We start from the raw sequence: 57,671 nt of genomic DNA, 5'->3' as shown, positions 1-57,671 counted from the left end.
ATTTTTAACTGATTTGAAATCCGTACTTGAACAACCATTTGAACTATTTATCTGAGGAGTAGATATCATTGAATAAATACGAAGTTGCTATTATAGGAGGCGGTCCGGGCGGCTATGTAGCTGCAATTAGGGCTGCTAAACTTGGTAAAAGTGTAGCTCTTATTGAAGCTCAAGAACTAGGTGGTACATGTCTAAACCGTGGCTGTATTCCATCAAAAACGCTATTAAGACACTCAGAAATTATTGAAAATATTGAAAAAGCAAAGAGTTGGGGCATTGAGACGGGCCCAGTTACTTTTTCTTTCTCAAAGATGCTAGATCGTAAAAATCAAGTGATTCAAAAATTACGTACAGGAATTGCTTTTCTTTTAAAACAAGGAAAAATAGATGTTTATAATGGTTATGGAGAAGTACAGGCGGATCAAGATATCGTCGTAAAAATGAATGAAAAACAAGAAACAATCTCAGCGGAGAAGATTATTATTGCAACAGGTTCAACACCTATTATCCCTCCTATACCGGGGATGGAACACGCTAATTACCATACTAGCGATACCATTTTTAATATAGAGGAAATCCCTGAATCCATTGTGATCATTGGTGGAGGAATTATTGGCGTTGAATTTGCATGTATTTTCTCAAGTCTTAATGTTTCAGTCACGATTGTCGAGATGGGTGATCGAATTACTCCAAATGAGGATCCAGAAGCTTCTAAAGCGCTTACGAAAGCTCTAAAGAAAAAGGGTGTTCGTGTATTAACGAAGACAAAAGTGACGGGTGTTGATCAACGTGGAAATCAACAAGCAGTTCAAATAGAAACTAGTAATGGCAAGCAGGAATCTCTTGAAACGACTACGATTTTGTTATCAGTTGGTAGAAAGCCTAATACATCATCTATCAGTCAATTAAACTTACAAATGGACGGTCCTTTTGTAAAAGTAGATAATCAGATGAAAACGAGTCATCCTTCGATTTATGCAGTGGGTGATGTTGTTGGTGGATGGCAGCTTGCTCATGTAGCGAGTCAAGAGGGGATTATAGCTGCTTCGAATGCAGCTGGTGAGAAGGAAACGATTAATTACAAGGTTGTTCCGCGATGCATTTATACAAGTCCAGAAATTGCTAGTGTTGGATTAACTGAAGACGAGGCAAAACAGCAAGGGTATTCTTATAAGGTTGTTAAAGTTGATCTTGCCGGAAACGGAAAAGCGCTTGCAGCCGATGAAAAAGAAGGCTTTGTTAAATTAATTGCTGATACAAAATATGGTGAAATCCTTGGTGTTACAATGGTTGGACCTCATGTAACTGAAATGATTGCTGAACCATCTGCCTTTATCCACTTGGAAGGAACCGTTGATGAATTAGCTTCGATGATACACCCACACCCAGCATTGTCTGAGTCCCTTTATGAAGCTGCTGCATCCTGGCTTGGAAAAGGAATTCATCATTAGAAACACTACTTAATATTAAATTTAAGGACGTCTTAGTGAAAAAGGTGTAGCTTATGGTTAATTGGGAAGAGCGGAGGCTTATAGTAAAAGTAGCAAATCTTTACTATTTTGAAGGGCGTACCCAGGCTCAAATTGCAAAGGCAATTGGAGTCTCTCGTCCGGTCATATCAAAACTTCTTCATAGAGCAAAAGAAGAAGGGATCGTTGAGGTTTATATTAAAGATGAGAATGCCCATACAGTTGAATTAGAGAAAAAGTTAGAAAAAAAGTACGATTTAAAAGAAGTTATTGTCGTGCCAACACGTGGCTTAACACCAGAGATGATCAAGCGGTCCATAGGAAAAGCTACCTCTTTTTATATCTCTAAAAAGATAAAGAGTATTCGATCACTTGGTATCTCATGGGGGAGGACAATTTCTAGTTTTGTACAAGAATATCCTTACGAGCAAGTTCAGGATTTAAAAATCGTACCATTGGTTGGCGGAATGGGAAGGGAATTCGTTGAAATTCATTCAAACCTCTTAGCATATCAACTAGCGAAAAAAATGAGTTGCAACTGTTCCTATTTATATGCCCCGGCTATGGTTGAAACGGAAGGATTAAAAGAAAGACTAGTTCAATCAGAGGATATAGCAAATGTATTACTGGAAGGACAAAGTGTCGATTTAGCTATTGTTGGAATAGGTAATCCATTTGACAATTCTACTATGATTAAAATGGGGTATCTAAAAGAAGAAGATCTTCAAACGTTAAAAAAGGTTGGTGCAGTTGGAGATATTGGTTCACAGTTCATCGATATTTCAGGTAAGCCTATAAGTCACCCTTTAAACAATAAAGTTATTGGCCTACAGTTAGAGCAATTGAAGAACATTCCAAATGTAATTGGAATCATTGAAGGAAAGCATAAAGTAGATAGCCTTAAAGCAACATTAAAAGGGAACTATTTAGATGTAGTGATTATGGATGATCAGATTGCTAACCAATTATCTAAGAATATCTCATAGAAAAAGTCTTCTTTAAAGGTTCTTTTCTCAAAGATTGTTGCTTTTAGCTTTTGGACCGTAAGCCAAGCGGATGCTTGGCTCTTCACGCATAGCGTGAAGGCTTTTATTTTCAAAAAACGGTCCAAAAGCAACAAAGTTTACGAAAACAGCCTTTTTAAAATACAATTATCCTTTTTAAAAATAAGAATCAAAAACCACCTTATCATCAATTGAGGTGGTTTTTTAATATAATTAATTTCTAAAACCCCCTATATTAGTAGTTGAAATAAACAAATGTATGAAACTTACATTGTATTCAACTAACTAGTTTTATATAATAGCTGTAGAAGCAAATGGAAATTAAAGCGATTACATCATGTGTTATTAAAATACAATTAAAAATTACAACGTTGTACTAGGAATCAATGAGAAGGTGTAAAGATGATAAAATGGGATGAGAGAAGGTTAATTGTAAAAGTAGCAAACCTTTATTATTTTGAAGGTTGGACGCAGGCGCAAATTGCTAATAAGATTGGTGTTTCAAGACCTGTTATTTCAAAGTTACTTAACAAAGCAAGGGAACAAGGGATTGTAGAAATTTATATAAAAGATGAAAACGCTCACACGGTCGAGTTAGAACAGAAACTTGAAAAAGCGTTTCAGCTTAAAGAGGTTATTGTTATTCCTACTGCAGGCTTAACAAGTGAGATGGTTAAACGTTCGATTGGAAAAGCAACTTCTTCTTATGTATCTAAAAAGCTAGACAATATTGACTCTTTAGGTATTTCTTGGGGAAGTACGCTTTCTCACTTTGTTCAAGAATATCCGTTTGAGCAAAATAGAAATTTGAAAATTGTTCCTTTAGTAGGCGGGATGGGAAGAAAGTTAGTGGATATTCATTCTAATTTACTTGCCTATCAGTTAGCTCAAAAAATGAACTGTAACTGTTCTTACCTCTATGCTCCTGCAATGGTTGACTCAATTGAATTGAAAGAGCGATTAGTCCAATCTGATGACATAGCAATGGTTTTAGAGGAAGGGCGCAATGTAAATATGGCTATAGTTGGAATAGGGACACCTTTCAAGAGTTCAACTATGGTACTTATGGATTATCTTAAAGATGAGGATTTGCTTTCTTTAAAAAAAGCTGGGGCGGTTGGAGATATTGGCTCACGCTTTTATGACGCATTGGGACAACAAATTGAGCACCCGTTAAATGATTTGGTTATTGGCCTTGAATTAAAAGATTTACAGAAAATTCCTGAAGTAATAGGTGTTGTTGTAGGTTCACATAAGGTAGACAGTATTGAAGCAGCTCTTAAAGGAGACTATCTAGACGTTCTAATAACTGACGATGCAACAGCTCATGCTTTACTTAATACATCTATTTATTAATGCAGTATCACGGTAAAGTTAATATCGTAACGGTCAGTATGTATTTTTAAATATATACTGACCGTTACTATGATATATGATTATGTTTATACGTTATAATTGTATTCTAGTGAGGTAGTTTTATAAAATAATTGGGCTTGTGCAGCAGCGATTCTTGCCATAGGGACCCTGTAAGGAGAACAACTAATATAATTTAGTCCAGTCATATGGCAGAAGAATATTGACTCTTTATTCCCACCATGTTCACCGCAAATCCCAGTTTTGAGCGCTGTTTTTTGTGCCCTCCCCTTTTTAACAGCACATTTTATTAATGCTCCTACACCTTCAGTATCAAGGACTTGGAATGGGTTGGTTGGGATAACCTTATGTTCAAGGTAATAGCTTAAAAATTTCCCTTCAGCATCATCTCTACTGTATCCATAGGTCATCTGTGTCAAATCATTGGTTCCAAAAGAGAAGAAATCAGCGTGCTCAGCAATTTCATCTGCTGTTAATGCAGCACGTGGAACCTCGATCATAGTTCCAACTTTATAATTAACTCTTAAGCCTTCTTCTAAAAAAACTTCCTCAGCTGCTTCATCTACTAACTTTCGCATAATTTCTAGTTCATTAACGTGTCCAACTAGAGGGATCATGACCTCTGGTATAACATTTATTTTTTGTCGTATTAATTTTACAGCTGCTCTAAAAATTGCAATGACTTGCATTCGATAAATTTCTGGGAATAATATTCCTAATCGACATCCCCGTTGTCCTAACATTGGATTTACTTCTTGTAAATTTCTTACTTTACGGATTAATTGCTCATGTTTTTCATTAACTTCTGGTTCTTTTAGTGAAAATTGCTTTTCTAATAATTCTTCTATTTTCGGTAAAAATTCATGTAGTGGTGGATCTAACAATCGAATGGTAACTGGAAAGCCATGCATAGCCTCGAAAATCCCTTCAAAATCACTTTGCTGCATGGGAAGTAGTTTATCTAAAGCACGATGGCGTTCTTCTAAACTTTGAGCTAATATCATTTCCTGTACAACAGGTAGACGTTCCGTACTCATAAACATATGTTCAGTTCTACATAAACCTATACCCTCTGCCTTAAAATCTCTTGCTTTAGCTGCATCCTCTGGTGTATCTGCATTTGTAAGTACTTTTAGGTGTTTGATAGAGTCTGCCCATTCTAAAAGCTTTAAAAGTTCAGGACTAATTTCAGGTTCTTTCAATGCAACAGTTCCGTTTATTACTCTTCCAGTAGTTCCGTCAAGTGTAATCCAATCTCCTTCTACAATTGTAGTATTTCCAATATAGAAGCGCTTTCTTTCAGGATCTATTTTAATTTCTTCACAACCGCAAATACAAGGTTTCCCCATCCCCCTAGCAACTACAGCTGCATGACTTGTCATACCTCCATTAGTTGTAAGTACGCCTTCTGCAGCAATTACTCCATGGATGTCTTCCGGGCTTGTTTCATGGCTAACAAGTACAACCTTTTTGCCATGTTTAACCCATTCGGTTGCTACATCTGCATCAAAAACAACATGACCTGTTGCAGATCCAGGTGAGGCAGGTAAACCTTTGGCAATGACTTCTAAAGTTGCTTGTGGATCAATAGTCGAATGTAAAAGTTGTTCTAAATGCTCTACTTCTATTCTATTAATGGCTTCTTCTTTTGAAAGAATTCCCTCTGCGACAAATTGAACAGCTAATTTTACTGCTGCTTGTGCGGTTCTTTTACCACTTCTTGTTTGTAGAACATATAATTGTCCTTTTTCAATTGTGAATTCTATGTCTTGCATATCTTTATACCTTGTCTCCAATTGTCTTGCAATTTTTACTAGATCATTGTATACGTTAGGCATTTCAGTTTTGAGGTTCTCTATTGGTTGAGGGGTTCTAATACCTGCAACAACATCCTCGCCTTGAGCGTTGGTCAGGAATTCACCAAATAAGCTATTTTCACCTGTAGATGGATTACGGGTAAACAAAACTCCTGTTCCAGAATCGTCTCCCATATTACCAAAGACCATAGATTGAATATTTACAGCAGTACATTGCTGATCAGGAATATTATATAACTGACGATACACAACAGCTCTCTGATTATTCCATGATTTAAAAACTGCTTCTACGGCTAAAGTTAATTGGTTATAAACATCCTGAGGAAACGATTTATTAGTTTTTTCTTCAATTAGTAGCTTATATTCATTAATTACTAATTTAAGTCCTTCAACTTTCAAATCTTTGTCGACCTTAACACCAAAAGAATTTTTAGTTTCTTCAAAAATATCTTCAAATAACTTCATTTCAATTTCAAAAACGACACTTCCAAACATTTGAATTAACCGACGGTAGCAGTCATAAGCAAATCTTGAATTATTCATTTGCTTCGAAAGCCCCTCCACCGTTCTATCATTTAATCCTAAATTTAATATTGTATCCATCATTCCGGGCATTGATGTGACAGAGCCGGATCGAACTGAGACTAGTAAAGGGTTTACATCATCTCCAAAGAATTGTTGTTTTTTTAATTCAATTAATTCTAATGCATCTTTAACCTCGTCGAACAAACCTTCAGGCAGCTTTTGTTCATTAATATAGTACTCTTGGCAGGTTTCAGTTGTTATGGTAAATCCAGGCGGAACAGCTAGTCCTGCATTGGTCATTTCAGCCAAATTTGCTCCTTTACCACCTAATAATACTTTCATACTACTATTGCCTTCTTCAAATTGTAATACTCTTCGATTTGACATAAGACTAACCTCCAACCATAATAATTAGTTAATTCTAATATCTTTATCAAATGTAATGATTGATTACATATGTAACATTAAAGCGAATTATATGACGATTGTCAATAAAAAGTATGACGTTATTTTTTAAAAGGATATACTATTTATCAACAATATAGTAACTATTATGGTATATATAGTTGGCGACTACTCAAAAATGGAAATAGTTGATCTAAATAAAGTAATATGGAGGATTTTGGTTAAAGTAAGTAGGCTACAAATTTACAAACTTTTATAGAAGAACCTGGTAAAATTGGTTAAAAAAATGGAGCGAATAAAAAAATAATTACAGAAAAATGAACTTTACTATTGATTTATACTGAAAGCGCTTTTATAATATAGTTACAAAAGTAAAACAAGAGAACAAATGTAAAGTGTTTAAGGAGGAGGTTGAGATGTGGGGGTGGTTCATAGCCATTTTTATAGGAATGTGGCTAGTTCAATTTTTACTAACTAAGGTACAGATGAAGAATTATCAAGACACACTTAAAAAATTGAGTAATCGCCCTTCTGGTTTTTTAGGAGTCGGTGTTCAGAAACAAAAGATAGGTATTGGAGTGATAGCAATTCTCGTTACTGATGTAAAAGGCAAGATTGTTGAAAGTGAAGTTATGCAAGGGGTAACAGTTTTCAGTCGATTTAAGTCTTTTACAAAATTCAATGGTCTATCATTGGATGAATGTAAAGCTGAGTTACATGAGGAACCTATCGATTTAGCTTTAAAAATGGCAATTGATAAGATTGAACATCAAATGAAAGAGAAAAAATAATTTAGAAATAAAAGGAGGAAAAAGGGATGGATATTTTAGTAATGATTGCTGAAGGTTTTATCGGAATGTTTCAAAAAGGCGGAGAAACCTTCATGGGACTTGTTACAGGAATTATTCCTACACTTATTTGTTTAATCACAGCAGTAAACGCATTAATTAAAATGGTTGGGGAGGAACGTATCAATAAATTTGCGCAAAAATGTACAAAGAATATCATTTTACGTTATTCGGTTTTGCCGGTTTTAGCAGTATTCTTCTTGACCAACCCAATGGCTTATACATTTGGAAAATTTTTACCAGAAAGACAGAAACCAGCATTCTATGATTCTTCCGTTTCATTTGTTCATCCAATTACAGGATTGTTTCCACACGCGAATCCTGCAGAATTATTTGTTTACATGGGAATTGCAGCAGGTATCACTGAACTAGGTTTATCATTAGGACCATTAGCGATCCGCTTCTTTATTGTCGGTGTCATCGTAATTCTAATTCGCGGTATTGTAACTGAGATAATCACTGTTCGAATGATGAAAGCAAAAGGGATCGATCCTACGACAAATAAATCAATGAGCGCATAAGAAAAGGAGGAGAACATAATGAGCAATTATCAAACTGTAAATATAACAAAAGGTTCAGGCGGCTGGGGGGGGCCACTTACGATCCAGCCAACTGAACAGAAAAAATATATTGTCTCTGTTACAGGTGGTGGTATTCACCCTGTCGCACAGAAGATTGCTGAACTGACTGGAGCCGAAGCTGTTGATGGATTTAAAAATTCATATGAAAAAGAAAACATGGCGTGTGTCGTTATTGATTGTGGTGGAACAGCTCGCTGCGGTGTATATCCAAAAATGGGTATTTTAACAATCAATATTAATGCAACATCACCATCAGGACCTTTAATGAAGTTTATTAATGAAGAAAACTTTGTATCTGGTGTTCGTGAGTCAGATGTTCATGCTATGGATGAAGTTGCTGCTACGGCTGATAAAGTTGATAGTTCAGCATTGAATAAGAAGACTCCTCAACAATTAAAAGAGGAAGCAAAGCTAAAAGCAGCTCAATTTCAGCAGCCGAAGAAGACAAATATTGTTGAAAAAGTAGGACGTGGGGCTGGTAAAGTAGTTGGTGTGTTTTATCAAGCCGGTCGTGAAACAGTTGAACAAGTAATTAAAAATATTCTTCCATTTATGGCATTTGTTAGTACGCTGATCGGGATTATTCTCTACACAGGTATTGGAGATGTAATCGCAAATGTAGTATCTCCGTTAGCAGGAAACTTCGTTGGGTTATTAATCATTTCAGTTGTGTGTGCAATACCGATCTTATCACCACTACTTGGTCCTGGTGCTGTTATTGCCCAAGTAGTAGGGGTACTAATCGGGGTTGAAATCGGTAGAGGAAACATTCCACCAGAGCTAGCATTACCAGCACTATTTGCAATCAACCCACAGGTTGGAGCTGACTTTGTACCAGTTGGTTTAACGCTAGGAGAAGCATCACCTGAAACAATTGAAGTTGGGGTACCGGCAGTTCTCGTTTCTCGCTTAATAACAGGTCCTTTAGCTGTTGTTATTGCTTACCTGTTTAGTATTGGATTATATAGTTAATTTCATTAAGGAGGTATTAGTATGGAGTTAGTTGAGGTTAATAAATATCAATCTTTAGTAACGGAAGTAGGTTCAGAGGTAGAGCTTTTTATAGAAGAGAAAATGATAGTCATCTTTAATGAAAATGCTCCAGAAGATTTAAGATCAATTGGCGTTATTCACAAAGAAGCAGAGTTACTAAATGATGTCGAAGCCGGCGATTTTCTAGAAATTGATAGAGAACGTTTCGAAATTTTATTTGTTGGTAACAAAGTCAACGATACGCTGAAGGAATTGGGCCATTGTACAATTGCATTTAATGGTGAGAAGTCATCAGACTTACCTGGAACAATGTGTGTAGAACATAAGCAAATTCCCGAGATTAAAGTAGGTTCAGAACTTCGTATTACAAAAGCATAAAAATTCCAAAGGAGTGGAGATCAATGCTAGGTATAAACAGAAAATTAGAAGAATTAGAAAAAAATGGTGAAATTATTAAGGTAGGTCTTGTTGGAGCAGGTCAAATGGGAAGAGGGATGGTATCTCAGATTGAAAATATGGTTGGGATGAGAGTAGTCATTACAGCTGACATTCAAGTTGACAATGCGACTAACGCATATCTGAAGTCTGGAGTAGTGGCTACGGATATTGTTGAGACAACGGATGAAACTGAAGCTGTTAACGCCGTTAAAGCTGGTAAAGTTGTAGCAACATCTGATGCTCAACTAGTAACATCTTTATCTGAAGTAGATGTAGTTGTAGATGCAACAGGTGTACCGGATATTGGTGCAAAAATCGCTTGGGATGCAATTTTAAATAAGAAACATATCGTGATGTTGAATGTTGAAGCCGATGTAACGGTTGGACCATTGTTAAAGAAAATGGCAGATGCAAGTGGTGTTGTTTATACAGGATCAGCTGGTGATGAGCCAGGTGCTGTAATGGAGCTATATGATTTTGCAGAAGCACTAGGATTTGAAGTTGTCGCTCTAGGTAAAGGGAAAAATAACCCACTTAACTTAGAGGCTAACCCTGATACTGCTGCAGAAGAAGCTGCAAGAAAAGGTGCTAGTCCAAAAATGCTTGCCTCATTCCAAGATGGTACGAAAACAATGGTTGAAATGACAGCAGTTGCTAACGCGACTGGCTTCCTTCCAGACAAACCTGGTATGCACGGCTTTGTAGGGACAGTAGCTGAGCTTCCTGAAATTTTCCAACTAAAAGCAGATGGTGGCCAGGTTGAAAATAAGAAAATTGTTGAATATATTAACGGTGTAGCTCCAGGAGTATTTGCGATTATTTCTTCTGAAAAAGAAGAAGTGAACCATGAGATGAAATATTTAAGCATGGGCGAAGGACCGAATTATGTTCTATATCGTCCTTATCACTTATGCAGCTTAGAAACACCTATTTCAATTGCTAGAGCTCATATTTATAAAGAAGCAACGATTGCTCCTTGGGAAGGGTTACAAGCAGAAACAGTTACAGTCGCTAAAAAAGATTTAGCAGCGGGAGAGTTTTTAGATAGTATTGGTGGATTTACAGTCTATGGACATATCCTTTCTGCTTCTGATGCCAAAGAACAAAATGCATTGCCATTAGGATTAGTTGATAAAAATGTTCAATTAAAGCGTGACATTAAAAAAGGTGAAATTATTACGTATGATGATGTAGTACAAACCAAGGATTCAACAATTTGGCGCTTACGTCGCATGCAAGATGAAACAATTGCTAGTAAGTCTGCAGTTAAAGTACCAGTAAAATCATAATTTAACAAAATGAGAACGAGGGTGTCCCAAATGTTTAGCTTTTGGTGCACCCTCGTTCATTATATAATAAAGGTAGCTAATTAAAGCTCCTCATTGCTATTTAATACCTAAAACTGAGTTAGAAAAAAACCGCCCTCTTATGTTAAACTGTCATAACATCCTTAAAGAGAGATTAATTTCTTATCAGGACGCGTGCCTTATTTGATGAACCAAATACACGCATTTTACCTTTTACGGTTTCTTTAATAGCATCACGTGCAGGGTCAAGGTATTTTCTTGGATCATATAGGTCAGGCTTATCTGCTAAAATTGTATTAACGGTTTTTGTAGCTGCAATTTGACTTTCTGTATTAACGTTAATTTTCGCATGACCAAATTCTATTGCTTTTTGAATGTCTTTTGTCGGTATACCTGTACCGCCGTGAAGAACGAGTGGAATTCCAACGAGCTCATCGATTTCTTTCATCCGGTCAAAACCTAAGTTAGGCTCCCCTTTGTATGGACCGTGAACCGATCCTAATGCCGGAGCAAAACAATCGACTCCTGTTTCACGGACAAGCTTTTCACACTCAGTAGGGATTGCATAGGCTGCCTCAGCATCTTCAACGATTAAATCATCTTCTTGCCCGCCAATCCGGCCAAGTTCTGCTTCGACTGATACACCTAATGTATGTGCAACTGCAACAACACGTTTTGTTAATGCGATGTTTTCCTTAAGCGGGTAATGAGAACCATCAATCATTACAGAAGTAAAGCCGGCATGAATGGCTTCTACACATTTTTCAAAACTTGAACCATGGTCTAAATGAATCGCTACTGGAACCGTCATTTTGTATTCCTCCATTAACGACCTCACCATTGTAACGACTGTTTTAAAACCGCCCATATAACGAGCAGCGCCTTCAGAAACTCCGCAGATTAACGGCGAATTTTCTTCTTTGGCAGCAAGTAAAATTGCTTGGGTAAATTCTAAGTTATTTATATTGAACTGCCCGACTGCATATTTTTCAGCTTTTGCTTTTTCAAGCATTTCTTTCATCGATACTAAAGGCATACTGATTCTTCCTCCTTGATTAAAGCTTTAACTTTTCCGATAACATTTTCAACCGTAAAGCCAAACTCTTGCATTAATTTTTCACCTGGAGCAGAAGCGCCGAATGTATCAATGGTGAGTACATCTCCGTCACTGCCGACATACTTATGCCAACCGATGGAAGATCCCATTTCAATTCCTAAACGTTTTGTTACCTTTTTAGGTAATACTTTTTCTTTGTACACTTTTGGTTGTTTATCAAATCGATCCCAACTTGGCATACTGATAACAGAAGCAAAAATTCCTTCCTTTTCAAGTGCTTTTTGAGCTTCAATTGCTAAAGAAACTTCTGAGCCTGCAGCTAAAAGTAAAACTTCAGCTTCACCGGCCGCTTCTGAAATAACGTACGCTCCATTGCTGACACCTTCATAAGCACTTTCAGTCGTGCCTTCGATTGTAGGTAAACCTTGGCGTGTTAAAATGAGACAAGTCGGTTGATCTTGACTTTCTAATGCTAGCTTCCAAGCTGCAACGGTTTCATTGCCGTCAGCTGGCCGAATAACCGATAATCCAGGCATTGCTCGCAAAGAAGCTACTTGCTCGATTGGTTCGTGGGTAGGGCCGTCTTCACCAACAGCAATACTATCATGAGTAAATACATACGTAACAGGAAGATTCATAAGTGCTGATAATCGAATCGCACCGCGTAAATAATCAGAAAATACGAGGAAGGTAGCACCATATGCACGAAGACCGCCATGTAAAGCCATTCCATTAATTGCTGCACCCATTGCAAATTCACGGACACCAAACCATAGGTTACGACCACCATAATTATCTTTACTGAAGTTCGTTTCGTTTTTAATCAATGTGTTATTAGAAGACGCTAAATCTGCTGAACCTCCAATTAAGTAAGGAATAGTATTTGCAAAAGTATTTAAAGCGGCACCAGAAGATGCACGAGAAGCGAGTTTTGTCCCAGTTTTATAAAGAGGGGCGTTTTTAGACCATCCTTCAGGTAATATTCCATCTAGTGATAGTTTAAGTTGATTTGCTAACTCTGGGTATTTTTTTTCATAACTTTCGAATAATTCATTCCATTTTTGTTCTTTACTAATATTTGTTTCTTTTATCTGATTAAAATGTTCTTTCACTGCTTCAGGAACATAGAAGTCAGTTTCATATTTCCATTGGTAGTTTTCTTTTGTTAACTTTGTCTCTTCTGTACCAAGTGGAGCACCGTGAGAAGCAGATTTTCCACCTTTATTTGGAGAACCATAGCCAATGGTTGTTTTCACTTCAATTAAAGTTGGTCGTGCGTCTGTTTTGGCTAGTGCAATCGCTGCTTCAATTTCTTCAACGCTATTTCCATCTTCGACCCGAATAACTTGCCAGCCGTAAGCTTCATAACGTTTTTGAACACTTTCAGAAAAAGATAAATCTAGATCACCATCAAGTGAAATATCATTGGAATCGTATAGGACGATTAAACGTTCTAATTTTAAATGACCTGCAAGTGACGACGCTTCTTGAGATACACCTTCCATTAGGTCACCATCACCACAAAGACAATACGTATAATGATCAACAATAGGATATTTTTCACGATTGTAAACAGTGGCTAGATGTCTTTCTGCCATCGCCATTCCGACAGCCATTGCAATCCCTTGTCCAAGTGGTCCAGTGGTTGCTTCAACTCCAGGAGTATGTCCAAATTCAGGATGACCTGGTGTTTTACTCCCCCATTGCCGGAAGTTTTGTAATTCTTCTAGAGGTAAATCATATCCAGATAAGTGGAGTAAACTATATAAAAGCATCGATCCGTGGCCAGCAGAAAGAACAAAACGGTCTCGGTTAAACCAATTTGGATTTTCAGGGTTGTGGTTCATTAATTTTGCCCAAAGCGTATAAGCCATTGGAGCAGCACCCATCGGTAAACCTGGGTGACCCGAATTGGATTTTTCTATGCTATCGATGGAAAGTGTTCGAATAGTATTTATGGCTAAATGGTCGATCATGTTTTAATTGACTCCTTTCAGAGAAAAAATTTTTAAAAGTAATCGGGCAGTGAAATATCACCCTTAATGTAATATAAAGAAATCTACGTGGTAGCATAATATAAACAAATTGAATTTTTTCCTTAAGTAATGCATTTATTGGAGAGGTGAGTATTACTAATGAAATGTGTATTTTAAGATATTGTTTGTAAAAGTTCGTGTGTAGATTGGATGAAATGATATCTTCCGGAGTTTCCATAAGTAGTAAATGAATGTGTAGATAATTGTCCATGTTGGTTTGTAGACACTCCGTTTAATAAGTAGCCATCTGTAATACCGGTTGCGACAAAAAAGCAATCCTCACTTTTAACAATTTCTTTTAAGTTAAGCTTTTTATTTACATTTGATATTCCCATCCTTTTACAGCGTTGGAACTCTGCTTCATTGTTTGGTAATAAGCGAGCTTGAAAATCTCCGCCTAAACATTTTAAGGCAACAGCAGTTACTACTCCTTCCGGTGCCCCACCAATTCCAAGAAATAAATCAATATCTAAATTATTTAATGCTGTAGCAATTCCAGCAGTAACATCGACATCATTAAATAACGTTACACTTGCACCAAGACGTCTAACTTCGTTAATAATATTCAAATGGCGTTCTCTGTCTTGAACGATAATGTTTAATTCTTGTATAGATTTTCCGTTAGCTTGTGCTACTGCTTTCATATTTTCAAAGAGTGGTGCATCTAAATCTATTTTTCCTGCACCTTTAGGTCCAACTGCTATTTTTTCCATATACATATCTGGGGCATGCAGCAAACTTCCTTTTATAGATCCAGCAATAACTACGATAGAATTTCCTTGGCCTTTAGCAATTAATTCTGTACCATCAATTGGATCAACAGCAAGGTCAAGGCTAGGTCCTTTTCCAGTCCCAACTTTTTCTCCAATATATAGCATTGGGGCTTCATCTAGTTCTCCTTCTCCAATTACAATTTGACCATCCATTGAAATTTGATTAAGCTTTGCTCGCATCGCTTTTGTACTTGCACCATCTGCTTCATTTTTATTCCCCTTGCCAATCCAAGGATAAGCAGCTAAAGCAGCTGATTCTGATACGTGTATAAAATCTAAGAGAAGATTGTTCATACATCTCACCTCTTTATAATTGAAATAGAAAAGGGGAATAACCATCCCCCTTATTTAAAATTAAACACTTTGTAAATTTTTAATAGAATAATAGAAGGTAAATAAGATGAAATAAGCAGAAGTGGCACCAGGGTCTAGACTACCAACAGATCGATCACCTAACCGACTCGAACGACCTTTTTTGGAAACTAAATCTTTCGTCGATTCCATACCTTGTTTGGCTTTTTCTAGTGCACTGTTGAATACTTGTAAGAAGTCTCCTTGTTCGTGTTGTTTTAGTGTTTCCACTAGTGGGGCAAACGTATCCACCATGGTTTTATCTCCGACTTCAGCTTTCCCACGATCCTGTATGCCGTCACCGAAGGTAATCCAAAATTGAATGAAATCAGAACCGTCTAACTGTTCTTTTCCTTCAAATATTTTGCTTCCTCGTAAGAAACCTGTAGCATAAAGAGGACCAACCGAAGAACCGACGGCATTTAAAAACGTTTTACCGACTTCTTTAGCAATTAATCCGCAATCGCTTACATCTTGTAAATCGGATTGAATTTTTTCCCGGATCGCTTGCCAGCCGATTGACATCGTTACGCCGTGGTCACCATCTCCTGTTTTTCGGTCGAGCTCCGATAAATAATCTTTTTCTTCTTCAATTTTTTCTGCTATGTTTAATAAAATTTCTTTCCATTCCGTAGCGTTAATCATAATGACACCATCCTCCTTACTTTTGAACATACATTGGGCAATCTGCAGGGTAGTCGACGACTTCTGTTAACTCATCATCTAGTTTCATAAGGGTAATCGAACATCCGCCCATCTCTAAAGATGTACTGTAGTTTCCAACAAACGAGCGATGAATGTGAATTCCCTTTTTATTTAGAATTTCTTCGACTCTTCTAAACATAATATATAACTCAAGACGAGTTGTAGAGCCTAAACCGTTGACAAGCACTGCCACTTTTTCATCCTTTTCAATCGGCATATCGTTTAAAATATCTTGGAGAAGGCGGTCAGCTACATCGTTAGCAGGTAGCAATTCTCCTTTTTCTACTCCCGGTTCACCGTGATGTCCGAGACCGATTTCCATTTCGTTTTCTTCAAGAAGAAAGCTTGGTTCACCAGTTTGAGGCAGAGAGCACGGGGATAAACCGACACCCATTGTACGAGTATTGTCATTCGCTTTTTGAGCAATGCGAACGACTTCGTCTAGATCGTATCCTTTATCTGCAGCAACCCCAGCCGCTTTTGTTACGAAGAACTCGCCCGCAATGCCGCGGCGTTTTTCTATTTCTTCTTTTGGAGCAGAAGCGACATCATCATTGACGACAATACTTTCGACACGAATTCCTTCTTCTAAGTCAGCAAGTTCAGCTGCCATCCCGAAGTTCATCACATCTCCTGCATAATTCCCGTAAACATAGAGAACACCAGCACCTTTATCGATCGCTTTCGTTACTTGTAAGATTGGATCGGGAGGAGGAGAGGCAAAAATATTACCAACGGCTACCCCGTCAGCCATCCCGTGACCAACATATCCCATAAAAGCAGGCTCATGACCAGAACCACCGCCGATTAACACACCGACTTTTTTTTCTTTCGTTTCTTGTGCAGTGACTAGAGAACGTTTATTTTCTTCGAGTAACTTAATATAAGAAGGATGAGCTTTTACATAACCATCGATCATTTCATCTACGACATGAGTAGGATTATTAATTAGCTTTTTCATAATTTCCTCCTTGTGCTAAGTATTCATTTTCTTGATCAATAATTTTCTGTACTTTTCTCCCCGAGTTACCTCCAGTAAATTCTGAGTTAATGTATCTTTCTACTACATGTTTAGCGAGCTCAGGTCCAATAATTTGTGATCCCATTGTTAGAATTTGGGCATTATTACTTTTTTGAGCTCTTTCAGCAGAATAAGTATCATGACATAACGCTGCACGAATACCAGGTACTTTGCCAGCGGCGATGGCTACACCAATTCCTGTTCCGCAAATTAATATACCTCTATTAGCCTTTCCATCACGAATATCATTAGCTACTTCAAAAGCAACATCGGGATAATCAACTGCATTACAAGAATGACAACCGTAATCGATAACTTCGTGCCCATCTTCATTTAAAAAATCTTTAATAACTTCTTTTAATTCATAAGCATTATGGTCACAACCTAACGCAATTTTCATAAAAGTAACCCCTTTCAAAATAAAAAATCAATTTATTGAATTTAATGATATTTTCGCAATTTAACAAGTTTTTGTCAATCATTTATTTTTGTTTATTGTTATTTATTATTATTTTTTATTTATATTTTTTTCGTTTTGTTGTGTATAATTACGAAAATAGGTATAATCGAGGTTAGGAAATTAGTTAATTGAGGAAGTGAGTGTATTGGGAAAAATGTTCATAGAGGAGAGAAGAAATAAAATCTTAGATTATTTAGATAAGGAACAAAGAATTACGGTTAAAGTATTATCGAAAAGATTGAATGTTTCAGAAGCAACATTAAGAAATGATTTAAGTGATTTGGAAAAAGAAGGAGTATTAAAACGTACGCATGGGGGAGCTATTTTGCTAGATTATGATCAAAGCAAATATAGTTTTTCTACTAGAGAAAAGATAAATAGGAAAGAAAAAAATTATATAAGTAGTAAAGCGGAAAAAATAATTACAGATAATCAATGTATCTTGTTAGATGCAAGTTCTACAGCTTTAGAACTTGCAAAAAAGATTAAAACTAATCCAAAGAGATTAACCATTGTTACAAATGGTATTTATACAGCACTAGAACTAAGAGATGTTCCTGAATTTACGGTTATTTTAATAGGTGGTGTTATTCGAATGGGTTCTAGTGCACTAGAAAGTACAATTGATGCTGGAGTTTTAGGCAAAATCAACATAGATATTATGTTTACTTCAGCAAGTGGATTTGATTTTGAAAACGGTTTAACGGACTTTAATGTGTATGAAGTGGATCTAAAAAAAGAAATGGTCAAAGCCTCAAACCGAGTAGTGGCATTATTAGATCATTCGAAGTTTGGGAAAAGCTCTTTAGTATCATTTGCTTCCATAAAGCAAATTAATACGATTATTACTGATGATATCATTTCTACGGAATATAAAATGGAATTACAAAAACATAATATTAGCTATATATAATCTTATTCTAATTATCTAACATAATTAAAATAACGAGATTTATGTAAACGCTTTTAAAAAAAGCCCAGAGATAAATTTTTTGATATACCTTTTTTAAAAGAATAAGAAAGTATAGATTTCGAGGATGTCTAGCTATAGCGGCCAGCGTCTAGTGGACTTCGCTCCCCCTCCTTACGATAAGTCAACATCGGATCGATGAATCTCGCCGTGTTTCCTTTATCTCATACGGTGGGGCTCCAGTCCATACGCCGCTGAACGGGCGCTTGCGCTTTTCTTGCTAAGGGAGGGATGTTTTATAAAATAAAACAATAATTACAAATGTTACCTTGACTAAATTTTCAGAAACAATTATGATTCTAACAAATGTAATTAATGTGAACAAAAGTAACGATTGAAGTGCTGGGAAAATATCAAAAACGCTTGACATCATTTACCAAATACATAGTATCTGATTTTAAGTTGAATTAGGAAAACGATTAAATGAAAAAAGTAATCAAGTTTTGTGTATTAAGGAGGACTAGAATGCTACAAATAAGCTTGAATAAGAAAGTGGCTCTTGTGACTGGGTATTCTGGAACATTTGGAGATGAAATTTGTTTGACGCTTGCAAATGCAGGTGCAATCGTGTGGATTCATACTTTTAGCGAAGAAGAACAAACGAAAGAGATCCATGAAGCCATTCATGTTAATGGAGGAAAGTCTCATTCTATTACTGGTGATATTAGAAAACCAGAAGAAGTTCAAAAAATTGTCAATACAGTAATCACACAAAGTGGCAAGGTTGATATTTTAATTAATAATGCAGAGATATATGCGTCCAGGTCTTTAAAAGATATTACTCCTGAAGACTGGTTAAGAACGTTTGAATTCAACTTAGATATTCCTTTTTTATGCTGTAAAGAAGTTTTGTCTTATATGAAGCAATTAGGAGAAGGTTTTATCGTTAATATTTCGTCTGTCGCTGCTGTAACAGGCGAAATGGGTCCCGATTTTGCGGCATCAAAAAGTGCTTTAAATTCAATGACAAAAGGTTTATCAAGAGAATTTAAAGAGCATGGGATACGTATTAATGGACTTTCCCCATCAATTATTCAAGGTGGTAATGAAAACGATACGAATGGGAATCAAAGAACTGATTCAGTCAAAAAAGCTGTAGCAAATATGGTTGTGTTCTTGTGTTCTCCACTGGGTGAATATATGCATGGTGAAACCATTATGTTAGACGGAGGGGAGAGCGTTGGGTAATAAAATATGTAACATTCTCGTAATTGGTGGAGCAGCTGGAATTGGGAAAGAAATTGTTTTAGATTTTGCTCAAAAAGGAAATAAAGTAGCGGTTGCCGATATTAACAAAGCAGCAGTCGATCAACTCATTAGGGATCACCAACTTGAGCCAAATGTTTTTTCATTTGAAGTAGATGTCAGTTCCTGGGATAGTGTTAAAAGTATGGCAAAAAAAGTGAAAGAAACGTTAGGTGAAATTCATGTATTAGTTTGTTCTGCGGGGATTACTAAAAGCTTGAAATTACAAGATGTTGAGTGGTCATTATGGAAAAAAACGATGGAAATCAATCTACACGGCCTATTTTATAGTATTAAATCAGTTGCTCCCTATATGATGGAACAAAAAAGAGGAAGTATCATTATTATTGGATCAGGTTCTGCAATTACAGGATCTGGGGGAGGCGTACAATATTATGCTTCCAAAGGTGGTGCTTTTGGTTTGATGAGATCACTCGTTCCAGAGTTAGGTCAATACGGAATAAATATAAATGTAATTGCTCCACGTGTTATTGAATCGCAAATGTTAGATGTATTATATCCAACTGAACAAGCAAAGGATGAACTAAAGAAACGAATCCCAATCGGGCGTCTAGGAAAACCTTCAGACATTTCAAGTATGGTCGAGTATTTAAGTAAAGAGGAATCGAATTATATCCATGGACAAATCCTTGTCCTAGATGGTGGAAGAACATACCAAGGGAAAAAAGAAATTGTAGTATGTAATCAACACTTTTAAATAATAGGTTGGTGATCAAAGGTGAATTATGTTATAGGTATTGATTTGGGTACTAGTGCCGTAAAAATTCTTTTAATTGATCGTGAAGGACAGGTTTGCAAAGAAATAAAAAAGTCGTACCCTTTGATCCAAGAGAAATCAGGCTATAGTGAACAGGAACCTGAACAGTGGATCATTCAAACTACAAATGGATTAAAAGAACTGGTTAATAGCTTTGACGGAAATATTAATTCTATTGAGGGTATCAGCTTTGCTGGACAAATGGATGGGCTCGTTTTATTAGATAAGGATAACAATGTATTAAGAAATGCAATTCTTTGGAATGATACAAGATCGTCTAAACAATGCAGAAAAATTGAAGAAGTGGTAGGGAAAAGCAGATTACTGGAGATTACAAAAAATATGCCGATGGAAGGCCTTACCCTGCCGCAACTATTATGGGTACAGGATAATGAACCAGAAGTATTTGAAAAAACGAACGTATTTTTACTTCCAAAAGATTATTTGCGTTATCGAATAGTTGGCAGTATTAATAGTGAATATTCAGATGCTGCTGCTACACTGATGTTAGAAATCGGGAAGAAAAAGTGGAGTGAAGAAATATTACAACAGTTTAATATTAAGCTAGAAATTTGCCCTTCACTTGTTGAATCTAATGAATGTGTAGGAACCATTTCTTCTGATTTTGCCCAATCTACCGGTCTATCAGAATCAACTAAAGTGTTTGCAGGTGGTGCAGATAACGCTTGTGGGGCAATTGGTGCGGGGATTCTTTCAATAGGGAAAACCTTGTGCAGCATAGGTACATCCGGCGTAGTCGTTTCTTATGAAGAAACTCCAGATCGAGATTTCCAAGGCAAGGTAAACTACTTTAATCACGCTAAAGAAAATGCATATTTTTCTATGGGGGCTGCATTATCAGCTGGATACAGTTTAAGTTGGTTTAAGGATACTTTTGCTCAAAATGAAGATTTTGATTCGTTATTGGAAGGGTTAGCTGATGTACCAATAGGTGCGAATGGGTTAATATTTACCCCATATTTAGTAGGCGAACGAACACCGCATATTGATGCGGTTATTCGAGGGAGTTTTATTGGTTTAGATGCAACTAACAAAAAAATAGACTTTGTCCGTGCGGTTATTGAAGGAGTTACATTCGCTTTAAATGAGTCCATTGAAATTTTTAGAGATAATGGAATAACTGTCGATACAATTATTTCAATAGGGGGCGGTGCGAAGAATGAATTATGGTTACAAATGCAGGCGGACATTTTTAATGCTAAAGTTGTCAAATTAGCTAGTGAACAAGGGCCAGGTATGGGGGCGGCTATGCTCGCTGCTCATGGATGTGGTTGGTTTTCTTCATTAGAGGAATGTGCAGAGAAATTTATTAAGAGTGATAAAATTTATAAGCCAATCAAAGAAAATGTGGAAAAATACAAGGAGCTTTATAAGGTATACAAAATGGTTTATAGCCAGACTAAGTGTATTAATGAACAACTAAAATCTTTCAGGAAGTAAAAAATATAAAAAATAATAGAGAGTTGGGTTAAGTGATGGGAAAAATTGTATTTTTCGATATAGACGGCACTCTGCTTGATCATGAAAAAAAATTGCCGATTTCAACAAAACAGGCTGTACAAGCATTAAAGGATGAAGGCCATAATGTTGTCATTGCTACAGGGCGTGCGCCTTTTCTTTTTGAAGATATAAGGGAAGAGTTAAAGATAGAATCCTATGTCAGTTTTAATGGACAATACGTGGTTTTAGATGGAGAGGTAATATATAAAAATCCAATCAATGAACAGGCTTTAAAGTCACTATCAAATTTTGCAAATTTAAAAGAACATCCACTTGTGTTTATGGCAAATGAGGAAATGAAAGCCAATGTTACATATCATTCGCATATTGACGAGTGTCTGCAAACCTTAGGGGCTATTCACCCAGAGGAATGTGCTGACTATTATTTAGAAAAAGAAATTTATCAATCTCTTTTATTTTGTAAAGAAACGCATGAAAACGAATATGCAGAAACTTTTAATGAATTGAATTTTATTCGTTGGCATTCGTTGTCAATGGATGTAATTCCCTTTAGAGGATCAAAAGCACAAGGGATTAAACAATTCATTGATAAGGTAGGCTATCAACGGGAGAATGTATATGCTTTTGGTGATAACTTAAATGATATTGAAATGCTTCAATTTGTAGGACATGGTGTGGCAATGGGAAATGCACCCGATGTTGTTAAAAATGCAGCAAAATATGTAACAAAAGATGTTAGTGATGATGGAATTGTTTACGGGTTAGAATTAGTAGGGCTATTAAAATGAGTAGTTTGATAATTTTATTTTTAAAAAGAATTGAAAAAAATGTAAATGAGTAATATAATTTTAACAAATGTTACAATATAGAACTAATGTAATAGTAGTTAAAAAGATTTCCGTATGAATGTGGTGAAAACTTAGATTATAAAAAAATCATTTGAGTGAAGCCTTAGATTTCTTATATTATTTGTCAAAGAAATTATACTTTCTAACACAAAACAAAAAAATAAAAAGAAAATGACGGTTTATTTTATTTTTTTATTTTATTTGTTTAAAAAATAAAAATAGTTTGCAAATAAACAAAAACATATGATAGTATTATAAATAAATTGATTATAAACAAAAATAAATGAGTGTAAAAAAAACAAAATGAAATCAAATAATAATATGGAGGGAAAACGATGACAAATTATAAAAATCTTTTTGATCTACAAGGGAAAGTATCGATCATTACTGGTGGGAGTAGAGGACTAGGGAGAGAAATGGCAAATGCTTTATCTCAAGCAGGAGCATCGGTTGTGCTAGCTGATTTAAATGATGAGTTAGTTCAACAAGCAGCTGAAGAAATAAAGGCGCAAAATGGAGTAGAAACTTTAGGGTTGCAAGTTGATGTTACGAAGGAAGATCAAGTGAAAAATTTAGTTGATACTACAATAGAAAGATTCGGGAAAGTAGATATTGTCATTAATAACGCTGGTATTTGTCAAAAAATAAAAGCGGAAGAAATGAGTTTACAAGATTGGAAAAAAACGATGGATGTGAATGTAAACGGTGTCTTTTTAGTATCTAAATATGCAGGATTGAAAATGATGGAAACTGGTGGCGGTTCGATTATAAACATTGCTTCGATGTCTTCCTTTATTGCTAATACAGAGGCACAATGTGCTTATAATTCTTCCAAAGCTGCAGTGGCAATGATGACCAAATGTCTAGCAAACGAATGGGTAACTCATAATATTAGAGTCAATGCTATTGCCCCAGGATACATGGAAACAGATATGGCAAAACCACTTTTTGCTGAAGACGGAGAATTAAGACATGTATTAGATTATATCCCAATGAAAAGATTAGGAAAACCTTATGAATTAGGGGGATTAGCAATTTATCTAGCATCTGACGCTTCATCATATGCGACAGGTTCTGTATTTTTAGTGGATGGTGGCTATACTGTCATATAAATACATTCAATCATACACCGAAATGAAAACGTTTCCTGAAAAATAGGGCAGCTACGTTATGGGGGTGAATAGAGTTATGGAAGGTAAACAATATGTAGTAGAAATGCAGAATATTAGTAAGTCGTTTCCAGGAGTTAAAGCATTGGAAAATGTGCAGCTTAAAGTTAGAAAAGGTACAGTCCATACATTGATGGGGGAAAATGGTGCCGGGAAATCGACTCTTATGAAAATATTATCAGGTATGTATACACCTGATACCGGTGAAATTTATATCGATGGTCAAAAAGTTCAACTGAAAAGTCCGAGAGATGCTCTATTAAATGGGATTTCGATAGTTCAACAAGAGTTAAGTCCAATTTTAGATATGACGATCGGTGAAAATATTTTTTTAGGACGTGAGCCATTATATCCAAACACAAGGTTTATCAATTACAAAAAGTTATATCAGGATGCAGATCAACTATTAAAGCGTTTAAAGCTCAATTTAAATCCGAAAATGAAAATGTCCCGACTGAGTATTGCAGAAATGCAAATGGTCGAAATTGTGAAAACGGTTTCCTACGGCTCTCAAGTTATTATCATGGATGAACCGACTTCAGCGATCACGGATCAAGAAGTAGAAAGGCTCTTTGAAATTATTGATCAACTGAAATCGGAAGGAAAAGGGATTGTTTATATCTCGCACAAAATGGATGAAATCTTTCAGATCTCAGATGATATTACGGTTTTACGTGATGGCACTTATATCGATACGAAACCTGCCCAAGACCTCGATAGAGATAAACTAATTGCGATGATGGTTGGTAGAAATTTAACTGATATGTTTCCAGAAAAAGCAGGAAAAGAAATTAAAGAGACGATTTTAGAAGTGAATAATATTAGTTCTCCAGGTTATTTTGAAGATGTTTCTTTTACTGTAAAAAAAGGAGAAATTCTTGGTATCAGTGGCTTAATGGGGGCAGGGCGAACAGAAGTTGCTGAGGCAATCTTTGGGTTGTTACCAATTGAAAAGGGTGAAATTCGTATTAATGGTCAGAAAGCTAAGATCCAATCGCCGGTTGATGCAATCAATCATAAGATCGCTTTTTTAACGGAAGACCGTAAAGGTGAAGGTTTGTTCTTGTCAATGACTGTTAATCATAATGCTTCAATGACAGCCTTAAATAAGTTTACTAATTTTGGTTTTATTAATAAGAAGCAAGAAAGTAAAACGTCCAATGATTACAGAGACAAATTGAGAATTAAAAGTTATTCGATCAACCAACTTATTGGTAATCTGAGTGGAGGTAATCAGCAAAAAGTCTGTATAGCCAAATGGTTATTAACTGACCCTGATATTCTCATTCTAGATGAACCGACACGTGGAATTGATATTGGTGCAAAAGCAGAAATCTACAAATTAATGTCGGATTTAGCAAAACAAGGTTTAGCAATCATTATGATTTCATCGGAAATGCCTGAAGTCATTGGAATGAGTGACCGAATTATCGTTTTCCATGAAGGTAAAATCACAGGAGAGCTGAAGAGTAATGGGGTTACTCAAGAGGAAATTTTAGACCTTGCGACAGGAAATACAAAAGGGGGCGAAAAACTTGGAAGCCAAACTGGATAAACAAACAAAAACAACTAATAATGAAGGATTAAAAAAAATAGATCTAAAATATCTTCTTTCTGAATACGGAATTATTCTCGCATTACTTGCGATTATCACTCTAATATCAATTTTGACACCGAATTTCATGACTTTTCAAAATCTTATGAACTTAGGACGACAAGTTTCCATTAATGCGATCTTGGCGATTGGGATGACATTCGTAATTTTAGCAAGGGGAATTGACTTATCGGTAGGATCGATTTTAGCTTTTGCAGGGATTGTATCCGCTTCCTTTGCGACTGGACCAGACGGAAACTTTTTCCTCGCTGTTGTTATGGGACTTGGAGCTGGCCTATTGTTAGGTTTTATTAATGGGTTTACGGTTGCAAAATGGAATGTAGCACCATTTATCGTTACATTAGGAATGATGGCGATTGCTCGAGGCTTTACGTTTATTTACAACGATGGGCGCCCTGTTTCTGGATTGAGCGACAGCTTTTTACAAATCGGTGGCGGTTACATTTTAGGTATACCTATTCCAATTTTAATTACATTAATTGTCTTTATCGTATTTTCTGTCATTTTGTATAATACAAAATTCGGTCGACATGTATATGCGATCGGTGGAAACGAAATGGCTGCGAAAATCTCCGGAATTAAAGTCAATCGAACGACAATCTGGGTGTATAGTATTAGCGGTTTGCTAGCAGGATTAGCAGGTTTAATTTTGACATCACGTGTTTCAGCAGGTTTACCACAAGCAGGGGTATCTTATGAGTTAGACGCGATTGCTGCCGTAGTAATCGGTGGAACGAGTTTAATGGGTGGAAAAGGTAGACTATGGGGTACACTTGTTGGTGCGATGATTATAGGAGTATTAAATAATGGTTTAGATTTACTCGGGGTATCTTCGTATTGGCAACAGGTAATCAAAGGTTTCATTATTATTCTAGCAGTCATGATTGACCGCAAACGGTCATAATTGACATAAAAATTATAGCTTATTAAGGGGGAGAGTATAAACATTAACTATTAATCTATGATTGAAACGGAATGTTTCCGGGGGAAGTACAATTCAAAAAAATTATAAGGATGATAAGGAGGCAGTTAACATGCTAAGAAAAAAATCAGTATTATTATTAGTTAGCTTGTTCTTAGTAGCTCTATTAGCAGCTTGTGGTGGAGCGGAAGAAAGTAGTGGAGGTAGCGAGAGTAGTTCAGAAGGGGGCAGTAATACAAACGAATCAGCTGCTGAAAAAAGTGATATTACAATCGGTTTCCAAGTGTATGGTTTACAAGCGGAATTTGCGACGATCTTAACAGAAGCGATGGAAGCAAAAGCGGAAGACCTAGGTGTTGAACTTGTTGTTATGGATGGGAACTATGATGTAAGTACAGCTATTTCACAGCTTCAAAGTTTAGAAACGCAAAATGTTGATGCAATTATTGTCAATCCGATTGATGCAGAAGCTTTAAATAATACCGTTAACAGTATTGTTGAAAACGGAACTCCAGTTATTGGAGTAAATGCATTTTTAACTGCTGATAAATTATCTTCTTATGTAGGTTCTCCAGATGTAGTTGCAGGAGAAATGGAAACGAAACAATTAGTTGAAGCTTTAGGTGGAAAAGGAAATGTCGTTATTTTTGAAGGACCTATCGGACAATCTGCGCAAGTTGAAAGAGGACAAGGGATCGAAAATATTTTAAAAGAATATCCAGAAATTACAGTTTTAGAAAAAAGAACTGCGAACTGGTCACGTTCTGAAGCAATGGATATTATGGAAAACTGGCTTCAATCTCACGGAGACAATATTGACGGTGTAATTGGTCAAAATGACGAAATGGCATTAGGTGCATTAAATGCCCTTAAAGCAAAAGGAATGGACATTCCAGTTGTCGGTGTAGACGGAGTATATGACGCGTTACTAGCATTGAAATCAGGTGACATGGTTGCGAGTATTTTCCAAAATGCAGTAGCACAAGGTGAAACAGCGGTAGAAGTAGCATATAAAGCAGCACAAGGTGAAACCTTAGAAGAATTATATGAAGTACCATTTGAGCTAGTGACAGCAGATAATGCAGATGAGTATATAGAAAAATTTTACGGAGATAAGTAAAGATGAATAGGGATCGTACCGAATGATTGAAAGTTGAGATCTAGGGTATGGTCCCTATCAATCTATTAAGATGAAATAATTCTTTTAATAGAAAGATTAGTAATCTAATTTTTGAAAAGGGTGAAATAAGTATGTCTGAAAAAATGAAAGCTGCAGTACTAGTTGAACCTGGCATTATTGAAATTCAAGAAAAAGATATTCCAAAACCTTCTCCCAATGAAGTATTAATAAAAGTAAAATCAGTAGGTTTATGTGGTTCAGATGTTCACTACTATGAACATGGAAGAATTGGATCATTTATAGTAGAAAAGCCAATTATTCTTGGTCATGAATCAGCTGGAGAAGTAGTAGAGATTGGGTCCAATGTGAAGAATCTTTCTGTTGGTCAACGGGTTACAGTGGAACCTGGTGTTACGTGTGGTGTTTGTGAATATTGTAAGTCAGGTAAATACAATTTATGTCCAGAAGTAGAGTTTTTAGCAACTCCACCGTATGATGGAGCTTTTTGTGAATATATTGCTATTCGCTCTGATTTTGTCTATCCGATACCAGACCAGATGACTTTTGATGAAGCAGCAATGGCTGAACCAATTTCTGTTGGTATCCATGCTGTCCGCAGAGGTAGATTACAACCTGGGGAAACGGTAGTAATAATGGGCATGGGACCGATAGGGATTTTAACTGCAGCAGTAGCTAAAGCAGCAGGTGCTAGTAAAATAATAGGTGTTGACCTTGAAGAGTCACGACTTGAAGTTTCTAAAAAAATGGGTGTTACTCATACGGTTAATTTAAAGCAAGATAATCTGTTAGAAAAGATTAACTTATTAACAAATGGAAAAGGTGTTGATCTTGCTTTAGAGACGGCTGGGAACGCTAATGCCTTAAAATCTGCGCTGTCTGCCGTTAAACGAGGCGGTCGCGTGGTGATCGTCGGGATGCCACCTGAGGACGTTGCTACGCTGAATATTAGTAATATAGTAGGTGGCGAGATTGATATTTATGGAGTGTTCAGATATTCCAATACATATCAAACAGCCATCAATATGATAGAGAATAGTGAGTTAGATTTAAAAAATATCATGACGCATTACTACTCGCTTGATGAAATGGAGGAAGCTTTTGAAAAAGCAATAACAGATAAAACAAATGCTATCAAAATTATGGTTCGACCATAATAAATAAATCCAATTTATTCATAAAATAATGAGGGGATTGATAGAATGAAGGCTGTATATTATAGTGCACCAGAAAAATTTTCGGTAAAACCAGTTACAAAACCAGTTATTCAGGAAAATCAAGTTCTAATTGAAGTGACATCATGCGGTGTTTGTAAAACAGATGCTCATATCCATCAAGGTGAATTTATTGCTAATTTCCCATTAATACCAGGGCATGAGTTTGTTGGAAAAATTGTAGAGGTTGGAAGTGCGGTAACATCCTTAAGTGTTGGTGAACGTGTAGCTGCTGATAACACAGTCTTATGTGGACACTGTTATTACTGTCAACGTAATCAACCACTTTATTGTGAAAATTTCTATTCATTAGGAGTAACAGGACCAGGTGGGTTTGCTGAATTTGTAGCTGTAAATGCCGATAAAGTATTTCCAATTGGAAATCTCCATTTTGATGAAGCAATCTTTATTGAACCAACAGCTTGTGCTATTCATGGTACGGATGTAGTGGATGTACAAACTGGTGATGACGTTGTTATTTTCGGTGCTGGTCCTACTGGATTAATTATGGCACAGCTTCTAAAGTATTCAGGTGCTGGTAATCTTGTTGTTGTGGCTTCGGATCCGAATAAGCTTGAATTAGCTAAGGAATTAGGTGCAGATTACACTATCTTAATGGATAGAAATAATTACTCAGCGCATGAAGACGAGTTGAAGAAGCTACTTCCAAAAGGCTTTGATATAGTGGTAGATGCGACAGGTGCGCCAGTCGTTATGCAAACGTTAACGAAACATACAAAACATGGTGCGAAGGTTGTCATTTATGGTGTGGCTTCTGAAGAAGATACAATTACCGTAAGTCCGTATGAAATCTTCTCAAAAGAATTAAAGATTATTGGGTCTTTTGCTCAAACTCATTGTTTTGATAGAGCAATTAAAGTAATTAAAAATGGCATAGTCGATGTCAAAAAGATGATTACTCATCGATTTAGTCTTGATGAATTTGGGAAAGCAATGCAACAAGTGGATAGTGGAAAAGGCCATATTAAAGTAGTGATTGATTGTAAAGAGAACTAAAATTTTAGAAGGCTACGAAAGTTGATTTGGAAATAAATTGGTCCTTCCAATTTGATGTATAAGGGAGATCGCTCTAATTCTGGAGCGGTCTTTATCAATGAGTAAGATTACTATTTTTGTTGGAAACGAACATTTTTTGTTACAAATAAACTAAAGGAGAGTTGTATATGTCAGTTGAAGCTAGAATAAACCGATTATTTAGTATCCAAGGAAAATGCTTTGATGTAGCTATCGATCACGGCTTCTTTAATGAGTATTCTTTTTTAAAAGGGATTGAAAATATGGAGAAGGCTATTGTAACAATCGTGGATGCGAATCCAGATGCGATTCAATTGAGTCCTGGTCAAGCCAAAATATTACAATCCATACCAGGAAAGCAAAAGCCATCTCTCGTACTACGCACAGATGTAGCCAATATATACGGAAAAGAATTACCTTCACACTTATTCAGTGAATTGATTGATAGACCAGTAGAGCAAGCAGTTGCCCTTGATGCGGCATGTGTTGTAGTGAATTTGTTATTATTACCGAATCAACCAGAGTTATACCATCAATGTGTTCGTAACGTTGCAAAGTTGAAACCCGAATGTGAGCGGTTTGGAATGCCATTAATGGTAGAGCCATTGGTGATGCAGCCAAATGATACTCATGGCGGATACATGGTAAACGGAGATATTACCAAAATTGTTCCATTGGTCCGCCAGGCTGTAGAGTTAGGGGCTGATATTATTAAGGCCGACCCATGTGATAATGTAGAAGAATACCATAAAGTTGTCGAAGCTGCTTCTGGTAAGCCAGTCTTGCCACGTGGCGGTGGACGTGCTGCCGATGAAGAAATTTTTGCCCGTACGCATGCTTTGATGAAGCAGGGTGCATCGGGGATTGTTTACGGCCGTAATGTTATTCAGCATGATCACCCAGATCGTATGACGAAAGCTTTTATGGCGATTGTACACCAGGGGTTTGGGGTGGAACAAGCAATGGGCATTTTAAGGGGGGAATAATGGATGGCCAAACAGAAAATTCGTTTCGGGATCATTGGTTGTGGGTTGATGGGGCGTGAATTTGCCAGCGTCGTTTCACGATGGTGCCATCTTACAGGGGTAGACTTTCAACCATCAATCGTTGCTGTATGTGATTCCAATGAAGATATGATGAACTGGTTTGAGGAGCATCTACCAAGTGTTACGTTTAAAACAAACGATTATAAAGAGCTATTGGAGCAAAACGATATTGATGCCATTTACTGTGCGGTTCCCCATCATTTGCATGAACAAATATATACAGATATTGTTCGGGCAGGTAAGCATTTGTTGGGTGAAAAGCCATTTGGAATTGATCAAAAAGCAAATGAAGCTATTCTGAAAGTTATTGATGAACATCCTGATGTAATTGTTAGATGTTCCTCTGAGTTCCCGTTTTTCCCTGGTGCTTATCAACTAGGACAGTGGATTCGTGAAAACAAATTCGGCAAAATCATTGAGGTGGAGGCTGGATTCTGGCATTCTAGCGATTTAAACCCCAAAAAGGAAATAAATTGGAAAAGAATGGTGGCAACAAATGGTGAATACGGATGTATGGGAGACTTGGGAATGCATGTACTACATATGCCGTTAAGGTTTGGTTGGAAGCCTCAATCTGTTTATTCCCTACTTACTCAAGTGGTTGATGAACGTCCTGAAGGAAAAGGACAAATGGTACCTTGTGAGACATGGGATAACGCTATTTTATCATGTGATGTAAAGACAGAGGACCAGCATTTTCCGATGATTCTTTCCACAAAACGTATTGCTCCTGGTCATGCAAACACATGGTTCTTACGAGTAAACGGTACTGAGTTTTCGGCAGAATTTTCAACAAAAAATCCGAAGCAACTTGCTGCCCTTCCATATGAGGTTGGTGGACCACAAGCATGGCATATACAGGATGTTCCATATACATCAGCTTATCAAACGATTACAGGGGGGATATTTGAATTCGGTTTCTCAGACTCCATCTTGCAAATGTGGGCAGCATTTTGTGATGAAATCACAAATGGCAGGGAGAACATGCAACAACCGTTTTATTGTGCTGACCCACAAGAGGCAAAGGAGAGTCACCAATTGTTTACAGCTGCGTTAAAATCCCAAAAAACAGGTAATACGATTACTCTGACATAGTGTATAAAATTGAAAGGTGGCATGACATGTGAGTAATCAGCGGAATGATGTAATTGTGGCGGGGCATATTTGTCTAGATGTCATTCCAGAGTTGAAGACAAAGACAAACAATTTGTCAGCATTACTCCAACCTGGAAAACTGATTGATGTTGGACAAGCCATGGTTGCAACTGGAGGAGCAGTTCCCAATACAGGCATCGCTCTGCACAAGTTAGGTTTTTCCACTACTCTAATGGGAAAAGTGGGCAATGACGTATTCGGACAAGCGCTTTTGAGACTTATTAAGGATATAGATGTGACTTTGACACAGGGGATGATTACTACTCCAGGTGAAAATAGCTCATATTCAATTGTGATCAGTCCTCCTGGTGGAGATCGTATATTTTTGCATTGCCCTGGAGCGAATGATACTTTTTCTGCAGATGATATGGATATGGATAAGGTATCCGAAGCGAAACTTTTCCACTTCGGATACCCTTCGCTAATGTTTAATATGTTTCAGAATGAAGGGGAAGAACTCGTCAATATATTTCGAAAAGTCAAAGGGAAAGGCTTAACTACGTCACTAGATATGGCTCAGCCTGATCCTGAATCTGAAGCAGGTAAAACAGACTGGCTTCCGATTTTGAACAAAGTGATGCCTTACGTTGATATTTTTCTCCCCAGCTTTGAAGAAATAGTTTTTATGCTTGACCGTGAATTGTATGACAATTTGACGAGGCGAACAGAATCATCAGGTATTTTATGTGGTGCTAGTCAGCAATCCTTATCCCGTATAGCTGACCAATTATTACAAGCTGGCGCTGCGATTGTCGTTATCAAACTTGGGGAACATGGTTTGTACATGCGAACGACAGATGATGAACAGAGACTGGAAAAGTCGGGATTATTTAATTGCAGTAGTACAAAAGCATGGATGCAAAGAGAGTTGCTAATTCCGTGCTTCGAGGTTGAGGTGCAAGGCACAACGGGTGCAGGGGATAGTACAATAGCTGGTTTTTTGGGTGGTTTATTACAAGGGCTTACCCCTGAACAGGTATTGGAAGGTGCTGTGGGAGTTGGGTCCTTCAATGTTCAAAAGCCTGATGCGATAAGTGGTATTCCACATTGGGAAGAAGTGCAACGTTTTATTAAAAGTAAGCCTAGTGTTTTGGCTCCGACTATTTCCTTGGAAGGTCTAAGTGAAATAAGTGGAGGCAGGTTGTACCGAGGGCCACAGGATTTATGCTCTTCATCTTAGTAGAGGTGTTCATTGCCCTACTTTTTATTACTTTTAATTCGATCAAAAAAAGGATGGAATAGGGGAATTATCATGAATTATCTTATGGGAATAGATATCGGAACTTCTTCGGTTAAAACGATCTTGATTGATGAAAGAGGACAAATGGTAGCAAGCGAAACAGAAAGTTACGAATTATCTCATCCATTTCCGGGGTGGGCCGAACAAAATCCAGATACGTGGTGGACAGCAACTATCAAAACGTTTGAGAAAGTGTTGAACCATATTAATCCACAAAAACTAGCTGGCATTGGGTTATCAGGACAAATGCATGGGTCCGTATTTTTAAATAAAGATATGGAAGTTTTGCGCCCAGCTATATTATGGTGTGATCAGAGAACGTCAGAAGAGTGTGATTGGATTACAGATCATGTTGACAAAGACGTTTTACAACAAAGAGTAGGTAATAAAGCATTAACAGGCTTTACTGCACCTAAAATCTTATGGGTTAAAAAACATGAACCTCATTTATATGAGCAAATTAAATACGTACTATTACCGAAAGACTATATTCGTTATAAATTAACAGGTCAATTGGCTACAGAAGTATCGGATGCATCAGGAACTCTTTTGTTTGATGTAAGCAAAAGAACTTGGTCAAAAGAGATGTTACAGCAATTAGATATACCAGAAAACTGGATGCCACCTGTATTTGAATCTCAAATTCCTAGTACGAGATTAACAAAAGAATTATCAGAGAAGTTTGGATTAAAAGATAATCTTCAAGTAGTTGGTGGAGGCGGCGATCAGGCTGCAGGTGCAGTTGGAACAGGGGTCGTAGAGCCAGGCATTCTGTCTGTGTCACTTGGAACATCGGGGGTTGTATTTGCTTTTAGCGAAGAATTTTTAATAGATGAGGAAAACAGACTCCACTCATTTTGTCATGCAGTAAATAATAAATGGCATACGATGGGGGTAATGCTATCAGCGGCTGAAAGTTTGAGGTGGTGGATGAACAATGTCGGACAAGAGGAGCAGGAAGTTGGAAGAAAAACAAAAACGGACGCATATGAATTAATGTGTGCTGCTGCTGATGATGCTTCCGTCGGTTCAAATGGTTTAATCTTTTTGCCATATTTAATGGGAGAAAGAACACCGTACGCTGATCCAGATGCAAGAGGGTGTTTTATAGGTTTAACCACAAGACATACGAAAGCTATGATGACACGTTCTATTTTAGAAGGGGTAGCCTTTGGGCTTAGAGACTCGGTTGAAATTATGCGTGAACTCAATATTCCAATTGAGCAAATTCGGGTTATTGGTGGTGGAGCGAAGTCCAAAGTGTGGAGACAAATTCTAGCAGATGTAATAGGTGCGGAGGTTGTAACTTTAGAAAATGTTGATGGCCCAGCATTTGGTGTTGCATTATTAGCTGGTGTAGGTGCTGGTTTGTATAACGATATTGAATCTGCATGTGAAAAATTAGTCAAAGTCGTTGATGTTATGAAGCCGAATCAGGAAAATGTAAAAATATATGAAGATTATTATACGCTTTATAAACAACTGTATGCTAAATTTCAAACAACGTTTCAAGAATTATCACGTTTAGAGAAAAAATATTAATCAATATGCCCAGTATTAAATTAGATAAATAAAGGAATTAGCTAATGGTGTTTTGAAAAGGGAGAGGTTATCATCCAATTAACCTCTCCTTAATTACAATTACTTTTTTAATAACTTAGAACTGTAATTTCTTCTATGGAAGTTACTTATGTAATTTTAAGATTGAACCATAAAACGTCTCTAAAATAAAATAAGCAGAGGTAGCTCCAGGGTCTAGACTTCCTTTAGAACGTTCACCTAACCGACTCGAACGACCTTTTTTGGAAACTAAATCTTTCGTCGATTCCATACCTTGCTTGGCTTTTTCTAGTGCGCTGTTGAATACTTGTAAGAAGTCGCCTTGTTCGTGTTGTTTTAATGTTTCCACTAGTGGAGCAAACGTATCCACCATGGTTTTATCTCCGACTTCAGCTTTCCCACGATCCTGTATGCCGTCACCGAAGGTAATCCAAAATTGAATGAAATCAGAACCGTCTAACTGTTCTTTTCCTTCAAATATTTTGCTTCCTCGTAAGAAACCTGTAGCATAAAGAGGACCAACCGAAGAACCGACGGCATTTAAAAACGTTTTACCGACTTCTTTAGCAATTAAGCCGCAATCGCTTACATCTTGTAAATCGGATTGAATTTTTTCACGGATCGCTTGCCAGCCGATTGACATCGTTACGCCGTGGTCACCATCTCCTGTTTTTCGGTCGAGCTCCGATAAATAATCTTTTTCTTCTTCAATTTTTTCTGCTATGTTTAATAAAATTTCTTTCCATTCCGTAGCGTTAATCATAATGACACCATCCTCCTTACTTTTGAACATACATTGGGCAATCTGCAGGGTAGTCGACGACTTCTGTTAACTCATCATCTAGTTTCATAAGGGTAATCGAACATCCGCCCATCTCTAAAGATGTACTGTAGTTTCCAACAAACGAGCGATGAATGTGAATTCCCTTTTTATTTAGAATTTCTTCGACTCTTCTAAACATAATATATAACTCAAGACGAGTCGTAGAGCCTAAACCGTTGACAAGCACTGCCACTTTTTCATCCTTTTCAATCGGCATATCGTTTAAAATATCTTGGAGAAGGCGGTCAGCTACATCGTTAGCAGGTAGCAATTCTCCTTTTTCTACTCCCGGTTCACCGTGATGTCCGAGACCGATTTCCATTTCGTTTTCTTCAAGAAGAAAGCTTGGTTCACCAGTTTGAGGCAAAGAGCACGGGGATAAACCGACACCCATTGTACGAGTATTGTCATTTGCTTTTTGAGCAATGCGAACGACTTCGTCTAGATCGTATCCTTTATCTGCAGCAACCCCAGCCGCTTTTGTTACGAAGAACTCGCCCGCAATGCCGCGGCGTTTTTCTATTTCTTCTTTTGGAGCAGAAGCGACATCATCATTGACGACAATACTTTCGACACGAATTCCTTCTTCTAAGTCAGCAAGTTCAGCTGCCATCCCGAAGTTCATCACATCTCCTGCATAATTCCCGTAAACATAGAGAACACCAGCACCTTTATCGATCGCTTTCGTTACTTGTAAGATTGGATCGGGAGGAGGAGAGGCAAAAATATTACCAACGGCTACCCCGTCGGCCATCCCGTGACCAACATATCCCATAAAAGCAGGCTCATGACCAGAACCACCGCCGATTAACACACCGACTTTTTTTTCTTTCGTTTCTTGTGCAGTGACTAGAGAACGTTTATTTTCTTCGAGTAACTTAATATAAGAAGGATGAGCTTTTACATAACCATCGATCATTTCATCTACGACATGAGTGGGGTTGTTAATTAGCTTTTTCATAACTTCCTCCTTGGCAAGAGTATTGTTTTTATGTAGAATTTTGCTATTAAATGTATAATATCAGTATTTTCGAAAATTTAAAATAATCATTTGTATTAATGGCAATTTAAGTAGAATAGTATTAAATATATTTTCATATGTTTTTTTTTTCTTTTATTTACTTTTTAGTTGAACAAAAAACAATAATAAAATAAGATAGATTTAGAACTATTAATATGAGGATGAATGTTATGTCAAAAATGTTTGTACATGAAAGAAGAAATATGATACTTGATTATTTAAAAAAGGAACAACGAATCACTGTCAAAGAACTATCGCAAATATTAAAAGTTTCAGAAGCTACTTTAAGAAACGATTTAAGCGATATGGAACAAGAAGGGTTGTTAAAAAGAACTCATGGTGGAGCTGTCTTATTAGATTTTGATCAAAGTAAATATAGCTTTTCTACTAGAGAAAAGAAAAATAAAGAGGAGAAGTCCTATATTAGTAGTAAGGCGGAAAAATTAATTTCTAGTAATCAGTGTATTTTGTTAGATGCAAGCTCTACAGCATTAGAATTAGCAAAGAGACTAAAAAATGATCCGAAAAGATTAACCATTGTTACAAATGGGATTTATACAGCGTTAGAGCTTAGAGATGTTCCGGAATTTACAGTTATATTAATTGGTGGAGTTATGCGGACGGGTTCAAGTGCTTTAGAAAGTACAATTGATGCAGGGGTATTGGGCAAGATCAATATAGACATCATGTTTACTTCAGCTAGTGGCTTTGATTTTGAAAACGGTTTAACAGACTTTAATGTATATGAAGTCGAATTGAAAAAAGAAATGGTGAAAGCTTCGAATCGAGTAGTTGCTTTATTAGATCACACAAAGTTTGGGAACAGTTCGTTAGTATCATTTGCTTCTGTCGATGAAATCGATACGATAATAACGGATCAGCATCTTTCGGAAGAAAATATAGAAAAATTGAGAAAGTACGGAATTAACTTTTTGTAACCCATGACCAATCACTTCTTTTAGATAATATGGAGTTTACTAAGAGGACTATAACCAAAAGGAGAATAGTTATGTTTTATTCAATTGAAGAAGCACTTGAGGATTTAAAGAATGGTGGTATGGTAATAGTTGTAGATGATGAAGGTAGAGAAAATGAAGGTGACTTATTGGCTTTATCAGAAAAAGTAACTACTGAAATTATTAATTTTATGATCACTCATGCCAAAGGACTAGTTTGTTGTCCGATTACTAAAGAACGGGCAGTTGAACTGGAGCTAGAGCCAATGGTTAGACATAATACGGATGTTAATCAAACCGCTTTTACAGTCTCTATTGATCATGAAACAAATACGACAGGTATTTCTGCATTGGAGCGATCTGACACGATAAAAGCTTTAGTTGATCCGCTTGTGAAGGCTAATGAGTTTAGAAGACCAGGGCATATCTTTCCTTTGGTTGCAAAAGATAATGGTGTTTTAGCAAGACCAGGACATACTGAAGCAGCAGTTGATTTAGCACGACTATGTGGTGCGTATCCTTCAGGTATCATTTGCGAAATTATTAAAGAAGATGGTACGATGGCACGAGTACCAGACTTAATACTATTTGCTGAAAAACACAATTTAAAGATTATTACGATTGCTGAATTAATTAGATATAGAACGATAAAAAGCGAAATACTTAAATAACAGAACACTCTAACCTTTCATTTAAGGGTTAGAGTGTTTATTGTATTTACTACAATTAGCAGGAAGAGAGGATATACCTTTGATTGGTGGAGCTAAGGGGCCGCTTTCTGGGGAGATTACAGCTTATTATCCAGAAATTCATGGTCCAGAAGGTCTGGGTCCAATTAGACCTCCAGATACCATTGTAGGTAAACTATTAAATTTTGACCAGGTTTTTGAGATTATAGATCGATATAAAGGGGATCTTACCATTGTAGAGGTGGGAAGAGCAACGTCTTTAGCGATTACGTTTATTCTTGGTGAGGAGCAACTAAGCAAGATAAATGAGTTGTTGATACGATGACGAATTCTCTATAATCATAATCCTTTTTCATTTTTGGACAGATAAGGTATGATAAAGAGGAAGAAGTAAGTGTTAGGGTGAGGTTAATGAATGAGCAGCAAGCCAATGAATTATTGGAAAAACTTCGGGATGGAACGGAGCAACAGGTTCTCGTTTCTAAAGAAGACTTTATGGTGTTTCGCGCACAATTGGTTCAACAAAAAGACCGTGAAGCTTTTGTAGGGAAGGCTGATAAAGGTGGAACGGTCACATATGTATATGAACAGCATCTAGAGGGACAGAGTTAATTTATTTCTGTCCTTCTATTATTTTCTTCCAAACATGAAAAATGACGAACTTTGCGTAGAGTTGAATATTGAAATCATTTTGGTGTGAAGTAAAAATGATATTTCCGACAAAGAATACTAATAAGCCAAGGAAAAATGTAAAAAGAATGGATAAATTTAAGATAAAATGAAAAGTAAAAGTATCCTTTTTAACTTTTGGATGTATGAAAAGAAAAGCCATAAGGCAAAGGATCTGAACGATGAGGGTTACATAAAATCCATCTCCTCCTAAAAGATAACGGAAGGAAATCATGGATATTGTTGTTCATATAGCTGGGATCGGTCCTCCGTAAAAGCAGCAAGTAAAAATGGAACAAAGCGTAAATCAAAGAAATATTCAGTCCCATAAACGGGAAGGGAAAAGTCATACAAAGGATTGTCGTGATCGAAGCAATTGTACTAAAAATTAATTGATTTTTTGTCTCGTGCATTTGATAAATTTTATCAATGTAAAAGGATAGATATAGGCAAATGGACAATAAAATGATTGTCGAATTCAGGAGAAAAGCACTAGCCGTTGAATACAAATCATTTAACAATTCAACATGCCTCCCTTCAATAAAGGTGATTGGATAGATGTGTAATGAGTATATTGTCATAATAGGAGGACTCACTCCCATCATTTTATTTAATAGGATGAATTCACCATATAATTTTTTACTATTCATGAATTCTTAACAAATAAAAAGGAGGAATGCGAAATGTCTGCACGTTTTGATCAAGCGGTAAATCGAAAAGGTACGAATTCTATGAAATGGGATGGCGTAGACGAGCTTTATAATGGAGAAAATTTATGGCCAATGTGGGTAGCAGATATGGATTTTCAAGTACCATCCGCAGTTATAGAAGCAGTCCAGCAAGAAGTTAGCAAGGGAGTTTTTGGTTATCCTATTCGTTCAGCAGCGGTTGATTTCGCTGTACAATCTTGGTTACAGAGAAGGTTTGATTTGGAAATAGATGCAGAGCACATTGTATATACATCGGGAGTGGTCCCGGCTATTTCGCAAATCATTAAACAATTTACTGAGCCTGGGGATAAAGTCATCATTCAACCTCCAGTGTATTATCCTTTTTTTAAAGTCGTCTCAAACCACGATCGGGAATTAATTGAAAATCCTTTAGTGTTCGACGGTGTGCAATATAAGATGGACTTTGAACATTTGAAATCAGTCATCGATGATAAAACGAAAATAATGTTATTATGTAGTCCGCATAATCCGGTCGGAAGAGTGTGGACAGAAGAGGAGTTGAAGGAGCTAGCTGAAATTTGTGTCGAGCACGATTTATTAGTGATTTCAGATGAAATTCATTGTGATATTGTCTTTAAAGGACATAAGCACCTTCCGATAGCCTCCCTTTCAGAAGAAATGAGGAAGCGTACAATAACATGTATGGCTCCAAGTAAAACATTTAATTTAGCAGGGCTACAAACTTCTTATACCGTTATCTTTAATCCAACGTTACGAAGGCAATTCAAAAATCATCTAAGTCAGGAATTCTTAAATATGTTTAGTCAAATTGGTGCCGTTGCAATGGAAGCTGCATATACAATGGGTGAAGAATGGCTTGAAGAGTTAATTGATTATGTAGAAGGAAATGTACAGTTCGTAAAGTTATACATCGAGGAACACATGCCAAAGATTAAAGTTGTTAATCCAGAAGGAACATACCTTTTGTGGATGGATTGTACTGATCTTGGAATGACAGCAGCAGAAAGAAAGAAATGGCTAACTACTGAAGCAAAAGTAGCTTTAAGCAACGGAATAGTCTTCGGTAAAGAAGGGGAGCCATTTGAACGAATTAACCTTGCATGTTCTAGAGCCTCGGTCCAGGAAGGGCTTAACAGAATAAAACGTGGGTATGATAAATTAACCTAGCTTATATTAATCGAACAGTCTCCATTTGATCTAGTGGATATGAATAAGTAATTAATTCGTAATTAAAAATAAAAATTTTTAAAAAATTTAATATATTTGCAGGAGTTGGTATGCAGGATGTTTAATATAAATAAGTGGAGTAATATGAAATCTATTTACAAAGGAGTCATCATTTATGACCTTTGATAAGCTTTACAACGAACTAATTGCTGAATGTAGTTTAAAATTAGGTAGAAAATTAACGAAAAAAGAGCGCGAATTTATTGCTTGGGTGAAAGAGCGACAATACGAAAAGAAATACGACCAATTAAAAAGTTCTTAAAATATCTTTTGAGTTTGAGACTGACACTAGCCCTTACAAGTCAGTCTCTTTTGCGTTTTAGCAAGAGACGAAATGTATGTATATGTTTTAAAAAATAGAGGCAAACCTGCAACGTAATTAAATTTATGTTTTAATTAAAGATAAGGCTGTTTTCGTAAACTTTGTTGCTTTTGGACCGTTTTTTGAAAATAAAATAGCCTTTTCAAAACCTTCACGCTATGCGTGAAGAGCCAAGCATCCGCTTGGCTTACGGTCCAAAAGCTAAAAGCAACAATCTTTGAGAAAAGAGCCAAAGATAAAGATGAAATTTGGAGGCGATAGTAGTGAAGACCTATCGATTATTTTCACTTCGAGTATTGCAACCCCATGAAAAAGGAGTAAGTCAGGTTGATATCCCCTTAGAAGACGGTCTTATTATTGATATGGAAGATAGCGCGAAAAAGTGGTTAATTGATGCAGTAATTATGCCTAATCATATTGAAATTTTTGAACAAAGCCAAAAAGAAAATCAAAAGTTAATTATTGAAGCGGTAATTACAAGTAAAAATAACTATCCAGCAACGATGGTGACAAAAATTCGTAAAATAACTCATCTTTCTGATAAAGTCAGTATCTTACTGGACGGTTTAATGGTGATAAGAAAAGATGATATCATTGACGTCATATTAGAAAGCATTGTTGATGAAGGCTTAACAGGTGAAGCATTACTTCAAGAATTTAAAAAGAGAAAAGCAAGCCGTGGTGAAAATGTCCAAAAAGTAGTTGAAAATATTTATAAACAAGTAAAATCAGACGAAAACGTGGAATTTCATTTGAAGGAAAACACTGAAAAATAAAAATAAATTGGAATTCAACTCCCATATATACCAGTGTATAGAAAAGGTATGATGATTCATACTACAATTATTGATTGGACTTTGGGAGGAATTTTGATGGAAGAGAAAAAGACATGGGAACTAGTTTCCATAGCCTCCATACCTTTAGTTATGACACTTGGAAATTCCATGTTAATTCCTGTCTTACCAGCAATTGAAAAGGAATTAAATATATCTGCACTGCAAGTTAGTATGTTTATTACGGTTTATTCAATTGTTGCTATTATTTGCATACCTATTGCTGGGTATTTGTCTGATCGTTATGGACGAAAAAAAATTATTATTCCTAGTCTAATCATTGCTGGAATAGGGGGATTAATCTCCGGAATGGTTTCATGGCAAATGGATCATCCCTATTCAATGATCATATTTGGTCGATTACTTCAAGGGTTAGGTGCAGCTGGTGCTGCTCCGATTGTAATGCCTTTGGTTGGTGACTTGTTTCGGCAAGAAAGCGAAGTAAGTGAAGGGCTAGGAGTGATTGAAACATCGAATACATTTGGTAAAGTGTTAAGTCCGATTTTAGGAGCGTTACTCGCAAGTTGGGTTTGGTTTATGCCATTTTTTGCATTTCCGGTCTTTTGTTTTTTATCAATCATATTGATGATATTTCTTGTGAAGACACCGCAAAAGGCTGAAGAACCACTTGCCTTTAAAGACTTTCTTTATTCCATTAAAAGAATATTTAATAATGAAGGTCGCTGGTTATATGCGATCTTTTTAATCGGCTGTATTTGTATGTTTGTCATTTTTGGTGTGCTTTTTTATTTATCGACGATGCTTGAAGAGCAGTATGGTATTGATGGTGTAAAAAAAGGAATTATTTTAGCTATCCCTTTAGCTGCACTTTGCCTTTCTTCTTATGCAACAGGTAAAGGAATCGGAGAAGAAAAAGTTAAAATGAAATGGATGACAGTTGTTGGTTTGGGATTACTAACCCTTTCTGTGTTTTCTATCTCATTTTCAAAAGATATTTATGTACTCTTAACTGCATTATTTGCGAGTGGAATTGGGATGGGAATAGTATTGCCAAGCTTAGATGCACTCGTAACCGAAGGAATCAAAAAGGAACAAAGAGGGACGATCACTTCAATATATAGTAGTATGCGCTTTACTGGGGTTGCTTTAGGACCACCTGTTTTTGCGGTACTTATGAAAGCCTCTCATTTTATTTTATTTTTTACTAATACTCTTATTTGTATTGGAGCTTTAGTAACGGCTTTCGTTGCGATCAAACCTTCTGAAGATGAGTAGTAAAATTTTTGGGGGCTGAGGAGATTTAAATGAGTAAGGTGATAATGTTTTATGATGAAAAAGGATATCTCGTTGAATTAAGTCTTGGAAATGCGCCATTTTCATCATCACCAAAACATGTTTTAGTGATTGCCTATTACAATCATCAATGGCTATTCATTCGGCATCCGAGGCGGGGAATTGAATTTCCGGGTGGAAAGGTAGAAATAGGCGAAGCGGTAGAAGGTGCTGCGAAGCGTGAGCTTTTTGAAGAGGCAGGAGCAACAGTAAAGGAGCTTCATTATATAGGACAATATAAAGTGTATGATCCGAGTGGTGAATTTGTGAAAAATATTTATTTTGGCATCGTTGATGAAATCATCCAAAAGAATCATTATTTTGAAACCGACGGCCCAGTCTTAATGAGCCATTATCCTGATGATGTTAAAGAGGATGATCGATTTAGTTTTATTATGAAGGATAGAGTAGTCGAACTAGCCCTCGATGCAATATGTAAAAAATGGTCTAGTTTGGTACAAAGAAAAAAGTAACCATGCTCTGCTTAGCCCAGATTGATTGATTGATCAATCCTGAGTTAGACTGATATATCTTGAATTAGACTGATAAAACTGGAGTTAGACTGATATATCTTGAATTAGACTGATAAAACTGGAGTTAGACTGATATATCTTGAATTAGACTGATATATCTTGAATTAGACTGATAAAACTGGGAGTTAGATCGATATCTTCGTTTCTGTTATAAAAAAGGGGGGAGTGTACATTGAAAGATGGTGAAGTGATCGAAAAACAACGCTTGCCTTCCCCTCATCCTCGGATAAAACTTTATTTAGTTACATATATCAGTGACGGTTTGAAAGTGAAAGGCTATTTAACAGAACCTCAAACCAATAAGAGCTTACCTGGTTTCTTATATTTGAGAGGTGGTATTAAAAATGTCGGTATGCCACGAATTGCGAGAATTATTCAATTTTCAGCAGAAGGGTTTGTTGTGTTTGCTCCGTTTTATCGAGGGAATAAGGGTGGCGAAGGACAAGAAGATTTCGCTGGTAATGACCGAAATGATGCTATCAATGCGTATTTCGTTTTACACAACCATCCGCTTGTAAAAAAAGGTGAGATCCATTTATTTGGTTTTTCACGAGGTGGTGTAATGGCCTTATTAACAGCCGCAACTGTGAGTGAAGTTCGTTCAGTTGTCTGCTGGAACGGTGTCTCAAATATGAGGCTTACTTATGAGGAGCGGATAGATTTACGCCGCATGATGAAACGGGTGATAGGCACACCTACAAAGTATCCAGAACGGTACGATTGGCGCACGCCTCGTAATGACATTAAGCATATTCAATGTCCTGTATTAATTATTCACGGACAACAAGATGAACATGTATCGATTGAACATGCATATCAGCTAGAAGCTAATTTAAAAGGTACAGAAAAAAAGGTAGACACGTGGTATTATGAGGAATTTAATCACTATTTTCCTGAGCCGTTCAATCGGGACATTGTTGTGAAGTTAACGGAATGGATGAAGTGCCAATGATCGTATGTATTGATAGGCTGTATTATAGCTCACTGAAGTTAAACAAGAGAATATCATTAAAAATCGCATTGGAACTTAGTATCCAATGCGATTTTAACTGTAATTATTCCGCTCAACCAACACGCAAGCCGGTAGATAGTCCCTATCTTGCGTGTTGGTTTACTTTTTCTTTATACTAGTGGACCAGCATTTTTAATTTCGTCTGAGACTGATTCGAACTTCTCAAAGTTTTCTTTGAACTTATTTGCTAGCTCTTGTGCTTTTTGATCGTATTCTTCACTATTTTCCCAAGTTAATTTTGGTTGAAGAACCTCATCAGGTACACCAGGGCAATGAACCGGGACATTTAAACCGAAGATTGGGTCGACAGAGAATTCAGCAGAATTTAACTCACCTTGGAGTGCAGCTTGGATCATTGCACGAGTGTATCCTAGGTTCATGCGTTTACCAACTCCGTAAGGGCCACCTGACCAACCTGTATTTACTAAAAATACTTGCGCATCGTGCTGAGAAATCTTTTCCCCAAGCATTTCTGCATAACGTCTAGCAGGCAGAGGAAGGAACGGTGCACCGAAGCAAGTGGAGAACGTTGCTTCAGGTTTTGTAACGCCACGCTCAGTCCCTGCTAGTTTACTAGTGTATCCTGATAAGAAATGGTACATTGCTTGCTCTTTTGTTAGCTTACTAATCGGAGGCAACACCCCAAACGCATCAGCCGTTAAGAAAATAATTGTATTTGGATGTCCAGCAATACTCGGTATTAATGTATTAGGAATAGACTCTAATGGGTAAGCTACACGAGTATTTTCCGTAAGTGAAGTGTCGTCATAGTCCGGATTACCTGTTGCTTCATCAAGGACAACATTTTCAACAACAGCTCCGAAACGAATAGCATCCCAAATTTGTGGCTCTTTTTCATATGACAAGTTCACACACTTTGCATAGCAGCCGCCTTCAACATTAAATACGCCATTGTTTGACCAACCGTGCTCATCATCTCCGATTAGGTGACGATTTGGATCAGCTGATAATGTTGTTTTCCCTGTACCTGAAAGGCCAAAGAATAATGCTACATCCCCTTCTTTACCTGCATTAGCCGAACAATGCATAGAAAGAACATCTTTTTCTGGTAACAGGTAGTTCATAATTAAGAAAATTGACTTTTTCATCTCGCCAGCATATTCCGTACCACCAATTAAAACGACTCTTTCCTCGAACGAAACGATAATGAATGTTTCAGAACGAGTTCCATCAATTTCAGGGTCTGCCTTAAAGTTTGGAGCTGAAATGACCGTAAATTCAGCTTCGTGGTCTTGTAATTCTTCTTGTGTCGGTCGAATGAATAATTGCTTTGCAAAAAGATTATGCCAAGCATACTCATTAATCACTTGAATAGGTAGGCGGTAACTTTTATCTGCACCTGCAAAACCACGGAAAACAAACAATTCTTCTTGCTCTTTTAAGTAGCTCATTACTTTATTATATAATTTAGTAAATACGTCCTTTTCAATTGGCTGGTTAACCGTACCCCAGTCAATTTTATCTTTGACAGACTCTTCTTTTACGATGAATTTATCTTTAGGCGAACGCCCTGTATATTTACCTGTAGCCACACTTAATGCCCCAGTTGAAGTTAATACTCCTTCATTTCTCATTAGTGACCTTTCGACTAATTTAGAAACAGGAAGGTCTACATGAACATTTTCTCCTTGTAAAATATGCTCTAATTCTGTTGCAAAGCTAATTGTACTCATTGGTCACAAAACCCTCTCTTTTTTTTATATTTTTATTAAGTAATATTAGTAAGGAATAACAATCAATATTTTATGTTGAAATTAGTATAACACATTTTATTAAATAGTCTATACTATTATTTCAATTTGTGTGCAAATAAGTTGAGAAATTGTGTGTCTAAATTATTAAAGTGCTATTAATAAGAAGAGTTCACACTGTTTATTATCCTATTAAGTGCCTTTTGAGAAGGGAAGGGTATATTAAGCTGAATTAGGATGACTATTTATATAGGTAACTACTCGAGTACTGTGTGCATTATGGTCCATAGCCTGAGAGTCGGGAAATGAAATCAAGATACACCGTATTAAAATAAAGCTGTTGTCGTAAACTTTGTTGCTATTGGACCGTTTTTTGAACATAAATCAGCCCTAATGGACAAATTCATTTGTCATCTGGCTTATTTATGTTCAAAGGCTTCACGCTAAAGCGTGAAGAACCAAGCTTTCGCTTGGTTAACGGTTCAATAGCTAAAAGCACTAATCTTTTAGAAAAGAGCCTAAAATAAAAAGTATATAATGAGTGAGTTTTTGATATTATTTTAATTTTAGAAGATGTCAACTAGTAATGGTTGACATCTTTTGCTATGTAAGTTATGATATGTCGCGAACGGATACTCTTATCCCGAGTCGGTGGAGGGACAGGCCCGAAGAAACCCAGCAACCAACACCATTTTAAAAAAGGTGTAAAGGTGCTAACCTGCAAAGCATATGCTTTGAAAGATAAGAGGCTAAAGGTGATATGTCTAACCCTTTTCCTCATGAGGAAAAGGGTTTTCATGACTATACATGTCTTAAATTTTACTCACAATGGTGAGGGAATGAGTGCCGTATCAATATTTAACACATTTTATGGGGAGACTATTTTATGAAAGTTTGTGACTACCTCTAAAAGATGTGTAAAAGGAGGATACTGTTAATGGTTGAAAAGAAAAGTCGTCGCCTATTCACTTCTGAATCGGTAACAGAAGGTCATCCCGATAAAATATGTGACCAAATTTCAGATGCAATTTTAGATGCAATTTTAACAAACGATGCGAATGCACGTGTAGCTTGTGAAACATCGGTAACTACTGGGTTGGTGCTTGTAGCAGGTGAAATTACGACAAGTACATACGTTGATATTCCAAAAATTGTACGTGAAACGATTCAAAGTATTGGGTATACGCGTGCAAAGTATGGGTTTGACTTTGAAACGTGTGCAGTACTAACTTCAATTGATGAGCAATCTCCTGATATTGCTCAAGGAGTTAACCAAGCGCTTGAGGCACGTGAAGGTCAAATGACAGATGAAGAAATCGAAGCGATCGGTGCAGGAGACCAAGGATTAATGTTTGGTTACGCAGACAATGAAACGGAAGAGTTAATGCCACTTCCGATTTCGTTGGCACATAAATTATCTCGCCGTTTAACAGAAGTACGAAAAGATGAAGTACTTCCATATTTACGTCCGGATGGTAAAACCCAAGTAACGGTAGAATATGATGAGAACGGTAAGCCGGTACGTATTGATACGATTGTTATTTCTACTCAGCATCATCCAGAAATAACATTAGAGCAAATTCAACGTAATATTAAAGAATATGTTATTAAACCGGTTGTTCCTGCGAATTTGATTGATGAAAATACAAAATATTTCATTAACCCGACAGGACGTTTTGTTATTGGTGGTCCTCAAGGTGATGCGGGGCTTACAGGAAGAAAAATAATTGTAGATACGTATGGTGGTTACGCTCGGCACGGCGGGGGAGCATTCTCAGGTAAGGATCCAACAAAGGTTGACCGTTCTGGAGCGTATGCGGCTCGTTATGTTGCGAAAAATATCGTAGCTGCAGGTCTAGCTGAACGTTGTGAAGTTCAACTTGCCTATGCGATTGGTGTTGCACAGCCAGTTTCAATCGCTGTCGATACATTTGGAACAGGTAAAGTATCAGAGGAAGTACTAGTAGGGCTTGTTCGTAAGCACTTTGACCTTCGTCCTGCTGGTATTATTAAAATGTTAGACCTTCGTCGTCCAATTTATAAACAAACGGCTGCTTATGGTCACTTTGGCCGAAATGATATTGATTTACCATGGGAGCAAACAGATAAAGCGGAGCTTTTAAAAGCTGAAGCATTACAATAGTAGAAAAAGGAGTGGGGAGTGTCCCACTCCTTTTTCAGAGGATGTCTACCGCATGCACTTTTCTTATTTAATAATTGGAAGATGCTAGCTTCATATGTGAACGAGACATTTCATAGGCTTTTTCGTATTGGATAAGGAGATTGTCAAAAATTGCCTCCCACGATTGAGAGCGTGCATATTTTCTCGCTTCATAACTCATTTGTAAGCGGAGAATATCATCACTTAAAAGCTTTTCAATTGAGGAAATAAAAGCTTGTGGATTTTTAGCTTCGCAAATCATCCCGGTTTGTTCATGGTTTACAATTTCAGTAACGCCACCTTCATTTGCAACAATGGCGGGTGTTCCTGAAGCTAGTGCTTCTAAAACGACATTGCCGAACGTTTCCGTTGTTGAAGGAAACACAAATAAATCAGCTAAAGCATAAATGGATGATAATTCACTCCCTGCCAAATAGCCTGTAAACGTAATGTTTTCTGTGAAATGTTCTTTGTATTCTTGGAAAAGTGGCCCATCTCCTACATAAATCCAATGCACTTCATTCCTTAGCTCTTCTGGTAGTTGCTGCATGACAAGCTTTAACGTATCTAAATCTTTTTCAGGTGCCATCCTCCCAACGTATAGAAGCACATATTTCTTTTGAATGTTAAATCTTTTATAAAGACTATCATCCTTTTGTTTTGGGCTAAATTGAAAACAATCCACTCCTCTAGTCCATAGTTCGATGTTCGTAAAGCCTCGTCTTGCTAAATGAGTTTTCGTTTCTTGCGAAGGCACAAACGTTTTATTGAAATGAGAGTAAAACCACTTCATAAATCTCCAAAGCCATTCTGACATAAATGTAAGCTTATAATATTTTAAATAATGATCGAAATGAGTATGGTAAGAACCAACCATTGGAATGTTCTGTTTTTTACCGTAGTGAAGTCCACTAAGTCCAATATTAAACGGGGTTGTAATATGAATGAGATCGGGTTTAAAAGCATCCATCTGTTGCCGAATCGTAAATGGATTCGGTAGTGCCATTCGACACTCAGGATACAGAAAAAAAGGTAAGCTGAAAAATGAGTGAATATGATGTGAATACACGTCTGATTGCTGGATCGTTTCAGGAACAAACAGCTGATAAGGAACACTTCGATGCTCAAAGTGATGAACAAGTCGCTGTAAGGTGCGAGCAACACCATTTACCTGTGGAGTAAAAGTATCAGTAAATAAGGCAATTTTCATTTGAATCGTCCTCCATTCCTTGGTTTAAAAAAACTCCAAAAAAGAACTATATAAGCCAGTAATTTAATAACACTGTTGATAGGTAAGCGCTAGAAAATCCAAGTAAAGCTCCGAAGACTACATCAGAAGGGTAGTGAAGTCCTAGGAAGATTCTAGAAAGACCGACTAATATTGCGATTGGTAGCAATAGAATGGAAAGCCAAGGATTAAAAATAATAAATGGTGTTATGACTGAAAAAATAGCTGTTGTATGTCCCGAAGGAAAGGAGTGATCTTTAAATGGATTTTTAACAACGAAAGTGTTCGGTAAAACGAGGTAAGGTCGCTTGCGCCTATACCCTTTTTTTACGATGACAACGACAAGGTGACTTAATGTTAAGGCAAGGGCAGCGGCATATGCTAATACTTGTAATGGGGCAGAGAGGAGTAAACAAAGAATAATCGTTATACCGACAGTAAAAGTAGCTCCTCCTAAATGTGTAATGAAATTCATCGTGCGAAAAGAACTTTTGGAACGACTTTTCTCGTTAAAAAAATAAAACAAGTTACAATCTGTTCGGTATAACCATTGCTTTGATCGATCCATACGAAAACCTCTTTTCAAGGAAGTTGCCAACGGCACTAATTACTACTGGTAACAAAATCGTAACAATTTAATGTTATGTTAATATGAAGGAATTTTAAAAATTTATTTAATTTAGGTTAAGCCTACTTAATGATTTTCAGCAATTTTCTTCAATTAGCGACGATGGCATCTTAATTAGCTCACGTTTTATCTTATGTTTGGAATAATTGATGCCATTACTTATAGGATTTAGACGAGAAGTGTGTCAGATTATATAACAAGGTATATTTACCTAGTTTTTTTTAGTGCTAAAATTTAAATGTCGAAAATTTTCGATAAAGCTTAAAACAACTTTATTGGAGGTGAGAGTGTGGAAGAATTACAAGTACATATGAATTTTGTATGGATCATTTTAGCTAGTGTTTTAGTCTTTATTATGCAAGCAGGATTTACTGCCCTAGAAGCAGGTATGACACGTTCAAAAAACTCAATCAATGTAGCAATGAAAAACATTGTTGATATTCTTGTGGCAACATTGCTTTTTGGACTTATAGGATTTCCATTAATGTTTTCTGATAGTATTTATGGCTTTTTTGGTTGGGGCTCGTTTTTCTTTTTAGGTATGGAAGAAGATCCTTGGAATTTTGCGTTTCTTCTTTTTCAAATTGTCTTTGCAGGTACAGCAGCTACCATTGTATCTGGGGCGATTGCTGAGCGAGTAAGATTTACTGGTTATATTATTGGAACGATTTTAATTATTCTTTTTATTTATCCTCTTTTTGGGCATTGGGCCTGGGGGAGTCTTTGGATAGAAGAGCAAGAGGGGTGGCTTGAAGCATTAGGGTTTATGGATTTTGCAGGATCAACAGTTGTCCATTCCATTGGTGCATGGGTCGCATTAGCGGCTGCACTTGTCATTGGTCCTCGGATTGGTAAATATCAACCTGATGGTAAGGTTAACTCGTTTAGAGGAAGTAATGCCGTACTTGCTACGTTAGGTGTCTTTTTACTTTGGTTTGGTTGGTTTGGATTTAATGCAGGTTCAACAACTCATGCTGATGGAAACATAGCCCTAATTGCATTGAATACACAATTAGCTGCAGTAGCAGGTGGGTTACTTGCGATGATGAGTTCATGGTTTATTTATAAAAGGCATCATGTAGAAAGTATTCTTAATGGGGTATTAGGAGGTCTTGTAGCAATTACAGCAGGTGTTGATGTAATGTCACCATTAAATGCGATTCTAGTTGGTGCTATTGGTGGTGTGGTCGTTGTAACGACTCATTATTGGATTGACCGTAAAATGAAAATTGACGATGCAATCGGTGCAATTGCTGTACATGGTTTTTGCGGGGCATGGGGAACAATTGCGATTGCTCTTTTGGGAAAAAGCGAATTATTACTTCTTGATAGCAGGCTTTCCCAGCTTGGAGTACAAGCGTTAGGAGTAGGAGTTGCTTTTATATGGGCATTTGGACTAGGTTTTATCTTTTATTGTACAATTAATAAAATTTATCCATTACGTGTAAGTGAAGAAGATGAAATGGCAGGATTAAATGTATCTGAACATGGTGAACATATTGCAATGGTAGATTCGATTGTAGCAATGAGAGAAATTGCTGCAGCGAAAGGGGATTTAACGCAAGAATTACCTATAGAGCCAGGTGAAGAAACCGAGGAGCTTCATCATGCATTTAACACCTTATTATTACGATTAAATAGTTTAATTGAGGATGTTAAAAAGGAATCTAACTTTGTTTATAAAACATCGAATGGCTTAATTGAATTGACTGATAAATTAGAAGATAGTTCACAAAAACAATTACAATATGTAGATCAATCTTTAGAGTATTTCGAACAAGCAGAAGCTCAGCTTGAAGAGGAAGCTCAAGGCGATGAACAAGTGATTGCCAAAATCCAACAGTCCTTTTCAACAATGGAAGTGTTAGGAGGGCAGATTGATGTTATTCAAAATGAAATAAAAGGGATGTCTCATTTACTTCAAAACGTTACATCTTCAAATCGTGATGCGAATGAGGCAATGATTGAAATGAGTGGCCAGATCGAGCTGCTTTCGCAATTTTCTTCTAAAATCCGTGAAGTGATTGTTACCATTTACTCTATCGGAGAACAAATCAATTTATTATCCTTAAATGCTAGAATAGAAGCTGCGAGGGCAGGAGAGCATGGTAAAGGTTTTTCAGTTGTTGCTGATGAAATTCGCAAGCTTGCAGATCAATCACAGCAAGCAACGAATGAAATTGAATCAATTTTAAAAGAAAACACGGAGATCATTCAGTCTGGGCAAAAGCAAGTTCATACTTTTACTTCGAAATTTGCGGAATTACATCAAACGCTAGAATCTCTTCCGAATAGCTTTGTGACCATAAATGAAGGAATTTCAAGCGTTCACGAAGATACGAGTGAGTTTCTAGGCAATTTAGAAGCGATAAGTTTAAAAACTTCTGAGATGGGTGCCAACAGAATATCTCAGCTACAAAAAATGAAAGAGCTCGTTACGATGATCAAGGAAATTCAAAATATTGCGGGTGAAAATAGTTTTCTTTCCCGTTCTATTAAAGAGAGTTCAATAAAGATGAAGGAGCAAGGTGAAGGGTTGCAAATGAGTGTTTCTCAGTTTGTAACTAAATCAGATTAGTACTTCAGACGTAGAATGTCTCGTTAATGTGGTCAACAATTTATGCAGAAGACAATAACAGCGCTAGGTTGAGCTTTCAGACCTAGCGCTGTTGCGTTCATTTTTAAAGAATAAGAAAGAATTTCGAAGATGTCTAGCTTCAGCGCCCAGCGTCTAGCGAGACTTCCCTCACCTCCGTACGATAAGTCAACATCGCCTCACTATTGTTCAACGTGTTTCCTTTATCTCCTGCGGCCGAGGCTAGTCCGTACGCCGCTAAACGGGTGCTTGCGCTTTTCTTGTGAGTGTTTCTATTACAACTATCTGATCATTTTGACTGTAACCCTTTATAATATTGACCTTTTTCGACATATTCTCTACGTATTCTTGCCATATCTTTAAGGTCTTCTTCTGTTAACTCACGGACAACCTTTGCAGGGCGTCCAAAGGCAAGGCTGTTTGGCGGAATCACTTTTCCTTGAGGGACGAGACTTCCTGCACCGATAAAAGCTCCCTCTCCAATTTCCGCACCATCAAGTACGATGGAACCCATTCCAATGAGTGCATTTTTGCGAAGAATACAACTATGTAATATAACTTGATGACCGATCGTTACATCATCTTCAATAATGAGTGGATTATTTGGGCTTTGATGCAAAACAGAGTTGTCTTGAACATTGACCCGATCTCCGATAATTGTAGTGGCTACATCACCGCGGATAACGGTGTTAAACCAAATGCTCGATTCTTCACCTATCTTTACATCTCCGGTAACTGTAACATAGTCTGCGATAAATGCTGAGTCGGCAATTTGTGGTGTTTTATTATAATATGGATAGATCAAAAATAGTACTCCTTTCAATATAAAAAATGAGTGAAATAACTTAGATGACAAAGTTACGTATTTATGACATAAATATAAGAAACGTACGTTACCACGTTATTTAATACGTTTAGTTTAGCAAATCCTGGGGGAAAAAAATAGAGAGAAAGGGGATTATTATGTGGAAGTGGGAATGTAGTCAACAACCAAAGGGTGTTATTGTCATTGTTCATGGAGCGGGAGAGCATCACGGAAGATATGGTTGGTTAAGAAAGCAGTGGCAACAAGCTGGTTTTCATATTGTGATGGGGGATCTGCCAGGTCAGGGAAAAACGAGAGGGAAGCGCGGTCATATCGATTCCTTCAATCAATATATTGACACCGTTTATGAATGGTATAAAGAAGCGGCAACGTACGGTTTACCTATTTTTTTATTAGGACATAGTATGGGTGGCCTCGTTACCATAAGGACGTTAATGGAAAAAAAGCTGGATTTACATGGAGTGGTGTTGTCGTCCCCCTTATTGAAAATAGCTGAAGAGCCACCTAAATACAAGACGATGACATCGAAAGCTTTACATCGCATCCTCCCAAAAGTTACTGCACCATCTGGATTAAAAACTCATCTTGTCACTCGAAATGAAGAAATACGAGAAGCTTATTTAACCGATGAACTACGAGTAAGAAAGGTATCGTTACGATGGTATCAGGAAATCGTCAAAGCGATGAATCTTGCAAAAAGGAATGTCAGTGATTTTCCGAATGTTCCACTCCTTTTAGTTCAGGCAGGAGACGATTACATTGTTAGTAGTAGAGCTGCTCGCTTTTGGTTTGACCACTTAAGAATAGATGAGAAATGGTACAAAGAATGGGAAGGGCTTTACCATGAATTATTTAATGAACCTGAACGAGATGATGTATTTAGCTATACAAGAGCTTTTGTGGAGCTTCACCTTACTTAAGGTGGGGTTTTTCATTTTAAGAATAGTTGCAAACCTTTATTTCTAAACAATTTATCGGGCAAAAGACACAAGATTTGGATAATAATATTGTTTATGATAAGGTACTAATATTGAGTAGAGGAACACGGTGAGGAGGATTTCATTGGTGAAAGTGCCTAGTCAACCTTGGACGTTAATGTTTAGTATTTACCGGCAAGTGATTCCGACCGTACATCAGTATCTGGATAGTTGGAAAAAGAAAGCAAGCTCGATCCCGGATCCGGAATTAAGAAAACAAGCGTTAATGAGTATAGAAACAAAAACGTTCCATTGTGAGGGTGGAGGGATTTACGGGTTACTTGCCGGCCCAGAAGCCGATAAAATTATCAATTTTATCGTTGCCTATCAAACGATTAGCGATTACTTAGATAACTTGTGTGATCGCAGTACTTCTTTAGACCCAGTAGATTTTCGAGCACTGCATGAATCAATGCTTCATGCATTAACACCAGGAGCTGAACCGGTAAATTATTATCGTGTACGGGAAGAGCAAGATGATGGCGGATATTTAGAAAGTTTAGTTCTTTCTTGTCAACAAGCTTTAGGCTCTCTACCATCCTTTAACAAAGTTCAACCTGTGATGCTTGAACTTTGTCAATATTATTGTGATCTCCAAGTGTACAAACACGTCAAAAAAGAGGAACGAGTGCCGTTACTTGAAGAATGGTTTGACCGTCATAAAGAAAATGTACCCGAGATGTCTTGGTATGAATTTTCAGCTTGTGCTGGTTCAACCTTGGGGATTTTTTGTTTAGCGGCTTATGCGACAAGTGAAAATCTTGAGGAAACAACAGTGAGTCGAGTGAAAGATGGTTATTTCCCATACGTGCAAGGCTTACATATATTATTAGACTACTTTATTGATCAAGAGGAAGATCGTGTCGGAGGAGACTTAAATTTTTGTTTTTACTATAAAAATGAAGCAGAAATGATTTCACGTTTTCGTCATTTCGTAGAACAAGCAGAAAAAAGTATTAATCAGCTCCCGAACAGAAACTTTCATTACTTAATTAATAAAGGCTTAGTAGCAATCTACTTAGCGGATGAAAAAGTACAAAGGCAGAAGAAAGTGAAGGAAACAGCGAAGAAGTTTATTCGGCTCGGCGGATTGTCTACGATCTTCTTCTATATTAATAGTTGGGTTTATCGAAGGAAGAAGTAGCTAAGACAAACGTCAGTCCCATAGAAATTAACAGTTAGACCGATATATTTAGAATTAGACTGATATATTTGAAGTTAGACCCGATATATTTAGAATTAGACTGATATATTTGAAGTTAGATCCGATATAATCAAAATTAGACCGATATATCGTAAAGAAGGCAAAATTGTTAGAGTTGCGACCTTAAAAACACACATTTTAGAGATCATAAAAATACTATTTCTTGAAATAAGCATCTAATATTCCAATAAAAAAGTAAAATAGAGGCTGACTTAAACATTAGCCTCTATTTTTATTCAGGTATTTAATGTTTCTTATTAATTTTTGTTAGTCATTTGTAATATCTTCATAGCCATCAACAATAAGATCTAACTTTCCTGTTTCAGGACAAATAACTAAGCCGTGTACAGGGGTGTTCGGTGGCAGAAGAGGATGTTTTTTGACCATTTGAACACTATGCATAACACTTTCCTCAACATTTGAAAATCCGTTCAGCCATTCGTTTATATTAATGCCAGCAAAAGAGACAGTTTCTACTTTTTCCATTGATACCCCACGTTCCTCTGCTTTTGCTAAAACACTCGATGATTTGAGTCCAGCCATTCCACAACCGTGGTGACCGACTATGCATACCTCCTGTGCTTGAAGCTCGTATAATGCGACAACGATACTTCTCATAATACTGCCAAAAGGATGACTGATAACGGCACCAGCATTTTTAATAATTTTTGCATCGCCATTTTTTAAGTTCATCGCACGCGGAAGCAATTCAGTTAGACGAGTATCCATACAAGTTAAAACGACTAACTTTTTATTTGGGAATTTCGTCGTTTGATATTTTTCGTACTTTTTTTCTTTTACAAACGTATCGTTATGATCAAGAATTGTCTGTAATATAGTCATTGGTTTCTCCCTCCACTAATTGATTTAGACAGTTTTAAATTAAAGAAAAAAGAAAGTATAAATTTCGGAGATGTCTAGCGCAAGCGCCCACCGACTAGCGAGACTTCCCTTACCTCCGTACGCCGCTATACGGGCGCTTGCGCTTTTCTTGTCTAGCTGCAGCACCCAGCGTCTAGTGGACTTCGCTCCCCCTCCTTACGATAAGTCAACATCGGCTCGATTACACTCGCCGTGTTTCCTTTATCTCATACGGTGGGGCTCCAGTCCATACGCCGCTATACGGGCGCTTGCGCTTTTCTTAATAGCGTATGGTTTTTCTATGTTTAATATAGTTATAAGGAACCTATATCTACTTGTCAAGGAAAGAAACTTCTGAATAATTGAAATTATCTTTTTTCTATTGCGACAATAAAGGGAGGGTTATTTCTTTGATTAATAAATTCGTATTTTAATACATGGGCTTTCTCTTGAGCTAACTGTTCAACAAAACTTAGAACGGCGTCTTTCTCTATTTTTCCTTGTTCATGGCCATGATAAATAACTAGAACGATAATACCACCTACGTCAAGCATTTCAATGAGTTGTTCAATAGCTGAAATAGTTGAAGTAGGGGTAGTGACAATGTCTTTAGCGCCACCTGGTAAATAGCCTAAATTAAAAATAGCCCCTTTAATTTTTCCGTGTTGTTCAATCGGGATACACTCAGCTACTTTTTCATGACTTCCATGTAAAAGTGTTACTCGATGCTGTAGTGCTTGTTCGCTTATTCGGTAGGACGTTTTTTCGATGGCAGTTTGTTGGATATCAAAGGAATAGACGTGGCCATTTTCACCAACTCGTTTTGC

Annotated in this window: 51 protein-coding genes, 2 pseudogenes and 1 riboswitch (2 of these 54 cut by a window edge); of the genes and pseudogenes, 38 read left to right on the top strand and 15 right to left on the bottom strand. The window is 36.9% G+C overall.

The annotated features are described in order from the left end of the window. The 4 genes from J0N78_RS15315 to J0N78_RS15300 all read left to right on the top strand — a co-directional run. Positions 1-55: the final stretch of a dihydrolipoamide acetyltransferase family protein gene (locus tag J0N78_RS15315; RefSeq protein ID WP_209123988.1), read on the top strand. The gene continues 1,289 nt to the left of window position 1, outside the view; only the last 55 of its 1,344 coding nucleotides appear in the window; the start codon falls outside the window, past its left edge; its stop codon occupies positions 53-55. A gap of 13 nt (positions 56-68) precedes the next feature. Continuing rightward, positions 69-1,451 carry a dihydrolipoyl dehydrogenase gene (lpdA, locus tag J0N78_RS15310; protein ID WP_209123987.1) on the top strand — a complete coding sequence of 461 codons (1,383 nt, stop codon included), beginning with the start codon at positions 69-71 and terminating at the stop codon, positions 1,449-1,451. Between the two features lie 53 nt (positions 1,452-1,504). Continuing rightward, positions 1,505-2,455 carry a sugar-binding transcriptional regulator gene (locus J0N78_RS15305; RefSeq protein ID WP_209123986.1) on the top strand — a complete coding sequence of 317 codons (951 nt, stop codon included), beginning with the start codon at positions 1,505-1,507 and terminating at the stop codon, positions 2,453-2,455. 420 nt (positions 2,456-2,875) lie between these two features. Then, a complete protein-coding gene (locus J0N78_RS15300) occupies positions 2,876-3,829 on the top strand; it encodes a sugar-binding transcriptional regulator (protein WP_209123985.1) in 954 nt (317 codons plus the stop codon). Between the two features lie 86 nt (positions 3,830-3,915). Here J0N78_RS15300 and ppdK read toward each other — a convergent pair whose 3' ends face one another. Continuing rightward, entirely contained in the window at positions 3,916-6,576 is a 2,661-nt protein-coding gene (gene ppdK / locus J0N78_RS15295) for a pyruvate, phosphate dikinase (RefSeq protein ID WP_209123984.1), read from the bottom strand. Between the two features lie 434 nt (positions 6,577-7,010). Here ppdK and J0N78_RS15290 point away from each other — a divergent pair, with 434 nt between their 5' ends. From J0N78_RS15290 to J0N78_RS15270, 5 genes are read left to right on the top strand one after another with little or no spacing between them, the layout of a single operon-like run. Continuing rightward, the gene (locus J0N78_RS15290; RefSeq protein WP_209123983.1) at positions 7,011-7,385 is read left to right on the top strand and encodes a transcriptional regulator GutM; all 375 of its coding nucleotides are present in this window, start codon (positions 7,011-7,013) and stop codon (positions 7,383-7,385) included. A 26-nt stretch (positions 7,386-7,411) separates the two neighbouring features. Further along, positions 7,412-7,963, top strand: a complete 552-nt coding sequence (gene srlA, locus J0N78_RS15285; protein ID WP_209123982.1) for a PTS glucitol/sorbitol transporter subunit IIC — start codon at positions 7,412-7,414, stop codon at positions 7,961-7,963. A gap of 18 nt (positions 7,964-7,981) precedes the next feature. Then, a complete protein-coding gene (gene srlE / locus J0N78_RS15280; RefSeq protein ID WP_209123981.1) occupies positions 7,982-8,995 on the top strand; it encodes a PTS glucitol/sorbitol transporter subunit IIB in 1,014 nt (337 codons plus the stop codon). A 21-nt stretch (positions 8,996-9,016) separates the two neighbouring features. Beyond that, positions 9,017-9,394 (top strand): PTS glucitol/sorbitol transporter subunit IIA, encoded by a 378-nt coding sequence (locus J0N78_RS15275; protein WP_209123980.1) that lies wholly within the window; start codon positions 9,017-9,019, stop codon positions 9,392-9,394. 23 nt (positions 9,395-9,417) lie between these two features. Beyond that, positions 9,418-10,743, top strand: coding sequence for an NAD(P)H-dependent oxidoreductase (locus tag J0N78_RS15270; protein WP_209123979.1), 1,326 nt, complete (start codon positions 9,418-9,420; stop codon positions 10,741-10,743). Positions 10,744-10,915: 172 nt separating this feature from the next. On the opposite strand, the gene fba is transcribed toward J0N78_RS15270, so the two are convergent. From fba to rpiB, 6 genes are all read right to left on the bottom strand, one after another. Then, a complete protein-coding gene (gene fba / locus J0N78_RS15265) occupies positions 10,916-11,797 on the bottom strand; it encodes a class II fructose-1,6-bisphosphate aldolase (RefSeq protein WP_209123978.1) in 882 nt (293 codons plus the stop codon). Then, positions 11,788-13,794 carry a transketolase gene (gene tkt, locus J0N78_RS15260; protein WP_209123977.1) on the bottom strand — a complete coding sequence of 669 codons (2,007 nt, stop codon included), beginning with the start codon at positions 13,792-13,794 and terminating at the stop codon, positions 11,788-11,790. The genes fba and tkt overlap by 10 nt, the downstream gene beginning before the upstream one ends. 173 nt (positions 13,795-13,967) lie before the next feature. Beyond that, a complete protein-coding gene (gene glpX, locus J0N78_RS15255) occupies positions 13,968-14,921 on the bottom strand; it encodes a class II fructose-bisphosphatase (RefSeq protein WP_209123976.1) in 954 nt (317 codons plus the stop codon). A 60-nt stretch (positions 14,922-14,981) separates the two neighbouring features. Then, a complete protein-coding gene (gene dhaL, locus J0N78_RS15250; protein WP_209123975.1) occupies positions 14,982-15,623 on the bottom strand; it encodes a dihydroxyacetone kinase subunit DhaL in 642 nt (213 codons plus the stop codon). A 16-nt stretch (positions 15,624-15,639) separates the two neighbouring features. Further along, positions 15,640-16,644 (bottom strand): dihydroxyacetone kinase subunit DhaK, encoded by a 1,005-nt coding sequence (locus tag J0N78_RS15245; RefSeq protein ID WP_209123958.1) that lies wholly within the window; start codon positions 16,642-16,644, stop codon positions 15,640-15,642. Beyond that, positions 16,628-17,104, bottom strand: coding sequence for a ribose 5-phosphate isomerase B (gene rpiB, locus J0N78_RS15240; RefSeq protein ID WP_209123974.1), 477 nt, complete (start codon positions 17,102-17,104; stop codon positions 16,628-16,630). The genes J0N78_RS15245 and rpiB overlap by 17 nt, the downstream gene beginning before the upstream one ends. Positions 17,105-17,318: 214 nt before the next feature. Here rpiB and J0N78_RS15235 point away from each other — a divergent pair, with 214 nt between their 5' ends. The 15 genes from J0N78_RS15235 (at position 17,319) to xylB (J0N78_RS15165) (ending at position 34,563) form a co-directional block, all read left to right on the top strand. After that, positions 17,319-18,077, top strand: coding sequence for a DeoR/GlpR family DNA-binding transcription regulator (locus J0N78_RS15235; RefSeq protein WP_247747361.1), 759 nt, complete (start codon positions 17,319-17,321; stop codon positions 18,075-18,077). Between the two features lie 522 nt (positions 18,078-18,599). Continuing rightward, positions 18,600-19,322, top strand: coding sequence for an SDR family NAD(P)-dependent oxidoreductase (locus J0N78_RS15230; RefSeq protein ID WP_209123972.1), 723 nt, complete (start codon positions 18,600-18,602; stop codon positions 19,320-19,322). After that, positions 19,315-20,097, top strand: a complete 783-nt coding sequence (locus J0N78_RS15225; protein WP_209123971.1) for an SDR family NAD(P)-dependent oxidoreductase — start codon at positions 19,315-19,317, stop codon at positions 20,095-20,097. The genes J0N78_RS15230 and J0N78_RS15225 overlap by 8 nt, the downstream gene beginning before the upstream one ends. A 21-nt stretch (positions 20,098-20,118) precedes the next feature. Continuing rightward, positions 20,119-21,618: a xylulokinase gene (gene xylB / locus J0N78_RS15220; protein WP_209123970.1), complete on the top strand. Its 1,500-nt coding sequence runs from the start codon at positions 20,119-20,121 to the stop codon at positions 21,616-21,618. Positions 21,619-21,650: 32 nt separating this feature from the next. Then, the gene (locus J0N78_RS15215) at positions 21,651-22,427 is read left to right on the top strand and encodes a Cof-type HAD-IIB family hydrolase (RefSeq protein ID WP_209123969.1); all 777 of its coding nucleotides are present in this window, start codon (positions 21,651-21,653) and stop codon (positions 22,425-22,427) included. A 395-nt stretch (positions 22,428-22,822) separates the two neighbouring features. Further along, complete coding sequence (locus tag J0N78_RS15210; protein ID WP_209123968.1) at positions 22,823-23,599, top strand: SDR family NAD(P)-dependent oxidoreductase; 777 nt, start codon at positions 22,823-22,825, stop codon at positions 23,597-23,599. Positions 23,600-23,675: 76 nt separating this feature from the next. Further along, positions 23,676-25,211 carry a sugar ABC transporter ATP-binding protein gene (locus J0N78_RS15205; RefSeq protein ID WP_209123967.1) on the top strand — a complete coding sequence of 512 codons (1,536 nt, stop codon included), beginning with the start codon at positions 23,676-23,678 and terminating at the stop codon, positions 25,209-25,211. Continuing rightward, the gene (locus J0N78_RS15200; protein ID WP_247747343.1) at positions 25,192-26,175 is read left to right on the top strand and encodes an ABC transporter permease; all 984 of its coding nucleotides are present in this window, start codon (positions 25,192-25,194) and stop codon (positions 26,173-26,175) included. The genes J0N78_RS15205 and J0N78_RS15200 overlap by 20 nt, the downstream gene beginning before the upstream one ends. 130 nt (positions 26,176-26,305) lie before the next feature. Then, on the top strand, positions 26,306-27,313 hold the full coding sequence (locus tag J0N78_RS15195) for a substrate-binding domain-containing protein (protein WP_209123966.1): 1,008 nt from the start codon (positions 26,306-26,308) through the stop codon (positions 27,311-27,313). Between the two features lie 131 nt (positions 27,314-27,444). Further along, a complete protein-coding gene (locus tag J0N78_RS15190) occupies positions 27,445-28,488 on the top strand; it encodes an NAD(P)-dependent alcohol dehydrogenase (protein WP_209123965.1) in 1,044 nt (347 codons plus the stop codon). A 45-nt stretch (positions 28,489-28,533) separates the two neighbouring features. Continuing rightward, entirely contained in the window at positions 28,534-29,562 is a 1,029-nt protein-coding gene (locus tag J0N78_RS15185) for a zinc-dependent alcohol dehydrogenase family protein (RefSeq protein ID WP_209123964.1), read from the top strand. Between the two features lie 167 nt (positions 29,563-29,729). Next, positions 29,730-30,566 carry a class I fructose-bisphosphate aldolase gene (locus J0N78_RS15180; RefSeq protein WP_209123963.1) on the top strand — a complete coding sequence of 279 codons (837 nt, stop codon included), beginning with the start codon at positions 29,730-29,732 and terminating at the stop codon, positions 30,564-30,566. A 3-nt stretch (positions 30,567-30,569) separates the two neighbouring features. Further along, entirely contained in the window at positions 30,570-31,721 is a 1,152-nt protein-coding gene (locus tag J0N78_RS15175; protein WP_209123962.1) for a Gfo/Idh/MocA family protein, read from the top strand. 28 nt (positions 31,722-31,749) lie between these two features. After that, positions 31,750-32,961 (top strand): carbohydrate kinase family protein, encoded by a 1,212-nt coding sequence (locus J0N78_RS15170; RefSeq protein ID WP_209123961.1) that lies wholly within the window; start codon positions 31,750-31,752, stop codon positions 32,959-32,961. Positions 32,962-33,033: 72 nt separating this feature from the next. Then, positions 33,034-34,563: a xylulokinase gene (gene xylB / locus J0N78_RS15165; RefSeq protein WP_209123960.1), complete on the top strand. Its 1,530-nt coding sequence runs from the start codon at positions 33,034-33,036 to the stop codon at positions 34,561-34,563. Between the two features lie 142 nt (positions 34,564-34,705). On the opposite strand, the gene dhaL (J0N78_RS15160) is transcribed toward xylB (J0N78_RS15165), so the two are convergent. Next, positions 34,706-35,344: a dihydroxyacetone kinase subunit DhaL gene (gene dhaL, locus J0N78_RS15160; protein WP_209123959.1), complete on the bottom strand. Its 639-nt coding sequence runs from the start codon at positions 35,342-35,344 to the stop codon at positions 34,706-34,708. 16 nt (positions 35,345-35,360) lie between these two features. Next, the gene (locus J0N78_RS15155; RefSeq protein WP_209123958.1) at positions 35,361-36,365 is read right to left on the bottom strand and encodes a dihydroxyacetone kinase subunit DhaK; all 1,005 of its coding nucleotides are present in this window, start codon (positions 36,363-36,365) and stop codon (positions 35,361-35,363) included. A gap of 230 nt (positions 36,366-36,595) precedes the next feature. Between J0N78_RS15155 and J0N78_RS15150 the strand changes: the two genes are divergently transcribed. From J0N78_RS15150 to J0N78_RS15105, 10 genes and pseudogenes are all read left to right on the top strand, one after another. After that, on the top strand, positions 36,596-37,363 hold the full coding sequence (locus J0N78_RS15150; protein ID WP_209123957.1) for a DeoR/GlpR family DNA-binding transcription regulator: 768 nt from the start codon (positions 36,596-36,598) through the stop codon (positions 37,361-37,363). Between the two features lie 71 nt (positions 37,364-37,434). Next, a pseudogene (gene ribB / locus J0N78_RS15145) lies at positions 37,435-38,049 on the top strand (3,4-dihydroxy-2-butanone-4-phosphate synthase); the annotation flags it as partial. A gap of 46 nt (positions 38,050-38,095) precedes the next feature. Next, positions 38,096-38,380, top strand: a pseudogene (locus J0N78_RS15140) (nucleoside hydrolase); the annotation flags it as partial. 101 nt (positions 38,381-38,481) lie between these two features. Further along, the gene (locus J0N78_RS15135; RefSeq protein ID WP_209123954.1) at positions 38,482-38,682 is read left to right on the top strand and encodes a hypothetical protein; all 201 of its coding nucleotides are present in this window, start codon (positions 38,482-38,484) and stop codon (positions 38,680-38,682) included. Between the two features lie 740 nt (positions 38,683-39,422). Then, on the top strand, positions 39,423-40,598 hold the full coding sequence (locus tag J0N78_RS15130; protein WP_209123953.1) for a MalY/PatB family protein: 1,176 nt from the start codon (positions 39,423-39,425) through the stop codon (positions 40,596-40,598). Positions 40,599-40,773: 175 nt separating this feature from the next. Continuing rightward, positions 40,774-40,920: a hypothetical protein gene (locus tag J0N78_RS15125; protein WP_209123952.1), complete on the top strand. Its 147-nt coding sequence runs from the start codon at positions 40,774-40,776 to the stop codon at positions 40,918-40,920. A gap of 323 nt (positions 40,921-41,243) precedes the next feature. Then, on the top strand, positions 41,244-41,756 hold the full coding sequence (locus J0N78_RS15120; protein WP_209123951.1) for a YwpF-like family protein: 513 nt from the start codon (positions 41,244-41,246) through the stop codon (positions 41,754-41,756). 96 nt (positions 41,757-41,852) lie between these two features. Beyond that, the gene (gene bcbE, locus J0N78_RS15115; protein ID WP_209123950.1) at positions 41,853-43,049 is read left to right on the top strand and encodes a bacillibactin exporter BcbE; all 1,197 of its coding nucleotides are present in this window, start codon (positions 41,853-41,855) and stop codon (positions 43,047-43,049) included. Positions 43,050-43,078: 29 nt separating this feature from the next. After that, on the top strand, positions 43,079-43,579 hold the full coding sequence (ytkD, locus tag J0N78_RS15110) for an RNA deprotection pyrophosphohydrolase (protein WP_209123949.1): 501 nt from the start codon (positions 43,079-43,081) through the stop codon (positions 43,577-43,579). Positions 43,580-43,811: 232 nt separating this feature from the next. Then, positions 43,812-44,591, top strand: coding sequence for an alpha/beta hydrolase family protein (locus J0N78_RS15105; protein ID WP_209123948.1), 780 nt, complete (start codon positions 43,812-43,814; stop codon positions 44,589-44,591). A 170-nt stretch (positions 44,592-44,761) separates the two neighbouring features. On the opposite strand, the gene pckA is transcribed toward J0N78_RS15105, so the two are convergent. Beyond that, positions 44,762-46,345 (bottom strand): phosphoenolpyruvate carboxykinase (ATP), encoded by a 1,584-nt coding sequence (pckA, locus tag J0N78_RS15100; RefSeq protein ID WP_209123947.1) that lies wholly within the window; start codon positions 46,343-46,345, stop codon positions 44,762-44,764. A gap of 653 nt (positions 46,346-46,998) precedes the next feature. Then, positions 46,999-47,111, top strand: a riboswitch (SAM riboswitch). Positions 47,112-47,300: 189 nt separating this feature from the next. On the opposite strand from pckA, the gene metK reads away from it, so the two are divergent. Next, complete coding sequence (gene metK / locus J0N78_RS15095; RefSeq protein WP_209123946.1) at positions 47,301-48,506, top strand: methionine adenosyltransferase; 1,206 nt, start codon at positions 47,301-47,303, stop codon at positions 48,504-48,506. A 67-nt stretch (positions 48,507-48,573) separates the two neighbouring features. Here the strand turns inward: metK and J0N78_RS15090 are convergent, their stop codons facing one another. Further along, positions 48,574-49,734: a glycosyltransferase family 4 protein gene (locus J0N78_RS15090; protein ID WP_209123945.1), complete on the bottom strand. Its 1,161-nt coding sequence runs from the start codon at positions 49,732-49,734 to the stop codon at positions 48,574-48,576. A 46-nt stretch (positions 49,735-49,780) separates the two neighbouring features. Next, the gene (locus tag J0N78_RS15085; protein WP_209123944.1) at positions 49,781-50,320 is read right to left on the bottom strand and encodes a phosphatase PAP2 family protein; all 540 of its coding nucleotides are present in this window, start codon (positions 50,318-50,320) and stop codon (positions 49,781-49,783) included. 349 nt (positions 50,321-50,669) lie between these two features. Between J0N78_RS15085 and amt the strand changes: the two genes are divergently transcribed. Beyond that, positions 50,670-52,958, top strand: a complete 2,289-nt coding sequence (gene amt, locus J0N78_RS15080; RefSeq protein ID WP_209123943.1) for an ammonium transporter — start codon at positions 50,670-50,672, stop codon at positions 52,956-52,958. 307 nt (positions 52,959-53,265) lie between these two features. Here amt and J0N78_RS15075 read toward each other — a convergent pair whose 3' ends face one another. Next, positions 53,266-53,781: a gamma carbonic anhydrase gene (locus J0N78_RS15075; protein ID WP_209123942.1), complete on the bottom strand. Its 516-nt coding sequence runs from the start codon at positions 53,779-53,781 to the stop codon at positions 53,266-53,268. A gap of 158 nt (positions 53,782-53,939) precedes the next feature. On the opposite strand from J0N78_RS15075, the gene J0N78_RS15070 reads away from it, so the two are divergent. Further along, positions 53,940-54,722 carry an alpha/beta hydrolase gene (locus J0N78_RS15070; RefSeq protein ID WP_209123941.1) on the top strand — a complete coding sequence of 261 codons (783 nt, stop codon included), beginning with the start codon at positions 53,940-53,942 and terminating at the stop codon, positions 54,720-54,722. 145 nt (positions 54,723-54,867) lie between these two features. Continuing rightward, complete coding sequence (locus J0N78_RS15065) at positions 54,868-55,923, top strand: tetraprenyl-beta-curcumene synthase family protein (protein ID WP_209123940.1); 1,056 nt, start codon at positions 54,868-54,870, stop codon at positions 55,921-55,923. Between the two features lie 327 nt (positions 55,924-56,250). Here J0N78_RS15065 and J0N78_RS15060 read toward each other — a convergent pair whose 3' ends face one another. Continuing rightward, positions 56,251-56,826, bottom strand: coding sequence for a beta-class carbonic anhydrase (locus tag J0N78_RS15060; protein WP_209123939.1), 576 nt, complete (start codon positions 56,824-56,826; stop codon positions 56,251-56,253). 386 nt (positions 56,827-57,212) lie between these two features. Then, positions 57,213-57,671 carry the 3' portion of a tRNA 5-(aminomethyl)-2-thiouridylate-methyltransferase MnmM gene (gene mnmM, locus J0N78_RS15055; protein WP_209123938.1) on the bottom strand. Its footprint extends 114 nt past the window's final position, so 459 of the gene's 573 nt are visible here — the last part of the coding sequence; its start codon lies off the right edge, out of view; the stop codon is at positions 57,213-57,215.

This window comes from Alkalihalobacillus sp. BA299, from assembly GCF_017745675.1.
Lineage (GTDB): Bacteria > Bacillota > Bacilli > Bacillales > Bacillaceae_F > Alkalihalobacterium.
This window is presented reverse-complemented; position numbering and strand designations above follow the sequence as displayed.

What these genes read in the sequence shown, in the direction of transcription:
- J0N78_RS15305 (WP_209123986.1), top strand. Translation starts at nt 1,505, where the DNA reads ATGGTTAATTGGGAAGAGCGGAGGCTTATAGTAAAAGTAGCAAATCTT.
- J0N78_RS15300 (WP_209123985.1), top strand. Translation starts at nt 2,876, where the DNA reads ATGATAAAATGGGATGAGAGAAGGTTAATTGTAAAAGTAGCAAACCTT.
- ppdK (WP_209123984.1), bottom strand. Translation starts at nt 6,576, where the DNA reads ATGTCAAATCGAAGAGTATTACAATTTGAAGAAGGCAATAGTAGTATG.
- J0N78_RS15290 (WP_209123983.1), top strand. Translation starts at nt 7,011, where the DNA reads ATGTGGGGGTGGTTCATAGCCATTTTTATAGGAATGTGGCTAGTTCAA.
- srlA (WP_209123982.1), top strand. Translation starts at nt 7,412, where the DNA reads ATGGATATTTTAGTAATGATTGCTGAAGGTTTTATCGGAATGTTTCAA.
- srlE (WP_209123981.1), top strand. Translation starts at nt 7,982, where the DNA reads ATGAGCAATTATCAAACTGTAAATATAACAAAAGGTTCAGGCGGCTGG.
- J0N78_RS15275 (WP_209123980.1), top strand. Translation starts at nt 9,017, where the DNA reads ATGGAGTTAGTTGAGGTTAATAAATATCAATCTTTAGTAACGGAAGTA.
- J0N78_RS15270 (WP_209123979.1), top strand. Translation starts at nt 9,418, where the DNA reads ATGCTAGGTATAAACAGAAAATTAGAAGAATTAGAAAAAAATGGTGAA.
- fba (WP_209123978.1), bottom strand. Translation starts at nt 11,797, where the DNA reads ATGCCTTTAGTATCGATGAAAGAAATGCTTGAAAAAGCAAAAGCTGAA.
- tkt (WP_209123977.1), bottom strand. Translation starts at nt 13,794, where the DNA reads ATGATCGACCATTTAGCCATAAATACTATTCGAACACTTTCCATCGAT.
- glpX (WP_209123976.1), bottom strand. Translation starts at nt 14,921, where the DNA reads ATGAACAATCTTCTCTTAGATTTTATACACGTATCAGAATCAGCTGCT.
- dhaL (WP_209123975.1), bottom strand. Translation starts at nt 15,623, where the DNA reads ATGATTAACGCTACGGAATGGAAAGAAATTTTATTAAACATAGCAGAA.
- J0N78_RS15245 (WP_209123958.1), bottom strand. Translation starts at nt 16,644, where the DNA reads ATGAAAAAGCTAATTAATAATCCTACTCATGTCGTAGATGAAATGATC.
- rpiB (WP_209123974.1), bottom strand. Translation starts at nt 17,104, where the DNA reads ATGAAAATTGCGTTAGGTTGTGACCATAATGCTTATGAATTAAAAGAA.
- J0N78_RS15235 (WP_247747361.1), top strand. Translation starts at nt 17,319, where the DNA reads ATGTTCATAGAGGAGAGAAGAAATAAAATCTTAGATTATTTAGATAAG.
- J0N78_RS15230 (WP_209123972.1), top strand. Translation starts at nt 18,600, where the DNA reads ATGCTACAAATAAGCTTGAATAAGAAAGTGGCTCTTGTGACTGGGTAT.
- J0N78_RS15210 (WP_209123968.1), top strand. Translation starts at nt 22,823, where the DNA reads ATGACAAATTATAAAAATCTTTTTGATCTACAAGGGAAAGTATCGATC.
- J0N78_RS15205 (WP_209123967.1), top strand. Translation starts at nt 23,676, where the DNA reads ATGGAAGGTAAACAATATGTAGTAGAAATGCAGAATATTAGTAAGTCG.
- J0N78_RS15195 (WP_209123966.1), top strand. Translation starts at nt 26,306, where the DNA reads ATGCTAAGAAAAAAATCAGTATTATTATTAGTTAGCTTGTTCTTAGTA.
- J0N78_RS15190 (WP_209123965.1), top strand. Translation starts at nt 27,445, where the DNA reads ATGTCTGAAAAAATGAAAGCTGCAGTACTAGTTGAACCTGGCATTATT.
- J0N78_RS15185 (WP_209123964.1), top strand. Translation starts at nt 28,534, where the DNA reads ATGAAGGCTGTATATTATAGTGCACCAGAAAAATTTTCGGTAAAACCA.
- J0N78_RS15180 (WP_209123963.1), top strand. Translation starts at nt 29,730, where the DNA reads ATGTCAGTTGAAGCTAGAATAAACCGATTATTTAGTATCCAAGGAAAA.
- J0N78_RS15175 (WP_209123962.1), top strand. Translation starts at nt 30,570, where the DNA reads ATGGCCAAACAGAAAATTCGTTTCGGGATCATTGGTTGTGGGTTGATG.
- xylB (WP_209123960.1), top strand. Translation starts at nt 33,034, where the DNA reads ATGAATTATCTTATGGGAATAGATATCGGAACTTCTTCGGTTAAAACG.
- dhaL (WP_209123959.1), bottom strand. Translation starts at nt 35,344, where the DNA reads ATGATTAACGCTACGGAATGGAAAGAAATTTTATTAAACATAGCAGAA.
- J0N78_RS15155 (WP_209123958.1), bottom strand. Translation starts at nt 36,365, where the DNA reads ATGAAAAAGCTAATTAACAACCCCACTCATGTCGTAGATGAAATGATC.
- J0N78_RS15150 (WP_209123957.1), top strand. Translation starts at nt 36,596, where the DNA reads ATGTCAAAAATGTTTGTACATGAAAGAAGAAATATGATACTTGATTAT.
- J0N78_RS15135 (WP_209123954.1), top strand. Translation starts at nt 38,482, where the DNA reads ATGAATGAGCAGCAAGCCAATGAATTATTGGAAAAACTTCGGGATGGA.
- J0N78_RS15130 (WP_209123953.1), top strand. Translation starts at nt 39,423, where the DNA reads ATGTCTGCACGTTTTGATCAAGCGGTAAATCGAAAAGGTACGAATTCT.
- J0N78_RS15125 (WP_209123952.1), top strand. Translation starts at nt 40,774, where the DNA reads ATGACCTTTGATAAGCTTTACAACGAACTAATTGCTGAATGTAGTTTA.
- bcbE (WP_209123950.1), top strand. Translation starts at nt 41,853, where the DNA reads ATGGAAGAGAAAAAGACATGGGAACTAGTTTCCATAGCCTCCATACCT.
- ytkD (WP_209123949.1), top strand. Translation starts at nt 43,079, where the DNA reads ATGAGTAAGGTGATAATGTTTTATGATGAAAAAGGATATCTCGTTGAA.
- pckA (WP_209123947.1), bottom strand. Translation starts at nt 46,345, where the DNA reads ATGAGTACAATTAGCTTTGCAACAGAATTAGAGCATATTTTACAAGGA.
- metK (WP_209123946.1), top strand. Translation starts at nt 47,301, where the DNA reads ATGGTTGAAAAGAAAAGTCGTCGCCTATTCACTTCTGAATCGGTAACA.
- J0N78_RS15090 (WP_209123945.1), bottom strand. Translation starts at nt 49,734, where the DNA reads ATGAAAATTGCCTTATTTACTGATACTTTTACTCCACAGGTAAATGGT.
- J0N78_RS15085 (WP_209123944.1), bottom strand. Translation starts at nt 50,320, where the DNA reads ATGGATCGATCAAAGCAATGGTTATACCGAACAGATTGTAACTTGTTT.
- J0N78_RS15070 (WP_209123941.1), top strand. Translation starts at nt 53,940, where the DNA reads ATGTGGAAGTGGGAATGTAGTCAACAACCAAAGGGTGTTATTGTCATT.
- J0N78_RS15060 (WP_209123939.1), bottom strand. Translation starts at nt 56,826, where the DNA reads ATGACTATATTACAGACAATTCTTGATCATAACGATACGTTTGTAAAA.